This is a genomic window from Streptomyces sp. P1-3, from assembly GCF_050613155.1.
In the GTDB taxonomy this organism is placed as follows: domain Bacteria; phylum Actinomycetota; class Actinomycetes; order Streptomycetales; family Streptomycetaceae; genus Streptomyces.
This window is the reverse complement of sequence record NZ_CP192512.1, coordinates 114,919-172,589: the sequence shown is the minus strand read 5'-3', so window position 1 is coordinate 172,589 and position 57,671 is coordinate 114,919. Positions and strand designations below refer to the sequence as shown.

Genomic DNA, 57,671 nt, shown 5'->3' with positions numbered 1-57,671 from the left:
GACGCCTGACAGGCGCTGTCCCGCACGATGGAGTGACATGTCACAGGCCCTTCCTGGCGACGCACCGGTGATCCACGACCTCATAGGCATCGGCTTCGGGCCGTCCAACGTGGCCATGGCGATAGCACTCAGTGAGCACAACGCACGCATCGGCAGGCAGGAGGCGGTCACTGCTCACTTCTTCGAGCGGCAGCCGCGCTTCGGCTGGCACCGCGGCATGCTGTTCGACGACGCGACCATGCAAGTGTCCTTCCTCAAGGACCTGGTGACGCTGCGCAACCCGGCCAGCGAGTTCAGCTTTCTGTGCTACCTGCAGAGCGAGGGACGGCTGATCGACTTCATCAACCAGAAGAACCTGTTCCCCCTGCGGGTGGAGTTCCACGACTACTTCGAGTGGGCCGCGGCGAAGGTCGACGACATGGTGTCCTACGGGCACGAGGTGGTCGCCGTGCGGCCCGTCGTGCGCGACGGAGTCGCGGAGTACGTGGATGTGACGGCCCGTTCGGGATCGGAGCTGGTGGTCCACCGGGCCCGCAACCTCGTGATCGGCACGGGCCTGCGGCCGTACATGCCCGAGGGCGTCCAGCGAACGGACCGGGTCTGGCACAACTCCGACCTGCTGACACGGGTGGACAGCCTGGAGGGCACCAGCCCGTCCCGCTTCATCGTGGTCGGCGCCGGCCAGAGCGCCGCCGAGAACGTGGCGTACCTCCACCGGCGCTTCCCCGAGGCCGAGGTCTGCGCGGTCTTCTCCCGCTATGGCTACAGCCCGGCCGACGACAGCAGCTTCGCCAACCGGATCTTCGATCCCGCGGCGGTCGACGAGTACTTCACGGCCCCGGACGAGATCAAGCGCAAGCTGATCGGCTACCACGGCAACACCAACTACTCGGTGGTGGACATCGACCTGATCGATGACCTGTACCGCCAGTCGTACCAGGAGAAGGTCCTCGGCACGGAGCGGCTGCGGTTCCTGAACGTGTCGCGGCTCACCGACGTGGTCGAGGCCCCGGACCGGGTCCGGGCAACGGTCGAGTCGCTGGTCACGGGGGAGGAGACCCCGCTGGACGCCGACGTCGTGGTGTACGCCACGGGCTACCGGCCCGCGGACGCCGCCGGCCTTCTCGGCGAGGTCGAAGGGTACTGCCACCGCGACGACGAGGGCCGGGTCCGGGTCGAGCGCGACTACCGCGTCACGACCGACCCCGCACTGCGGTGCGGCATCTACCTCCAGGGCGGCACCGAGCACACGCACGGCATCACGTCGTCCCTGCTGTCGAACACCGCGATCAGGGTCGGCGAGATCCTGGAGTCGATCCTCGACCGGCGTCTGAAGTCCGCCACCGACGAGGCCCGGCAGCTCGCCGACGAGATCGGCACGCCCCGCTAGGCGTTCCCGCGAGGTCGCGCGCCGCCTCGGCCAGTGCCCGCCCCCCCCAAGCGCCCCGCCGTGGCCGGGCACACCGCCGTGACCGACACCCTCCAGGAGGGAACCGCCCATGCTTACCACGAGGCTGACGAACGCGAACATCCTCACCATGGACCCGGACCATCCGGTCGCCCACGACCTGGGCATCTGGCGCGGACGGATCGTGGGACTGGACGACGCGGTGGCCTCACTTCCGGCAGACGAGGTGATCGACCTTCAGGGTGCCACTGTCCTCCCCGGGTTCATCGACAGCCATGTGCACCTGGCCTGGACCGGTCTGAAGGCGAGCGCGCCGAGTGTGGCACCGTGCGAGCGGGTCGAGGACGTGCTCGCGGTCGTGGAAGAGGCCGCCTCCCGGAAAGGTGCGCCGGGCGCCTGGGTGGATATCGGCGGGTACGACCAGCGAGCTCTGGGACGCCATCTGACTGCCGCCGAGCTGGATCAGGTCAGCCATGGGCGCAAGGTGTTCATGATGCACGACTCAGGACACGCCTGTGTGGTCAACAGTGCCGTCCTGGATCTGCTTCCGGCCGACGTTCCGCACCGGGAGGGCTTCCTGGCCGAGGGTGCCATGGCCGCCGCCCGGCGGCTGCGTCTGCCGTACTCCCAGGAGGAGCTCGCGGACGCGATCGAGTACGCCGCCCGGACGTGCCTGGCCGAGGGGGTCACCGCCTGCGCCGAGGCGGGCATCGGGGGCGGCCTGTTGGGCCACAGCCCGATCGAGGCGGGCGCCTACCAACTCCTGCGCGATCAGGGTCGCCTGCCCCTGCGGGTGCAGCTCATGGCGGCCGCCGACACCCTGCGGCCCCTCGCCGCCCATGAGGCCGACGGTATCCCCCGCGCCCTGGACCTCGGCCTGCGCACCGGGTTCGGCGACGACTGGCTCTCCGTGGGCGCGCTCAAGATCTATACCGACGGCGGCATGATGGCCCGCACCGCCGCGCTCACGACCCCGTACGCCGGCATGAAACACACCGGGCAGCTCCAGGACGACCCGGAGCGCCTCGCGGACACCATCGTGGACGGCCACCTCGCCGGATGGCAGCTCGCCGTCCACGCCATCGGCGACCGCGCAGCCGACCTCGCCCTGGACGCCCTGGAACGGGCACAACGCATCCGGCGGCGCCCGGACGCCCGGCACCGCATCGAACACGCCGGCCTGATCCGGCCCGACCAGCTGCCGCGCTTCGCACGGCTTGATGTGAGCGCGGTGATCCAGCCGAACTTCCTGCGCTACTTCGGCGACGACTACGCCTCGATCATGGGCGAAGAGCGGGCGCCGTGGATGTACCGGGGTCGGGGGTTCCTGGATCACGGCATCACCCTCGTGGGCAGCTCCGACCGTCCCGTCACAGACGGCTCACCGCTGCGGGCCATCCAGTTCATGGTCGAGCGCGCGTCCTCGTCGGGCCAGGCGATCGGTCCGGACGAGGGCATCACCGTGGACGAGGCCCTGCGCGCGTACACCGTCGCCGGAGCGTACGCCTGCCGCTGGGACGACAGCGCGGGCAGCCTCACCCCGGGCAAGCGCGCCGACCTGGTGGTGCTGGGGGACGATCCGCGGCGCGTCAGCCCCTCGCGCATCGGTGACATACACGTCGTGGCCACGTTCGTGGACGGCCGCAAGACGGACGGGGCGAAGCCGCTGTGAGCAGGCCGGAGATCGCACCGAGGGTGTCCATGAGCGGGCTGTGACACGGTGCGGCTCCTGGTCCTGCCTGTGGGGATCGCCGCCATCACCTCGGGCGTGCGCTGCGTGCGCGGCTCCGTGCGTGCCTCAGCGATCCTCGCCGGCCCTTTCCGCATCGAACGCCTGGGCGACGGCAAGGCTGTCTTCGTAGACGTGATGCCGGGTGACAAGGCCGTGTTCGATCGTGAGGTGCAGAGCGAACCGAGCGCGGTAGGCGCGTCCGGTGGAACGGGCGGTCTGGCGGATCTCGCCGAGCACGACGGCGTCGTCGCCGTCGATGAGGATGCGCTCGATCGTGGTAGCCGCCTGCCCGGGCACGTGGTGCTCGGCAAGGTCGCGGTAGTGGGCTGCGGCGTCGGCGCGGGTGGAGCGGTGGCGGATCCACGGGGTGGCGGTACGGCCGTGCTCGGCCTCTGGCCAGTCCAGCTTCCAGTCGGCCTGCTCGGCGTACAGCTCCGCGATGCGCTCGGGGTCGCCCTCGCCGATCCGGCGCAGCAGTTCCTCCACCGCGGCGCGGGTGGTCGTGGGTATGGCTGACGACAAGGCTGATCCTCCGATCTGGCACCCCGCGTCTACTGGCGCGGGGAGATCACCATTCTCGCGAGCGTCGACAGGTCCGTGCGATTACCTCGCAGGTAAACGCACGACGCACCAAGATCCACCCGTGCCAAGCCCCTACGCCTACCACGCACCTGCCGTGCGAGCGTCCCCGAAGCCAGGCGCATCCGGCGCGAGGTGGCGAACCGTCAGGATCTTGAGGCCTTGCTCTGTTATTCCGGAATAACGTAGTGTCGGGGCTCGTGGTTGACGAGTCCCTCCAAAAGCGGGTCGACGCGCTCGAAGAACGGGTGTCGCGGCTGGAGTCCGGGCCGGACGTGCCCCGGAACGAGGTGTTCTGGGCTCTTGAGGGGCTTCGTCGGCGACTCACGGGGAGCGGGCAGGTGCTTTTCACCGGTGCGGTGGACCTGCCCACCGGCGAGCACTACGAATGGCAGCAGGGTGCGGCGACGGAAGGGCTGTTGGAGGCGGACTGGTCGGAACACTCCGCGCCGTACGCCGCGCTCGGGCATCCGGTGCGGCTCATCCTGCTGCGCGCGGTGCTGCGCGGCACCCGGTCGGCGGCGGAATTGCAGGAGGCTGCCGCCCTGAACTCCACCGGCCAGCTCTACCACCATCTCAAGGAGCTCACGGCGGCCGGCTGGCTCCAGGCCGAGAGGCGCGGCCACTACCAGGTGCCCGCGGGCCGGGTGGTGCCGCTGCTCGTGCTGCTGTCCGCGGTGGTGCCGACAGGAAAGCCAACAGGAAAGCCGGCAGGCAGGCCGGCAGAAGGAACGACGGGGGAGTGACCCATGGACCGACGGATATTTCTGACCATGGCGACAGCGACAGCGGCGGCGAGCGTACCGCTGCTGTCCGGAACCGCCGCCGCGGACGGCGGTCTGCCCGCCCGGGTGCGGCACTATCTGGACCGGGCGCTGGCCGCCGGCAGTCCCGGCGTGGTCTGCGGGGTGATCCACGGCGGTCGTACATACGTCGCGGGCGCCGGTAAGGGAAGCGCGGGCGGGGCGGCGCCGGACGGAAGGACGGTGTTCCAGCTCGGCTCCATCGGCAAGACGCTCACCGCCACCGCCCTCGCGCGCGCCGTATGCGCGGGCGCGACCCGCCTCGACGCGCCGCTCGCCCTGCCCGCCCGGTTCCGTATCCCGCGCAAGGGCCCCCGGCGGATCACGCTAGGCGATCTGGCGACCCACACCTCCGGTCTGCCCTCGCTGCCGCCGAACCTCCTCGCGGGAGCGGATCCGTACGATCCGTACGCCCACTACACGCTGGACGGTCTGGCTGCCGGCCTGCGGGATACGAGACTGGCCACCGAGCCGGGCAGCGCGTACGCGTACTCGAACCTGGGCTTCGGACTGCTCGGCCAGGCACTGGCCTTCGGTGACGTGGACGCGATGCTGCGGCGCACCGTGACCTCCCCGCTCCGGCTGCCGGACACGACGACGACACTGCGGCCGGACATGGCGGCCCGCAAGGCCGTCGGCCATCTCGAAGGAGAGCCCGTCCCCGACTGGCGCGACCGTGTGCTCAGCGCCGCGGGCACCTCGATGTACAGCACCGCCGACGACATGGTGCGCTTTCTGGGCGCGCAACTCCGGCCGGATCGCTCGCCGTTGCGGGCGGCGATCGAACTGGCCCAGCGGCCCCACTTCACCGCCCCCGACCCCGACAGCGATCTGCGGATCGGCCTCGGCTGGCACCTCAGCCCGCTGCCCACCGGCCGCACCATGACCTGGCACAACGGCGGCACCGGCGGATTCAGCACCTGCGCGGCGTTCAGCCGGGAGAGCGGGACGGCGGCGGTGATGATGGTGAACACCTCCAGCGAGGAGAGCGAGACCGACAGCCGTCCGGTCGACGCGCTCACCTGGGAGCTACTCGAAGAACTCGACGCGGCCTGAGCCACTCGGCCCTGAGAGGGCTGGAATGCGCTGGTCGCAGCGGCTACGCGTCGATGGCTGCGATGTCGAAGGCTGCTCGGGTATCGGGTAGCGGACCATGAGCTCGTCGTACCTCGTGGCACCGGCCCGGTGCCGCTCCAAGAGGCAACGGCCCGGTGCCTCTTGGAGCGGTGGATCCCGCACGCAACCGCGCGGCGCTCGCGGTGGTCGATGCCGTTCGGATGCGGCACGCAAGCCTGCTCGTCAGCCGGTGACGACGGTCACCGGAACCGTGAGCACTCGGTCGGCTCCGGGGTGACGCACAGGGCCTTCGAGGAGGAATGATCCGCTGAGGGGCAGGTCGCCGCTGGAGCGGCCGACCTCGACGCCGATCTCGCCGGGTTCGACGACGCGCCGCAGGTCGAGGCCCGTGAAGGAGCACCGGTCCGCGTGCACCTCGAAGGCCACGCGGGCGGACGCCCCGGCCTTCAGCGTCACCCGGTGGTATCCGGCGAGCCAGCGCGCCGGGCGCACCACCGAGGCGACGGGGTCGGACAGGTACAGCTGCACGACTTCGGTGCCTGCGACGTCCCCGGTGTTGGTGACCGTGGCCTTGATCGTCACCGTTCCGTCCGTGGCGGCCACCGGAGTGACCTCAAGGCCGGAGTAGTCGAACGTCGTCCAGGTGAGGCCGTGCCCGAACGGGTAGAGCGGCGTCGGGTCGACGCTGCTCCAGTCGGTGTGGCCGCCGAGCCGGGGCCGCAGGTAGGTTCCGGGCTGGCCGCCGGGGGAGCGGGGCACGCTCACCGGCAGCCGTCCTGACGGGGAGGCCGCACCGGACAGGATGCCGGCGAGCGCGGCGCCGCCCTCCTCTCCGGGAAGGAACACCTGGACGACTGCGGCAGCTCGCTCGGCCAGACCGCCCAGCGCATAGGGCCGGCCCGACAGGACCACCAGGACGGTCGGGACGCCCGAGTCGATTACGGAGGCGGCATAGGAGGCCTGGTCACCCGGCAGTTCGAGCGTGGCCGCGTCACAGCCTTCGCCCGAACTGCCCCGGCCGAACATGCCGGCCCGGTCCCCGACGACGAGGATGCCGACGTCCGCCTCGCCAGGCTCCACGAGCGTGAACCCGGCGTCGGCGAGGGCCTCGGCGAGCGTCGGAATCGCCACGCCGGGATCGTCGTCGAGAGCGACGTGGTTGGGGAAGGAGTAGCAGCCGAGCAACGCTCCAGGGTCGGCGGCGTGCGGGCCGAGCACCGCGATCCGGCTGGGCCGCAGCGGCAGCGTCCCGTCGTTGGCCAGCAACACGACCGACTCTTCCGCGACGAGCCGGGCGAGCGCGCGGGCTTCGGCCGGGTCCAGGTCGAGGTCCTCGGGCGCGGCGGGAGCCCAATCGTGGTCCAGGAGCCCGAGCTCGGCCTTCTGGGTGAGCACCCGCAGCGCCGCCCTGTCGACCAGCTCCTCCGGAACCGCTCCGGAGGCGACCAGTTCGGTAAGAGCGCTCCCGAAGCAGCGAACGGTAGGCAGCTCGACGTCGATCCCGGCGCGCAGGGCGAGGGCTCCCGCCGCGCCGGGTGAGGCCGCGACGCCGTGCCGGGAATGAAGGAACGAGATACCGAAATAGTCGGCCACCACGACGCCCTCGAACCCGAGCTCGTCGCGGAGCAGCCCGGTCAGGAGCCGCTCGTCGGCAGCCGCGGGCACCCCGTCGACGTCGGGGTAGGCGTGCATGACCGAGCGCGCCCGTCCCTGCCGCAGCGCGAGTTCGAACGGCTCGATCAGCACGTCCGCCAGCTCGCGGGGACCGACGGCGGCGGGCGCCATGTTCCGGCCGCCCCGCGACGCCGAGTACCCGGCGAAGTGCTTGAGCGTGGCGACGATCCCGGCCTTCTCCAGCCCGGCCACGTAGGCCGCCCCGACCGTCCCCACCAGGTAGGGGTCTTCCGCGATGCACTCTTCTGTGCGTCCCCACCGGTAGTCGCGCACCACGTCGAGGACGGGGGCGAGCCCCTGATGGACGCCGGCCCGCCGCATTCCGGCGCCGATCTGCCCGGCCATCCGCTCGACCAGCGCGGGGTCGAAGGTCGCGCCCCAAGCCAGGGGGCTGGGGTACACCGTCGCACCCCAGGTCATGAAGCCGGTCAGGCATTCCTCGTGGACCATCGCGGGGATGGCGAACCGGCTCGCCCGGGTCACCTCGTTCTGGAGTGAGGCCAGCCGCGCCATGCCCTCGCGTCCGGTCACCGGGGCGGTGCCGAACACCCGGGTCAACTGGCCGAGCCCGGCTCTCGCGAGCTCGGCCAGGGCAGGGGCGGGTTCGTCGGAGGGGTCTTCCATCGGGGCGACCGGCGCGCCGGGTTCGGAGGGCATCGCCCAGAATCCGGCGAGCTGGCCCGCCTTCTCCTCCAGGGTCATGCGACCGAGCAACTCCGCGGCACGGTCGGCGGGGAACAACGAGGGGTCGTGCCAGGGCTCGATCAAAGGGGCCTCCCACTCAGTCGGGGGGTGCGGCGGTGGAGTGACGGACCTTCAACTCGGTCGCCAGCTCCACCCGGGGACTCACCGGCCGCTGGCCGTCCAGCATCTGGAGGAGCATGCGGGCGGCGATCCTGCCCATCTCCTCCAGCGGCTGGCGGACGGTCGTCAGCGGCGGTGACAGCCACTCGCACATCGGAAGATCGTCGAAACCGACGATGCTGAGATCCTGGGGGACGCGGAGACCGGCCTGCCTGGCGGCTTCATAGACACCCATGGCCTGCACATCACTGCCGGCGAAGATCGCCGTGGGGGGTTCGGGCAGCGACAGCAGGTCGACGGCGTTGCGGAAACCGCCCCCGTGCTGGAAATCGCCGAAGCGGATGAGGTCGCGGTCGACCTCGATCCCGGCGCGCTCCAGCGCGGCCCGGTAGCCGTCGATGCGCGCCTGGCTGCAGAGCAACTCCTTGCGGCCGCCGATGACCCCGATCCGCCGGTGTCCGAGCGACAGCAGATGCTCGGTGGCGGCCAGACCGCCCGCCCAGTTGGTCGCGCCGACGCTCGGCACGCCGTGGCCCGGCAGATCCACCGGGTCGATGACGACCAGCTCGACGCCGGCGGCCCGTACCTTCTCGATCTGCTGGTCGGTCACGTCGGACGTCACCAGGATGACGCCGTCGCTGTGGTGCAGCACCGGCAGGTCGGTCCAACTCGGCGGAACGGCCTCGTCCGACCGGACGAGGGAGACCACCATGCCGACGCCATGGCCCGCGCATTCGGCCTCGACGCCGCGCAGGATCTCCACCGCCCAGGCGCTGTCGAGCCCGCTGATCACGAGGTCGACCAGGCCGGAGCGGCGGGCCCGGGCCTGCCGTCCCGGCGCAACGTAGTCGTGGGCGCGCAGGATTCCCTCGACCCGTTCCCGGGTGGCGGGGGCGACGTCGCTTCGACTGTTGATCACCTTGGAGACCGTGGCCTGGGAGACGCCGGCCTCCGCGGCGATTACCGCCAGGGTGGGGCGCTGCTCGCTCAACTCGCTCAACTCCTCCGCGCGATGCATCGCACGCTATCGGAAAAGTTTCGAAACCTGTAGGTCGCGTTGTTGCCAGCTATTCGGCCCCTGAGCCTTGACCTGTTACGGCACGGTTCCTAAGTTGGGGCGTCAGGGGAGCGACATATTTTCGAAATATTTCGAACCGTCGTCTCCACCCTTATGGGAGGCCCTCGTTGGCCGATCCGCGACGCCCTCGCCACCAGATGACCCCTGCTCCCCCCACCAGGCAGGAGAAGACACATGCGCATACCCGGCATGACCGCCGCCACAATCGCGGCGGCCTGCGGCCTCGTGCTCGCCCTGTTCTCCGGGGCAGCGGCGCCGGCAGCCCCCGCGGCCGCTGCCCCGTCGACCCTGAAGGAAGCCGCCCAGACCACGGGCCGGTACTTCGGCGGGATCATGAGCACGAACTCGCTGGCCAACGGGACGGCCACGTCCCTGGCAGCCAGGGAGTTCGACATGATCACCCCCGAGAACGAGATGAAGTGGGACACCACCGAGCCCAACCAGGGCGACTTCCACTACGACCGCGGCGACGCCATCGTGGACTGGGCCCGCTCCCAAGGGATGCGGGTGCGCGGCCACACCCTCGTCTGGTACAGCCCCGACGCCGACAGTCAGCTGCCGGCATGGGTCAAGCAGCTGCCCCTCGACCAGGTGCGTGCGGCCATGGAGAACCACGTCACCGAACTGGTCTCCCACTACAAGGGCAAGCTGTACGCCTGGGACGTCGTCAACGAGCCGTTCAACGATGACGGCACCTATCGCAACAGCGTCTTCCACCAGGCGATGGGCCGGGACTACATCGCCCACGCGCTGCGCGCCGCCCGGGCCGCCGACCCCGACGTCAAGCTGTACCTCAATGACTACGGCATCGAGGGCGACAACACGGCCAAGAGCAACGCCATGTACGACCTGGTGAAGTGGCTGAAGGATGAGGGCGTGCCGCTCGACGGCGTCGGCTTCGAAAGCCACTTCCAGGTCGGTCAGCTCCCGCACGGCATCCAGTCGAACATGAAGCGCTTTGCCGACCTCGGAGTCGACGTCGCCGTCACCGAGTACGACAACCGGATGCCCGTCACCGACCCGCAGACCCAGCGCCCGGTCAACCCCGGCGACCTGAACCAGCAGGCCACCGACACCGCAAGCGTCGTCAGCGCCTGCCTGAACACCGCCCGCTGCGTCGGCGTCTCCCAATGGGCCGTCGGCGACGCTGACAACTGGGTGCCGCACTCTTTCCCGGGCCAGGGCTCGGCGACCCTGTTCGACGTCGGTTACGCCCCCAAGCCCGCGTACCACGCCGCGCTGAACGCCCTCGGCGGCGGTGGCGGCACCCAGCCGCAGCCATGGGGCCGCTGGAACACGGCTGACGAGATCCGCGGCGTGAACTCGCCCTGACGGCCCCGCAGTCCTGAGCCGGGTGCCCGCCCGAACAGGCGGGCGCCCGGCTCAGGTGGTGGACTTGCCGGGCGCGGCCCCGGTGCTCTCCCGGACGACCAGGTGCGTGGCCAGCTCCATCCGCAGCGTGGAGCCGGGGAGCACCGTGTCCGCGCCCTGCAGCACGATGCGGGTGGCGAGGGCCGCCATTTCGCGCAACGGCTGACGCACCGTGGTCAGCGGCGGGGACGCCCAAGCGGAGTTCGGAACGTCGTCGAACCCGACGATGCTCACGTCGGTCGCGACCCGTAGCCCGGCCTGCCGGATCGCCTCGTATGCGCCCAGCGCCATCAGGTCGCTGCTCGCGAAGACCGCGGTGGGCGGGTCGGGGAGCGCGAGCAGGTCGCGCATACCGGAGAACCCGGTCGTGTAGTAGAAGTCGCCGGGCTGCTGGAGCGCCGGGTCGACCGCGATGCCGGCCCCCTCGAGTGCCGCGCGGTACCCGTCCAGCCGCGCCCGCGTGCACAGGGCGTCATCGTGGCCCCGCAGGATGCCGATCCTGCGGTGCCCCAGCTCGAGCAGGTGCTGGGTCGCGGCCAGGCCGCCCTGCCAGTTGGTCGCGCCGACCGTCGGCACCCCGGCGTCGGGGCTGCCGACCGGGTCGACCACGGCCAGCGGGATGTCCAGGGACGTGACCTGCCTGCGCTGCGCCGGGGTGAGGTCGGTGACCGCCAGGATGATTCCGTCGGAGCCGCGCTTGGACACATTGTCCAGCCAGCGCAGGGTTTCGGTGGTGGTTCCGTGGGTCGCGGCCACCACCACCTCGGCACCGTGCTCGGCCGCCTCGCTCTGCACCCCCTGCATCACCTCGCCCGCCCACAGGCTGTCCACCTCGCGGATGACCAGGTCGACCAGCCCGACCGTCTTCTTCGGGCGGGCGCGGCGGCGCAGGTAGTTGTGCCGCCGCAGCAGCTCCTCGACGCGGGCCCGGGTCTCCGGCGCCACCTGGTCACGGCCGTTGAGGACCTTGGAGACCGTCGGCGCCGACACCCCGGCCTCGAGCGCGATCTCGGCGATGGTGACGCGAGCGGCGGGCTCGGCGGCGCCGGACGTGTCCGTCGTCGCGCTGCTGCTCCGTCGGCCGGACATGGGCACCTCGTCTCTGTGGCGGCTCGTCACCGCCATCATACGCGCAACGGGCTCCGATTGTTTCGGAAAACTTTCTGCACGTCAGACCGTGAGGTGCCTGTTGTCGCAACTCTGTGAATCTGCCGGAACGTGAAGAACCCGTTGACGGCATCGGGTGTTGGCCCTAGCTTCCCCGCAAGGGTCCGCAGAAACTTGTCAAAAGTTTCTGTCAGGTAGACGGAAGGCACCCCCATGAGATCTGGAAGTGCTCTGCGAGTCACCACCGCCGTCGCGCTCTCGGCTCTGGTCCTGCCCCTGGCCGCCACGGGCTGCGGCAGCTCTGACGGTGCGGCGTCCGGAAAGATCACCATTCGAGTCGACACCTTCTCCAACATGGGCTTCAACAGGGCGGGGCTCTTCGAGGAGTACGAGAATCTCCACCCCGACATCGACATCAAGGAGGTCAACGCAGCCGAGGAGACCACTTACTGGCAGGCCCTGCAGCCCAAGCTGAGCACCGGCCAGGGCCTGGGCGACATCGTCAGCATCGAGGTGGGCCGCATCCGCACCATCACCGAGAGCAAAGCCGGCCTCTTCTCCGACCTCTCGCATGCCCCCGGCGTACGACCCGGCTCCTTCTACCCGTGGAAGTGGGCCCAGGCCAGGACCGAGGACGGCAAGGTGCTCGGCCTGGGCACCGACATCGGTCCGATGGCCATCTGCTACCGCAAGGACATGTTCAAACAGGCCGGACTGCCCACGGCCCGCACCGCCGTCGGCGAGCTGTGGGCCGGCAGCTGGACGAAGTACGTGGACACCGGCTCGGCATTCCAGAAGCAGACCAAGGACAAGAGCCTGCGCTTCATGGACACCGGCAACGGCCTCTACAACGCCATGATCTTCGGCCAGGTCACCTCCTACTACGACGCCGACGGCGAGCTGGTCTACGCCGACAACCCCAGCGTCAGACAGGCCTACGATCTGGCGGCCCGGGCCAACACCTCGGGAATGACCGCCAAGTTGCAGCAGTTCCAGGCCAACTGGCGCACGTCGTTCTCCGCCGCCAAGTTCGCCACCGTGGTCTGCCCCTCCTGGATGCTCGGCCAGATCTCCCAGAACTCCGGGCCGTCGGGCAAGGGCCAATGGGACGTCGCCAAGGCCCCCGTCCCCGCCAACTGGGGCGGCTCCTTCCTCGCCGTCCCCAGCAGCAGCAAGGTCAAGGCCGCCGCCCAGAAGCTCGCCGCCTGGCTGACCGCCCCGGCCCAGCAGGCCAAGGTCTTCGCCAGCCCCGCCGCGGGCAACTTCCCGTCCTCCAAGGACGCCGCCACCGGCGCCGCGGTCGCCGGCACCCGCAACCCGTACTTCGGCGACGCCCCGGTCGGGCGGATCTTCGGTGACGCCGCCAAGGACATGCCGACCCTGATCATCGGACCCAAGCAGGGCATCGTCACAGGCGGCATCTCCAACGCCCTCACCCGCGTCGAGCAGCAGGGCATGGATCCGGACAAGTCCTGGAACCAGGCCATGGACGACGTCGAGTTCGCCATCGGGAAGAACTGAGGGGCCGGGATGGTCACCGCCGACACGGTCGCCGCCGCTCCCGATGAGCGGCGCGCGGCACGGCGCGGCCTGCGCTACCGCTGGGGCCTGAAGGCCACCCCGTACGCCTACGTGGCACCGTTCTTCGTGCTGTTCGGCGCATTCGGCCTCTACCCCCTGGTCTACACCGCCTGGCTGTCGCTGCACGACGTGCAGCTCGTCGACCTGGATGCGCGGAGCTGGGCCGGGTTCTCGAACTACAGCACGCTGCTGACCAGCCCGCGGTTCTGGAAGGCGCTGTGCAACACCTTCTCCCTCGGGGTCATCTCGGCCGTTCCGCAGCTGCTCATGGCGCTCGGCCTGGCGCATCTGCTGAACTACCGGCTGCGCGGGGCCCTGGTGTGGCGCGTGGTGTCTCTGGTGCCGTACGCCACCTCGATCGGTGCCGCCGCGCTGTTCTTCCAGTTCGTGTTCAGCCGGGACTTCGGCCTGGTGAACTGGGCGCTGCAGGGCCTGGGCCTCGGCCGGGTGGACTGGGAGAGCGGCACCCTCTCCTCCCAGCTGGCCGTGTCGGCCATCGTCATCTGGCGCTGGACCGGCTACAACGCGCTGCTGTACCTGGCCGCCATGCAGGCCATTCCGCAGGAGCGCTACGAGGCGGCGGCGCTGGACGGCGCGTCCCGCTGGCAGCAGTTCCGCAACGTCACGATTCCCGGCATCCGGCCGACCATCGTCTTCACCATCGTGATCTCCACCATCGGCAGCATCCAGCTGTTCGGCGAGCCGCTGATCTTCGGCGGCGGCGCGCAGGCCGTGGGGGGCGGCGCGAACGGGCAGTACCAGACGCTCGGCCTGCTGCAGTACGAGACCGGCTGGGCCAACGGGAACGCGGGGCTGGCCTCGGCGCTGGCCTGGCTGATGTTCCTGCTGATCGTCGTGATCGCTCTGATCCAGGCGGTTGTCACGCGCCGTACGAGGAGGGGATGAGGCCGTGACCGTTCGTACGCAGACTCAGGTCCAAGGGCCCGGGGCGGGACGCATACCCGAGGACCGCCGCCCCCGTGGCCTTCGCCGCACCCGGCGCCCCCGCCGCCTTCGGCCGCTGTTCCGGCCGGGCGCCGGGCGGCAGGCGCACGCCGGTCCGGTCGCCTATCTGCTGCTCGGGCTGATGGCCGCGCTGTCCCTCTTCCCTCTGTACTGGACCATCGTCGCCGCCTCCACCTCCAGCCAGGCCATCAACCAGGCGGACCCACCGCTGCTGCCGGGCGGCAACCTGATCAGCAATCTGGGGGCCGCCTGGCGGGACGCGGACCTGGCCAAGGCGGTGGTCAACTCCTTCGTGGTCTCGTGCTCGGTGGCGCTGTCCACCGTGCTGTTCTCCACGCTCGCCGGGTTCGCCTTCGCCAAGCTGCGGTTCCGGTTCCGTACCGCCCTGCTGCTGGTCGTCATCGCCACCACCGCGGTGCCGCCCCAGCTCAGCGTGATCCCACTGTTCCAGATCATGACCTCGCTGGGCTGGTACGACCGCCTTCCGGCGGTCATCGTGCCGAGCCTGGTGAACGCGGTCGGGGTGTTCTTCATGCGGCAGTATCTCGCCGAGGCGCTGCCGGACGAACTCATCGAGGCCGCCCGGGTGGACGGCGCGGGCCCCAACCGGGTGTTCTGGCACGTGGTCCTGCCGGTGGCCCGGCCCGCGATGCTGGTGCTGTTCCTGATCACGTTCGTGCAGTCCTGGAACGACTTCTTCTGGCCGTTCGTCGTGCTCACTTCCGAGAACGCCACGGTCCAGGTGGCGATGGTCAAGCTGGCCCAGGGTTACGTACCCGACCAGTCGGTGATCATGGCGGGCGCGCTGCTGGGCACCCTGCCGCTGCTGCTGTTGTTCCTGGTGTTCGGCCGGCGCATCGTCGGCGGACTGATGCAGGGTGCCCTGAAGGGCTGAGCAGACATGTCCTCGACGACTGACGTCTTACGTACCGCTCTTCGGACCCGCGCGCGGGCCGCCCCGTACGGATCGAGCCCGGCCCTGAGGAGAGCGACGAACAGTGACCGACCGGGTGCACGGGACGCGCCCGGGTGACAGAGAGGAAACCACCGTGAGAGACATACGCAAGCGGACACGGCACGGAGCCGTGGCGACAGCGGGTCTGCTGGCCACCGCGCTGCTGGGCGCACTGTCGCTGGTGACAGCGCCGTCGGTGTCGGCGGCGACAACCGCCGCCATCTGCGACCAGTACGGCAGCGAGCCCGTGTCGGGCGGCAGGTACATCGTCCAGAACAACGAGTGGGGCGACAAGATCGGGCAGTGCATCGAGGCCTTCGACGGCGGCTTCACGTACACCTCGGGCTACCACAACCTGCCCGGCAGTCCCAAGCCGGCGGGCTATCCGTCGATCTACGCAGGCTGCCACTGGGGCAACTGCTCAGGCGGCAACGGCCTGCCGCAACAGGTGTCGTCCTTCACCAACCCGCAGTCCCACGCGGACTTCACCACCACCGGCGACGGCCAGTGGAACGCCTCCTACGACCTCTGGTTCGACACCAATCCCTACCCCTCCGGGCAGAACAACGGTGCGGAGCTGATGATCTGGGCCAACCACGCCGGGCCCCCGACGCCGTTCGGCCAGAAGGTCGACACCGTCTGGCTGGAGGGCGCCAACTGGGACGTGTGGTACGGCCCGCAGAGCAGCACCACCGACGGCGTCACCATCACGTGGAACACCGTCTCGTACGTACGGCAGCAGCCGGCTGACTCCCTGACGGTGAACATCAAGGACTTCACCGACGACTCGATGGCGCGCGGCTACCTGCAGTCGTCCTGGTACATGACCAGCGTGCAGGCCGGCTTCGAGCCGTGGGTCGGCGGCCCGGGACTGGGCGTGAAGAACTTCTCCTACACCCCCGACGGGAGCGCCTCGGCGGACGGCGCGATCAACGCCGGTTCTGGTCGATGAAGTAGCACGATGTGGGGAGCCCGGCGGCCATTCCGGCCACGGCGGCGGCCCCGGGCTCCCCACCCGGTCCGTAGAGGGGGGCTCGACCCGAGCCAGATCGATCGGCATCTCGCGAACGTCACTTCGAGCCGCCTCGACCTCGCCACCTCCCCGATGATCTCCGCGTGGGGCCGCCGCCCATGGGGGCCCGCCGGCCCGGTCCATCGTCCGCGTAGCGGCACGGGAGTCCCCCAACCGGACGGTTGGTGGGGTCAGTAGCGCTCGGGAAGTTCCCGGGCGTTCGTATCTCCCGCTTCCCTGTCGCGGGCCGTCTCGTTGGGCCGAATGGGCGGATCCGGGGCGAGGAAGAGGGCAGGGCATGCGGCAGGAGCGGGTCACGCCAGTTGCTCGCGGAAACCCTGACGCCACGACGGGTACCGCGGTTCCCAGCCCAGCTCCCGCCTGGCCTTGGCGTTGGAGAAGCCACGCCCCTCGGTCATCATGCCCACCACCATCTCGCCGGCAAGCAGCCGGGCCAGCCAGGCCGGGACCCGCGGTGCCGCCTCCGACGAGCGGGAACATCCGCTTGCGCACCATCCTGACCTGATCGTCGTTGGCATCCGGCCCGTAGAACGCGCCGTAGCGCAGGGCCGCGCCACCAGCCCTGACGACCACGTCCTCGAGGTGGCTGAGCGCTTTCGTTGGGCTTGCCGGCGTGCGCCCCGGAAAGGCCCGTCATCTGATTCACGATCGCGTCCGCCCCGGGCCCCGGCCACCGCCTCACCGACCGACACCGCATCCAACCAGGCCCCGGCCTCACCATTGCGCTCCACACACCCACTCGCTCAACAGAACCTCATGCTTGTTTCCGACAAGGTGAAGTAGAGCCGGTGGGGCGGTGAGATCGGCATGCCGCTGGTCCGGCAACGAGATGGGGAGCCACCCTGCTGTCTGATGGTGTGTGACCTGCCGCTGTTGGAGTAGTGGGGCTGTGGGCGGGCCGGCGGAGCAAGCAGCGTCTGGACGCGGGTGGCGGTTCGGCGTCGGTATGCCTGCTGGACCGAAGGGTGGCGAGGCCGAAGGCCAGTCCTCCGGTGATGAACCAGGGGTTCCAGAGGGCCAGCGTCCAGGCCCGCTGCCCCTCGCTCACGGAGGTGTCCAGGTGCGTTGTGTTGGTCAGCAGCAGCACCTCGATACCGATGCCACGGGCCAGGAGGAGGGCGCTGACGCCCCACCCCAGCCACCTTGCCAGCAGAGCGGGAACGCCCCGGAGCCTGGACCGGGCAAGCAGCCACGCCAGCCGGGCGCCGAGCAGGCAGAGCACACCCACACCCCACAAACCGGCTACGACGAACCACAGCGGGCGCTCGGTGGCCAGCGGACCGGCGGAGATGCTCAGTCCCACATCACCGCCGACGGCCCAGTAGAAGTGCAATCCGGCGAAGGCGGCCGCCCACAAGCATGCGATACGCCCCCACAGCGTGGACGGTTCTGAACCCGTTCCCTCCGGTTCGCGTTTCACCGTCGTCCCTCAAGGGCATCGCGCCTGTCAGCGCACGGGCCATCCGCTTCCTGTGGCAACACGATGAACGCGGTGCCCTTGGTCAGGTCGATGCTGGAGCGGGGCGGCGCACCGTCGCTCTCGTCGTCCCGCTGCAGCAGCTCCACCCGCCGCTGCTCCAGCTCCACCGTCTTGTTTCCGTTCACGACCGCCGTGAATTCATCGAAGGCCGTGTTCGACAACGACCGCCCCGTGCGTCTGCGTAGCCACGGGATCAAGCCCAGCCCCGTGAACCATCGCCACACGCTCTCCGCCAGGGCGAACAAGACCAGGAGACACACGAACGCCGAGAACGACATGGCCCACATCGCCACAGCTGGCCCCCATCATCCTCAACACATCTGACGGTCGGGAAACGACGGAAGGGGCGGCGCCGTTCCCTGGGTGGTGCCGCATAGCAGTTTCCGCAGCAGCGGCAGCACCGGTCACGGGTGATGGTGCCGTCGCATTGAGCTGTGTCCTGTGGACAGGACGGTTCCGTGGGGATCTTCTTGACCGGGTTTCCGGGCTCGGTCAATGCTGATGATCCAAGTGATTTGCCGCCAGAGGGGGATGGTCGCGTTGTTCTTGTCCCTGATCGGATTATTCGGTGTTGATTCGGTTACCGGGCGGTGAGTCACCCCGGGCGCACGATTCCTGAGGTGTTTCAGCGGCAGGCCGCCGCGCGACCGGACGCGGTCGCGGTCTCGTGTGGTGACGTGTCGCTGACCTACCAGGAGCTCAGCTCCAGGGCGGACCGGTGGGCGCGGGTACTGGGCCAACGGGGTGTCGGTCCGGAGTCCGTGGTGGCCGTCATGCTGCCGCGTTCGGTCGAGCTCGCGGTGGCTTTGCTGGCGGTGGTGCGGGCCGGTGGGGTGTATCTGCCGATCGATCCTGGCCATCCGTCCGAACGGCTGGCGTTGTTGGTGCGGGACACGCGGCCGGTTTTGTTGGTGACCGAGGCGGACAGCGCCGGGAATGTGCTGGGTGACGTCTGCCCGCGTGTGCTGCCGGAGGATCTCGACACTGCGCCGGTGCCACCGGGCGACTGCCCGATGCCGCATCCGGACCAGCTGGCGTATGTGATGACCACGTCCGGGTCGACCGGGGTGCCCAAGGGGACCGGGATCACCCACCGGGATGTGGTGGGGCTGGCGCTGGATCAACGGTGGCGCGGCGGCGCCCACGAACGGGTGCTGGCGCACTCGCCGTTCACCTTCGACGCCTCGGTCTACGAGCTGTGGGTGCCGCTCCTGGGCGGTGGCCACGTGGTCATGGACCGGTCCGGGGACATCTCTCCGGACCGGCTGGCGAAACTGGTCGGCGAACAGCGCGTCACCGCTGCCTGGCTGACCGCGGCGTTGTTCAACCTCCTGGTACGGGAGGACGCGCGGTGCCTGGCCGGGCTGCGGGAGGTCTGGACCGGTGGCGAGCGCGCCTCGGCGTCGGCCTTCCGCCGTGCCGTGAAGGCGTGCCCGGACACGAGGTTCGTGAACGGGTACGGCCCGACGGAGACGACCGTGTTCGCTGTCTGCCGTCCCGTGGGCGCCGCCGAGCAGCTCGGTGCGGACGTCCCGATCGGGCGGCCCATGGACGGCATGCGCGCCTACGTGCTCGACGGCGCGCTGCGCGCCGTGCGACCGGGCCTCGCCGGGGAGTTGTACCTGGCCGGGACCGGACTCGCCCGTGGCTACGTGAATCAGGCGACGCTGACCGCGGAACGGTTCGTCGCGTGCCCGTTCGGGCCTCCCGGTGAGCGGATGTACCGGACCGGTGACGTCGTGACCCAGGCACCTGACGGCGAGCTGGTGTTCCAGGGGCGTGCGGACGCTCAGGTGAAGATACGCGGGTTCCGGATCGAGCCTGGTGAGGTCGAAGCGGCGCTGATGGCCCATCCCGGGGTCGCGCAGGCGATCGTGGTCGCCCGCGAGGGGCACGGCCGGGGCAGGCAGCTGGTGGCGTACGTGGTCGCGGCCGGCGCCATGGGGGCGGGGTGGGGCGCCGGGGACGGCGACATCGCCATCGATTCCGGCTTCGAGGCGGGCGAGCTACGGGGGTTCGTGGCCAAGCGGCTGCCGGAGTTCATGGTCCCCGCGGCGATCGTCGTGCTCGACCGCCTGCCGCTGACACCCAACGGCAAGGTCGACCGCGCCGCTCTGCCCGCACCGGTGTTCGCGCCAGGGGCGTACCAGGCGCCGAGGACCCCGGACGAGGAAGTCCTGTGCGGACTGTTCGGTGCGGCGCTCGGGCTCGACCGGGTCGGGATCGACGACGACTTCTTCGGCATGGGCGGCGACAGCATCCAGTCGATCCAGGTGGCGTCCCGCGCCCGGGAACAGGGCATCCGGATCAGCGCCCGGCAGATCTTCGAGCACCGGACCGTCGCCGGGCTCACCGACGCCATGGCCGGCCCGGACGATCCAGCGCCCGCCGAGCCGGACTGCGGCGTGGGGTGGGTGCCGCTGATGCCGGTGGCGAGGTGGATCCGGGAGCTCGGCCCCGGCTCGGAGCGGCTGGCGCAGGCGGTTGTCGTGACGTGCCCGGCCGACGTCGACCGAGCCGGACTGGTCGCGACGCTGGGTGCGGTGCTCGATCACCACGATCTGTTACGCGCACGGCTGGTGACGGAGGACGGCGGCGGCCTGCGCGTGGATCCGCCGGGCTCGGTCGACGCCGGATCCTTGCTGCGTCGGGTCGAGTACGCCGATGAGTCGTGGCACACGCTGCTGGTGAGCCAGTTGGACGCGGCCGTGGCCCGGCTGGACCCGGCGGCGGGCGTGATGGCGCAGTTCGTCTGGTTCGACGCACCGACCGGGACCGGACGGTTGCTGATCGTGGCGCACCACTTGGTGGTCGACGGCGTCTCATGGCGGATCCTGCTGCCGGACCTGGCCACGGCATGGACACGGGTGCGCGCCGGGGCGCCGCCGGCATTGCCACCGGTGTCGACCTCGGCCCGGCGCTGGGCGACGGCGCTGGCGGCCGAGGCGGTCAGCCCGGGGCGCGTCGGCGAGCTGCCCACCTGGAGATCGATCGTGGACGGACCGGATCCGTTGCTCGGCACAAGGAGGATCGATCCCGCGGTCGACGTCCGATCCACCGTGGACAGGATTCGGGTGTGGTCGTCGACGGACGTGACCGAGGCGGTGCTGACCACGCTGCCCGCGCTGTTTCACGGTGGCGTCAACGACGGCCTGCTGACCGCCCTGGCTCTGGCGGTCACGCGCTGGCGCCGGGACCGTGGTGTGGCCGAGACGTCGACACTGCTGCGGCTGGAGGGGCACGGCCGGGAGGAAGCCGTGCTGCCCGGCTCGGACCTGTCCCGGACCGTGGGGTGGTTCACCAGCGTGTTCCCGGTGCGCCTCGACATCGCCGCAGTGGACGTCGACGAGGCGTTCGCGGGTGGCCCGGCCGCGGGTACGGCGATCAAGGCGGTCAAGGAACAGCTGCGGGCGGTCCCGGACAAGGGGATCGGCTACGGGTTGCTGCGGTATCTGAACCCGGAGACCGCCCGGGTGCTGGGTGAGTTTCCGATCGGGCAGATCGGGTTCAACTACCTCGGCCGCTTCTCCCGGCCCGGAACGGACTTCACGCCTACCGCCGACCTCGACCGGTTCGCCGAGCTGGCCGAGCTGGACACCGGGCATGGCCCGGCGATGCCCGCTCTGTCCGAGGTGGACATCAACGCGATGGTCACCGGATCGAGGCTCGGCGCGGTCTTCAGCGCGCCCGCCGGTGTGCTGACCAGCGCCGAGCTGCGAGAGCTGGCCGAGCTGTGGTGCGCTGCGCTCGAAGGGCTGGCGCGGCACGTCACCCAGCCCGGCGCGGGTGGGCTGACGCCGTCGGACGTCCCGCTGGTGTCGGTGGGGCAGGGCGAGATCGAGGCGTGGGAGAAACGGTTTCCAGGCCTGTCGGACGTGTGGCCGGTGACAGCGCTCCAGGCGGGCCTGCTGTTCCAGTCGAGTCTCGCCGGGTCCACGTTCGACGCCTATCAGGTGCAGTACGTGCTGCACCTGGCCGGGCAGGTGGATCCGGTCCGGCTGCGAACGGCCGGGCAGGCGCTGCTCGACCGGCACGCCGGCCTGCGGACCGCGTTCGTTCCCGACGCCGGGGGCCGACTGGTTCAGCTCGTGCGAACCGGTGTCGAACTGCCGTGGCGGGAGGTCGATCTGGCGGCCGACGAGCTCGACCGGTTCCTCGCCGACGACCTGGCGGAACGTTTCGACCCGGAAGCGCCGCCCATGCTGCGGCTTTCGCTCGTCCGGACGGGGGCGGGAGAGTGCGAACTGGTGCTCACCGCGCACCACGCCCTGTTCGACGGCTGGTCGTTGCCGCTGTTGTTGCAGGATCTGCTGCGACTGTATGGATCGAACGCTCTGCCTCGCACGCGGAGCTATCAGGATTTCCTGGCCTGGCTGTCCCAGCAGGACTCCGCTGCGGCGTCCCGGGCATGGGCGCAGGAGCTCGCCGGCGTGACCGAGCCGACGCTACTGGCCTCCGGAAGTGGAAAGGACGGCATCGAGCAGGTCGACGTCCCCCTTACCGCGGACACCGCCCGGCAGCTGGAACGCCGTGCCGCGGAGCTCGGCGTCACGGTGAACACCGCCGTCCAGGGCTCCTGGGGCGTGCTGCTGGGGCTGTTGACCGGCCGCCGGGATGTGGTGTTCGGCACCACCGTGTCCGGCCGGAATGCCGCGTTCCGTGGCGTGGACTCGGTGGTGGGGCTGTTCCTCAACACCGTGCCGGTCCGCGTGCGGTGCGCGCCGGGGCAGACGCTCGCCGAGTTGCTGACCGATCTCCAGGAGCGGCAGGCCGGGCTCCTTGACCACCACCACTACGGCCTTGCCGACATCCAGCAGGACACCGGGCAGAGCGCGTTGTTCGACACGTTCGTCGCGTTCGAGTCCTTCCCGCTGGACCGCGCCGGGCTGGCCGAGGCGGGCGCGGCCGCCGGGATCGCGATCACCGGCATCCGCCCGTTCACCACCACGCACTACCCGCTGACCGTGCTGGCCATGGCCGACTCAGGGGCCCACCTGCGGCTTGCCGTGCAGTACCGGCGGGACGTGTTCGCCGGCGCAGAGGCGGAGGACATCGCCGCCTGCCTCGGGCGCGTGCTGACTCAGATGGCCACGGACCCCGAGCGGCGGGTGGCCGCGGTCGACGTACTGGCGCCGAGCGAGCGGGCGTGGTTGACGCACAGCGCCGAGCCGGTGAGCAGCGGCACCATTCCCGACCTGTTCGAGCGTCAGGTGGCCGCCACGCCGGACGCGCTCGCGGTCGTCTCCCAGGACGGCGTACCGATGACGTACGCGGAGTTGAACGCGCGGGCGAACGGGGTGGCGCGTGAGCTGATCCGGCGAGGGATCGGGCCGGAGTCGGCGGTCGGAGTGGCCGTGCCGCGCTCGCCCGAGCTCGTCGTCGCGTTGCTCGGCGTGTTGAAGGCCGGTGGCGCGTACGTGCCGATCGATCCCGAACACCCGAGCAGGCGCCTGGCGGCCGTGCTCGCCGAGGTGGAGCCCGCGTTGGTCCTCGTCACCGGGGACACGGCTGCGACACTGCCCGGCAACCTGTTGTGCGTCGCCGGGATCGAGGGCGGCGATGCCGACCCACGGGACGAGGACCGGACCGGCCCGCTGCTGCCGGACCACGCGGCGTACCTGATGTACACCTCGGGTTCGACCGGGACGCCGAAGGGTGTGGCGATCACCCACCGCAACGTGACGGCGTGCCTGCCGGGGCTGGTGTCCTGTGTGGACGTCGAGCCGGGTGAGCGGGTGCTCGCGGGCACTTCGGTCAACTTCGACGTGTCGGTGTTCGAGATCTTCGCCACGCTGTGCACCGGCGGTGCGGTCGAGATGGCCCGGGACGTTCTCGCGCTCGCCGAACGCGATGGCTGGTCGGGCGGGGTGGTCAGCTCGGTGCCGTCGGCGTTCGCGGAACTGCTCGACCAGGTCGCGGGCAAGATCGCCCCCCGTACCGTGATGTTCGCGGGTGAGGCGTTGCCCGCCGCGTTGGTGGACCGGGTGCGGCAGGCGATCCCGGGGGTGCGGGTCGTCAACGGCTACGGGCAGAGCGAGACGTTCTACGCCACCACCTTCTCGATACCCGGCACGAGTGAGTGGGAGAACACGGGCAGCACGCCGATCGGGACGCCGCTGCCAGGGGTGCGCGTGTACGTGCTCGGCCCAGGGCTCACGCCCGTGCCACGAGGAGTGGTGGGCGAGCTGTACGTCGCGGGTGCCACCGTGGGCCGTGGGTATCACGGCAGGCCCGGCCTGACCGCGGAGCGGTTCGTCGCCGACCTGTTCGGCCGGGCCGGATCGCGGATGTTTCGCACCGGTGACCTGGCCAGATGGAACTCCGACGGCCAGGTGGAGTACGTCGGGCGCGGTGACACGCAGGTGAAGATCCGCGGCTTCCGGGTCGAGCCGGCCGAGGTGGAGGCCGCGTTGACCGCGCACCCCGATGTCGGCCGTGCAGTGGTCGTCCCGCACACGAGTCGCCTGGTCGGGTACGTCGTCCCGGCCGGCCGGGACGTGAACCCCGCCGACGTACGGGATTTCGTGGCGGAACGGTTGCCGGAGTTCATGGTTCCGTCGCTGGTGACGGTGCTGGACCGGCTGCCGTTGATGCCGAACGGGAAGCTGGACCGGGCGGCTCTGCCCGAACCGGAATTCCCCACCCGCGAGTACCGGGCGCCGCGCACGGCCCACGAAGAGACCCTCTGCCTGCTCTTCGCCGAGGTTCTCGGGGTGGAGCGGGTCGGTGTCGACGACGAGTTCACCGCGCTGGGTGGCCATTCGCTGCTGGCGACCCGGCTGATCAGCCGGATCCGCAAGGTGGCCGGCGTGGACCTGCCGGTCAGCGCGGTCTTCGAATCACCCAGCGTGGCCCAGTTGGCGCGCAGACTCAACGACGCGCCCACGTCGGCACGGCCCCGGCTGCGCAGGAGGAACAGATGATTCCGTTGTCGTTCGCACAGCGCCGGTTGTGGTTCATCGACCGGTTCGAAGGTCCGTCCGCGACCTACAACCTCCCGTTCGCGGTGCGGTTGACCGGTCCGCTGGACGTGACGGCGTTGGTGGCGGCCGTGCGGGACGTGGTGGGCCGTCACGAGAGCCTGCGCACGCTGATCATCGAGGAAGGAGGGGTGCCGTTCCAGCGGGTGCTGCCGGTGGCCGCCGTCGAGCTGGACATCCCGCTGATCGACGTGCCGCCTGGTGGGCTGGACGACGCGGTCTCCGCCGCGACCGGATACCGGTTCGACCTGTCGACGGAGATTCCGGTCCGGGCGTGTGTGGTGCGCTGCGGTGCGAACGAGCATGTGCTGGTGTTGGTGATCCACCATGTCGCGGCCGACGGCGAGTCGATGAGGCCGTTGGCGCGGGACTTGGGTGCCGCGTACCGCGCTCGTCGCGCGGGTGGGAGTCCGCGGTGGCCCGAGTTGCCGGTGCAGTACGGGGATTTCACCTTGTGGCAACGGGAGTTGCTCAACGCCGGTGGGGTGCTGGCCGGACAGCTGGAGTACTGGCGTGCCGAGCTGGCCGGGGTGGTGCAGCCGCTGAGGTTGCCGGTGGACCGCGCCCGGCCCGCGGTGGCGAGCCACCGCGGTGACGTCGTCGAGTTCACTGTCGACTCCGGACTGCTGGACGAGTCCGGCGGGCTGGCCCTGGCCCACGGTGCGACGGTGCCGATGGTCTTCCAGGCGGCGCTGGCGGTGTTGCTGCACCAGCTCGGCGGCGGTGACGACATCACGATCGGGTCCCCGATCGCGGGCAGGCCGGACGACGACCTCGCCGACCTGGTGGGGTTCTTCGTCAACACCTGGATACTGCGGGCCGACCTGTCCGGGAACCCCACGTTCGCGGAGTTCCTCGAACGGGTGCGCGGCAAGGCATTCGCCGCGTACGACAACCAGGACGCACCGTTCGAGCGGCTGGTGGAGATCCTCAACCCGGAGCGGTCCACCGCCTACCACCCGTTGTTCCAGACCATGTTCACCTGGCAGAACGACGCGCGGATGGACCTCGACCTGCCGGGCCTGGAGGCGAGCCTGACGGCGTTGCCCACGGGAACCGCCAAGTTCGACCTGGAGTTCACCTTCTGCGTGGACTCAGCCGGGTCGGGAGTGCGGTGCTACCTCGAGTACGCCACGGACCTGTTCGACCGCGACAGCGTCGAGAAGGTCGCGGAACGGTTCGTGCGGGTGCTGCGGCAGGTCCTGGCGGATCCCGGTGTCCGGGTGGGCTCGGTGGACGTTCTGGCGCAGTGTGAGCGGGAATTGGTTCGCGAGTTCAACGAAACGGCGACGCCGATCTCCGAGAACACCGTGCCACGGCTGTTCGAGCGTCAGGTCGCCGAGACTCCACAGGCGATTGCGGTGGTGTGTGACGGTGTGTCGTTGACCTATGAGGAGTTGAACGCACGGGCGGACCGGTTGGCTCGCGCGCTGGCCGGGCGTGGCGTCGGCCCGGAGTCGTTGGTGGGGCTGGCGCTGCCGCGCTCGGCGGATCTGGTGGTCGGTCTGCTGGGGATCTGGAAGTCCGGCGCGGCGTACGTCCCGGTCGACCCCCGGTACCCGAGTGAGCGGGTCGAGTCCATCCTGGCGGACGCGCGCCCGGAGGTCGTCGTCACCGACCGTTCGGTGGCGCGTGACCGGCCGGGGAACGTGTTCCTCCACGAAGACGGCGTCGAGGGCACGGTGCGCCCTCCGCGGCCCGACGGCGCGGCGTACGTGATGTACACGTCGGGTTCCACGGGCGTGCCGAAGGGCGTGGTCATCACCCACCGGACGGTGGCGAACGGCGTGCAGCAGCTCGCCGCCGTGGTGGGCGGCGGGCGGCGGGTGCTGGCGGGGACGTCGGTGAACTTCGACGTGTCCGTGTTCGAGATCTTCACTGCCCTGTGTACGGGTGGCGTGGTGGACGTGGTCCGGGACGTGCTCGTGCTGGCCGAACGGGATGGCTGGCCGGGCGGGGTGGTCAGCGGCGTGCCGTCCGTCCTCGCCGAAATAGTGGATCAGGTCGCGGGAAAAGCCACCGCGGACGTGGTCATGTTCGGCGGTGAGACGTTGCCGGGACCGTTGGTACGCCGGGTGCGCGAGGCGTTCCCCGGTGCACGGGTGGTCAATGGCTACGGGCAGACCGAGAGCTTTTACGCCACGGCGTACGTCGTGCCCGACACAGGGTTCGCCGCGCCCGACACGGGGTCCGGCAACGTCCCCATCGGGACGCCGCTGGGCAACATGCGCATGCATGTGCTGGGCCCCGGCCTGAACCCGGTGCCGCCCGGCGTGGTGGGGGAGCTGTATGTCGCGGGTGAGATCGCGAGAGGCTATTTCGGACGTACCGGGCTGACGGCGGAGCGGTTCGTGGCAGATCCGTTCGGTCCGGCGGGTACGCGGATGTACCGGACCGGCGATCTGGCCCGATGGAGCGACGGCCGGCTGGAGTACGTCGGGCGATCGGACGAGCAGGTGAAGGTCCTGGGTTTCCGGATCGAGCCGGGCGAGGTGGAGGCCGCGCTGACAGCGCATCCGGGTGTGGCGCAGGCCGTGGTGACCGTCCAGGCAAGAGGGGCTCGGCAACTGGTGGGGTACGTCGTCCCGGCCGGTGCCCAGCCAGGCGGAAGCGTCGATCGGCTCGGCGACCTCGACATCGACCTCACCGCCGGGTTGTCGGTCCGCGAACTGCGCCGGTTCACGGCGGAGCGGCTGCCGGAGTACATGGTGCCGTCGGCATTGGTGGTGCTGGACCGGCTGCCGCTGGGACCCAACGGGAAGGTGGACCGGGCGGCGCTGCCGGAGCCGACGTGGGGTGCCGGGGCGTACCGCGCGCCGCGATCCACCGTCGAAGAGGTGCTGACCGGCGTCTACGCCGACGTGCTGGGGTTGGGCCGGGTCGGCGTCGACGACGACTTCTTCGCCGTCGGCGGGGACAGCATCCGGTCGATCCAGGTGGTGTCGCGGGCCCGGGCACTGGGTGTGGAGGTGACGCCGCGGCAGATCTTCGAGTGCCGGACGGTCGCCGAACTGGCCGTCGTCGCGATCAGCGACCGCGTCGACACGACGCCGGTGCTGGCCGAGCTCGACGGTGGGGGCGTGGGGTGGATGCCGTTGCTGCCGGCCGGTTCGTGGCTGGTCGAGAGCGGCGGAGTCAGCCGATTCGCCATGTCGATGGTCGTGGACCTGCCGCCGGGCATCGACGAAACGAGCCTGGTGGCAACGCTGTGCGCGGTGGTCGACCACCACGACGCACTGCGTACCCGGCTGGTGCCCGAGGGCGGACTCATGGCAGGACCGCCGGGATCGGTGGACGTGCGGGCACTACTGCGCCGTGTCGAATGGGAGTCACCGGTTGCGGCGGAGTTGGCCGCCTGCGCGGACGCGCTGGATCCGGTGGCCGGGGTGATGGCCCGATTCGTGTGGTTCGACGCCGGTGCCGGGAGACCGGGCAGGCTGCTGGTGGTGTTGCACCACTTCGCGGTCGATGGCGTGTCGTGGCGGATCCTTCTGCCGGACCTGGCGGCGGCATGGGCTCAGGTCCGCGAGGGCAGGACTCCGTCGTTGGAACCGGTCGGGACATCGGTCCGACGGTGGGCGCACGCGCTCGTAGCAGAGGCCTCCCGTGCCAACAGGCTCACCGAGTTGCCGTTCTGGCAGCAGGTACTGGACGGGCCCGACCCCGTCCTGGGATCCAGAGAGCTCGACCCCACTGTCGACACTCTGTCCACCGTGGACACCCTGGAGTTGCGGCTGCCGACCGCGGTGACGGAAGCGCTGCTGACCGTACTGCCCGAGAAGTTCCGCGGTGGAGCGAGCGACGGCCTGCTGGCCGCGCTGGCGCTGGCCGTCGTCCGGTGGCGGCGGGATCGGGGCGTGGCCGAGCCCTCGGTGCTGCTTCGGGTGGAGGGGCACGGCCGGGAAGAGGCTGTTGCCCCCGGCGCGGACCTGTCGCGGACCGTGGGCTGGTTCACGACGATGTTCCCGGCACGGCTCGACCTGGCCGGATGCGATCTGGACGAGGCGTTCGCCGGTGGCCCGGCCGCGGGTGCCGTGGTGAAGGCCGTCAAGGAGCAGCTGCTGTCCGTTCCGGACAACGGGATCGGCTTCGGGCTGTTGCGGTACACGAACCTGGAGACCACCACGGAATTGAGTGGACGACCGGCGGGCCAGATAGCGTTCAACTACCTTGGCAGGTTCTCGTCGGCCGACATGCCGGACCAGCTGCGTGGGCTCGGCTGGAACCGGGTCGCTGAACTCGCCGTGCCATTGGACCCGGACATGCCGGCGACGGCCGCGGTGGAGATCCACGCCGCCGCCGTCGACAACGGGCAAGGCCCGCGACTCGAAGCCACCCTGGTGTTCCCGACCGGTGTCCTCTCCCGTGCCGAGGCCCGTGAACTGGCTGACCTGTGGCGTGACGCCGCGGCGGGACTGGCACGGCACGTCACCGGGCCCGGCGCGGGCGGGTTGACGCCGTCGGACCTTACGTTGGTCCAGGCCGACCAGCGGCAGATCGGGAAATGGGAGAAACGGCACCCGGGACTGGCCGACGTGTGGCCGCTGACCGCGCTGCAGTCCGGCCTGCTGTTCCACGCGATGGCCGCCGGAACCGCGTACGACGCCTACCACATGCAGTTGGTGTTCCACCTGTCCGGTGACGTCGACGCGCCGAGGATGAGGGCCGCGGGCCAGGCTCTGCTGGATCGGTATGCGAACCTGCGCGTGGCGTTCGTGAACGGTGCTGACGGAAAACCCGTGCAGGCCGTCGTCGACGGGGTGGAGCTGCCGTGGCGGTACGTGGATGCGACCGATCTCGGCGAGGACGGACTGGAGGGTCTCCTCGCGGCGGATCACGCTGAGCGCTTCGATCCGACGGTGCCGCCGTTGCTGCGGATGACGCTGGTGAGGCTGGGCGCTGACCGCTCGGAGCTGGTACTGACGGCCAATCACATGCTGTTCGACGGCTGGTCCGTTCCGTTGCTGATGCGGGACCTGCTGCTGTTGTACGGCTCCGGCGGGGAGGTACTGCCGAAGGCTCGGCCGTACCGCGACTTCCTGGCTTGGCTGTCCGCTCAGGACCGGGACGCGGCCGGACGGGCATGGGCGCAGGAGCTTGCCGGGATCCATGAGCCCACCCTGCTGGTTCCCGGTGCGGACTCCGGCTCCGGGGCCGGTCAGGTGGATGTTCCACTGGACATGGACACCGCCGCCCGGCTGACTCGTCGTGCGGCTGAGCTCGGCGTCACCGTGAACACGGTTGTCCAGGGCATGTGGGCGATGGTGTTGGCGGGATCGGTCGGGCGTCAGGACGTGGTGTTCGGCGCGACCGTGTCAGGCCGTCCGCCCGCGGTGGCGGGGGTGGATTCCATGGTGGGGCTGTTCATCAACACCGTGCCGGTACGGGTACGTCGGGCCACGGGCCGCACCTACGCGGAGTTGTTGACGGAGTTGCAGGACCGGCAGGCCGCGTTGCTCGACCACCACCACTACGGGCTGGCCGACATCCAGCAGGCCGTCGGGGTGACGCCGCTGTTCGACACGCTCGTCGTCTTCGACTCGTACCCGATCGACCGCGCCGGGATCAGCGAGGCCCACACCGCTGCCGGGATCACGATCACGGGGGTCACCCCGGCCAGCGGAACCCACTACCCGTTGACCGTCATGGCCAACGTGGACCCCCACCTGCGGCTGGTCCTTCAGTATCAGCACCACGTGTTCGACCAGGAGGCCGCCGTGGCGATCGCCGACCGGTTCGCGCGGGTCCTGGAGGAGTTCGCCGCCGACCCCCACCGCCAGGTCCAGCCCGGCGAGACGGTGGCGGCGCGCCCACCGGGCCGTCACGAGCCGGTCGAAACCGCCGGCGTTGGGCCCCGCACCGGCAGCGAACGAGTCGTCGCCGGGGTCTGGGCGGACTTGCTGGACCGCGACGAGGTCGGCGTGCACGAGAAGTTCTTCGAGGCCGGCGGGTCGTCGTTGTCGTTGCTCGCGTTGAGCAACCGGCTGAGCGAGCTGTGCGGGCGCAAGGTGCCCGTGGGGGAGTTGCTGAAGCACACCACCGTGGAAGCGATGGCTCGCCTGCTGGACGAGCGGCTGGCCACCGGCGGTGACGGAGAGTGGGGGTACGAGCTGTGACCCGTTCTGACCACGAGGCTGTGGCGATCATCGGGGTGGCGCTCGCGTTGCCTGAGGCCGATGACCTGAATGCCCTGCACGAGAATTTGGCCGACGGCCGGGTCAGCGTGCGTCCGCCGGCCAGGGACCGGATCCACCACGCCGGAGCGTCCGCCGACGCCGACTACGTCACCATGGGCTACCTGGACCGGATCGATCTGTTCGACCACCGGTTCTTCGAGTTGTCGCTGCGGGAAGCGGAGTTGATGGACCCGCACCAGCGGATCGCCCTCCAGCTGGCCCACCGCGCGATCGAGAACGCCGGCTACGCCCCGGGAGCGCTGCGCGGCTCGAACACCGCCGTCCACCTCAGCGCACCCACGCCCGGCTACGCGAGCCTGTACTCCGACGAGGATCCGCAGCAGATCCTCGGCTCACTGCCGTCCGCCACGGCCGCGCGCATCGCCTACTTCTTCGACTTCACAGGTCCCACGACCATTGTGGACACCGCGTGCAGCGGCAGTCTCACCGCGCTGGCGACGGCCGTGGAGAACCTGCGCAGCGGGCGGGCGGACCTCGCGGTCGCGGGCGGCTTGAACGTCTTCTCGGTTCCGCTGACCCGGCACGCCCATGAGCCCCTGCGCGGCCTGGAGTCACCGGAAGCCGTCTGCCGTCCGTTCGACGCCGAGGCGAACGGCCTGGCGATCGGCGAGGGCGGCGGGCTCGTACTGCTCAAGCGGCTGTCCGAGGCGCTGTCCGATGGGGACAACATCCATGGGGTACTGACCGGTATCGCCGTCAACCACAACGGGTTCCGGGCGACGAGCATGAGCGCGCCGAGCGCGTACGGTCAGTCCGAGGTGATCGTGGAGGCGTGGCGGCAGGCCGGTGCCGACGCGATCGACCTCGTCGAGTGCCACGGGTCGGCCACTCCGCTCGGCGATGTGGTGGAGGTCGACGGCCTGCAACTCGCGTTCGCCGAGACGGGCTTCACCGGGCCATGTGGAATCGGCGGGATCAAGGGCAACATCGGCCACCTCGACCAGGCCGCGGGCATGGCGGGGCTGTTCAAGGTGCTGGCCGGTCTGCGGCACGGGGTGCGGTATCCGAACCCGAACTTCCGGTCGCCGAACCCGCTGGTCGACGTGTCCGGTCCGGTTCAGGTGGAGACGGCGGCCGCGGAGTGGGCTCCGGTCTCGGGTGTCCGACGGGCGGGGTTGAGTTCGTTCGGATTGACCGGGACCAACGTCCACGCGGTGATCGAGCAGCCCCCGGAGGGCCGGGCCGCGGTGCACGGCTCGGCGAGTGAGCTGGTCACCATGTCGGCGAAGTCGGCCTCCGCGCTGTCCGCCTACGCGTCACGTGTCGCCTCGTTCCTCGAGCAGACGGATCAAAGCCTGGCCGAGGTCGCGCATGTGCTCAACAGGGGGCGTGACGACCACCCGTTCCGGTGGGCCGGCGTCGCCCGGGACACCGGAGAACTGGCCGCGTCGCTGCGGAAGACGCAAGCCCCTGGCACACGCCGTTCCGCGCAGGTCGTGTTGCTGCTCTCGGGTGACGCCGAGTTGGGCGATGACACCTGGGACCGGCTGTCCGAGTCGTTCGACGGGCTTGCCGGTGTCGGCGGGGCCGGCTCGGCAGGCGAACGGTTGTATGCCCGGCTGTGTGCCGCGTACGGGCTGGTGCGGTCGCTGGGCGTGACCGAGCTCCACTTGGTGGGGTCGGGCGTGGGTAACCTCGCGGTCCGGCGGATGCGCGGCCACGACGTGGATACGTGCGATGTGCCGATCACCGATGAGGTGAACGAACCGGGGTTGCGGCGGGCGGTGGCCGAGTTCGCCCGTCAGGGTGCGGTCATGGTGGAGGTGGGCGCGGACGGGACGCTGTCACGGGCGATCGCGCGAGTGGCCCCGGAGCTACCGGTGGTGCGGTTGTTCGCCGATCCGTCCCGGGAAGGGGTGCTTCGGGCGCTGGCCGAGCTGTACTCGCTGGGAGTGGACATCGAGTGGGACCGCTTCTACGCGGGCCGGCACATACCGCGGGTCGAGGTGCCGACGTACCCGTTCGAGGAGGTCTCGTGCTGGTGCCTGCCGCCGGGCGGTCCGTCACCGGTCGTGGAATCCGGTGGCACGCGTGAAACTCCGCCGGAACTCTCGGCCGGGGCACCGCAGCTCTCGGCCAGGGCTCCCGAGCTGGAGATCGCGGACGTGTGGCGGCAGGTTCTCAAAGCCGAGGGGGTCGGGCCGGATTCGAACTACTTCATGATGGGCGGGACGTCGATCGCGGGCATCTCGGTGTTGCGGGAGGTCGAGCGGCGCTTCGGGGTGCGGCTGACGTTCGCGGACCTGTACCGCTGCCCGACGGTCCGGGAGCTGGCGGCGCTGGTCGACTCGGCCCGGGTGGCGCCCGCGGCGGACGGCTGGACGATTCCGGTGCTACCGCGCGGCGGCCGGTTGCCGTTGTCGTTCAACCAGGAGCAACTGTGGTTCATCGACCGGGTCAACCCGGACAGCCCGCTCTACAGCATCCCGACCAGGGCACGCTACTCCGGCCCGTTCGACCTCGACGCGTTCCGGGAAGCGCTGCGTGACCTGGTGCAGCGGCACGAGATCCTGCGTACCCGCATCCTCGAGGAGGACGGCGTACCGTACGCGCTCGCCGATCTGACGGAGCCGGAAATGGAGTTCCTCGACCTCAGCGGGCTCCCGGACCCGGACCTGGCCCGGGTGATCGAGTCAGCCGCGAACAGGCCGTTCGACCTGGCCAACGGACCGCTGTTCAGGACAGCCGTCGTCCGGCTCGCCGACGACGAACACATGGTGCTCTACGCGTGGCACCACATCATCTTCGACGGCTGGGTACCCGCCATCTTCTACCGTGACATCGCGGAACTCTACGCGGCCCGATGCGCGGGCCGGGCGCCGCAACTGCCCGTCCTTCCCGTCCAGTACGCGGACTTCGCCGCGTGGCAGCGGTCCTGGCTCGACGACTCCCGGATGGCGGACGGCCTGGAGTTCTGGCGCGACCAGCTGCGTGACCTGTCCCCCTCGGAACTGCCGCTCGACCGGCCACGCCCCGCGGCCCAGTCCTACGTCGGCCACCTGCTGAAGTTCGAGCTCGATCCGGACCTCGTACGGCAACTGCGCGCGTTCAGCGTGCGGGAGAACGTGACGACGTTCGTCACCATGCTGGCGGTGGTCGACGCCTTGCTGCACCTGTGGGCCGGGCATCGGGACGCGGTGGTCGGTGTGGCGACCTCCGGCCGGTCGAACCCCGCCACACACGAGCTGATCGGATACTTCAACAACGTCCTGCCGTTCCGGACCGCGGTCGAACCGGCGTTGAGCTTCCGTGACCTCGTCCACCGGTGCGAGGGCACCGTCACCGGTGTCCTCGACCACGAGGAGATCCCGTTCGGGAAGATCGTCGCCGAGCTCGGCGGCCGCCGTGACGCGTCGAGGCACCCGGTCTTCACCGTGGCGTACACGCACCAGAACAACGCCGCGCCCGCCGAGGAACTCGCGGGGCTGGCCGTGACCCATGACGCCGATGAGATGGTCGGGATCGCCCCCGGCACGGCCAAGTTCGACCTGACCATCGGGGTGTTCGACCAGGACGGCGGCCCGATGGACGCGTTCCTGGAGTACGCGGTCGACCTGTTCGACGTCACCACCATGCGTCGCCTGGTCGACATGTTCCAGGAGATCGCCGCCGCCGCGATGGCCGATCCCGGCCGTCCACTCCGCGACCTCCTCGCCGTGGATACCGCGCAGGCGACGGTCGACGACATGAACGACACGACGGCACCGATCCCCGAGATCTCGCTTCCCGAGTTGTTCGAGCGGCAGGCGGCGATCACGCCGGACGCCGTCGCCGTGGTCTCCGGTGCCGAGTCGATCACGTACCGAGAACTCCACACCCGGGCGGATCAGCTGGCGGGCGTCCTGACCGCGCGCGGGGTCGGGCCGGAGTCGGTGGTGGCGGTCGCTCTGGAGCGGTCACCGCGGTTCGTGGTCGCGATGCTGGCGGTGGTCCGGGCGGGAGGCGCATACCTGCCCGTGGACCCCGGCCAGCCCGCCGAGCGGATCCGGCTCCTGATCGACGAGGCCCGGCCCGCGCTGGTGCTCGGCGACGCGGGGACCCTGCCCGACCTGCCCTGTCCGGTGGTGGAACCGGACGAGTCCGCTCCGGTGTCGCGGGACCGGCCACCCCGGTGCCACCCGGACCAGCTGGCCTATGTGATGTACACGTCCGGCTCGACCGGGGCGCCGAAGGGGGTGGGAGTCACCCACCGGGATGTCGTCGCCCTGGCCGTCGACCGCGCGTGGACCGGCGCCGCGCAGGACCGGGTCCTGTGCCACTCGCCGCTGTCCTTCGACGCCTCGGTGTATGAGCTGTGGGTACCCCTGTTGCGCGGGGGACGGGTGGTGCTGGCGCCACCTGGGAGGTTGAGCGCGGGCACGCTGGCCGAGCTGGTCGCCGAGGAGGGCATCACCTCGGTCTTCCTGACAGCCGGGCTGTTCAACGTCCTGGTGGAGGAGGACGTGACCTGCCTGGCGGGCGTGCGCGAGGTGTGGACCGGAGGTGAGCGTGCGCAGCCCTCGGCGTTCCGCGACGCTCTGGACGCGTGCCCGCGCACCACGTTCGTCCATGTCTACGGGCCGACCGAGACGACGGTCTTCGCGACCTGCCGTCCCATGGACGCCGCTCAGGGCGCCGACGCCGACATTCCCATCGGGCGCCCGATGGACAACACGCGCGCCTATGTGCTGGACGAGGCGCTGCGCCCGGTACCGCCCGGCACCGCCGGTGAGCTCTACCTCGCCGGCGCCGGGCTCGCCCGCGGGTACTCCGGCCGATCCGGGCCGACCGCGGAGCGGTTCGTGGCGTGTCCGTTCGGACCGCCGGGCGAGCGGATGTACCGGACGGGCGACGTCGTCCGCCGGACCCCGGACGGCGAGCTGGTCTTCCGGGGACGCGTGGACGACCAGGTCAAGATCCGCGGCTTCCGGATCGAGCCGGGTGAGGTCAACGCCGTGCTGAGCGCCCACCCGGCGGCGGTTCAGTCGGTGGTGGTGGCTCGCGAGGACCAGGACAGAGGCACCTTCCTCGCGGGTTACGCGGTCGCGCGCGACGGCGTCACAGCGGAGGAGTTCCGTGCGTTCCTGTCGGCGCGTCTGCCGGACTTCATGGTCCCGTCGGCGATCGTGGTGCTGGACGGGCTGCCTTTGACCCCGACCGGAAAGCTGGACAAGGCGGCCCTGCCCGAGCCGGAGTTCGCAGCCTCGGCGTACCGGGCGCCCCGCACCACGCGCGAGGACGTCCTGTGCGGGCTCGTCGCGGACCTGCTCGGCGCCGAGCAGGTCGGCATCGACGACGACTTCTTCGACCTCGGTGGGCATTCTCTGCTGGCGACCCGGCTGGTCAGCCGGATCCGGACCGCACTGAACGCCGAGGTCCCGATTCAGACCGTGCTCGAATCACCCACCGTCGCGGAGCTGGCCACGCGGATACCGGCCGGAACCCAGGTCCGGCCGCGGCTGCGAAGGTCCGCGCAGCGACCGGACCGGGTGCCGTTGTCGTTCGCGCAGCGCCGGTTGTGGTTCATCGACCGGTTCGAAGGACCGTCGGCGAGCTACAACATCCCCCTGACTCTCCGGTTGACCGGCACGCTCGACGTCGAAGCGCTGTCGTTGGCGGTGCGGGACGTGATCCGGCGTCACGAGAGCCTTCGCACCATGATCTCCGAAGAGGACGGCGTGCCGTTCCAGCGGGTGCTGCCCGCGGACGAGGTCACTTCGGACCTGCCGGTCGTCGACGTGGAGCCGGCAGGTCTGGCTGACGCCGTGGCGGCGGCCGTGGCCCGTCCGTTCGACCTGTCCGCGGGGATTCCGGTGCGGGCGGCGGTGTTCCGCTGCGGCCCGGCCGAGCACGTGCTGGTGCTGCTGGTGCACCATGTCGCAGCCGACGGTGAGTCGATGGCGCCGTTGGCGCGCGACCTGACCAGTGCGTACGACGCCCGGCACAGGGGCACGGGACCGGTGTGGCCGGAGCTGCCCGTGGACTACGTGGACTTCACGTTGTGGCAACGGGATCTGCTGGCCGACGAGAGCGAACTGCTGGCGGGCCAGGTGGCTTACTGGCGGGCGGAGCTGGCCGGAGTACGGCCGTTGCGGCTGCCAGTGGATCGGCCGCGGCCGCCCGTGGCCGGTCACCGCGGCGACGTGGTGGAACTCGGCATCGATCCCGGACTGCTCGACGCGGTGGGCGAGCTGGCGCGTGCGCGCGGCGCGACCGTACCCATGGTGCTGCAGGCGGCGCTGGCTGTGCTGTTGCACCAGCTCGGCGGCGGTGACGACATCACGATCGGTTCGCCCATCGCGGGCCGGATGGACGCGGCACTCGCCGAATCGGTGGGATTCTTCGTCAACACCTGGGTGCTGCGGGCCGACCTGTCGGGGAGCCCGTCGTTCGAGACCGTGGTGGACCGGGTGCGGGGCAAGGCATTGGCGGCCTACGACCATCAGGACGTCCCGTTCGAACGGCTCGTGGAGATCCTCAACCCGGAGCGGTCCACCGCCCACCACCCGTTGTTCCAGGTGATGTTCGCCTGGCAGAACGTCACCCAGCAGGACTTCGCCCTGACCGGGCTCGACGTCGAGTTCGAACCGGTGCCGACCGGAACGGCCAAGTTCGACCTGTGCTTCAACCTGGCCGACATCCCGGGACAGGGTGTCTACGGCCACCTCGAGTACGCCACCGACCTGTTCGACCGCGCCACCGTGGAGGGCATCGCCACCCGTTTCGAGGCCGTCCTGCGGCAGGTCGTGGCCGACCCCGGACGTCGGGCCGTGGACGTGCTGATCGCGGGTGAGCGGGATCGGCTCCTCGGAGAGTTCGGCGACACCGTGACGGCGGCGCCTGAGGTGACGGTGCCGGAGCTGTTCGAGCGGCGGGCCGCGGCGGTTCCGGACGCGATCGCGGTGGTGTGTGACGGGGCCTCGCTGACCTACGCGGAGCTGAACGCGCGCGCCAACCGGCTGGCCCGGGTGCTGGTCGAACGCGGCGCGCGGCCGGAGGCGCTGGTGGGCCTTGCTCTGCCGCGGTCCATCGACCTGGTCGTCGGCATGCTGGGGATCTGGAAGTCCGGCGCGGGGTATGTGCCGATCGACCCGCGGTATCCCAGTGGGCGGTCGGCCCTCGTGCTGTCCGAAGCACGCCCCGAGTTCGTCCTGACGGACATGGACGAGCTGGACCTCGCCACCGGTGACAGCGGAAACCTCGGCCGTGCGGTACGGCCCGGCAACGCCGCATACGTGATGTACACATCCGGCTCGACGGGTGTGCCCAAGGGAGCCGTGATCACCCACGGGTGCGTGGTGAACGACGTGTCGCGGCTGGTCGAGCTGATCGATCTGCGGCCGGGCCAACGGGTGCTGGCGTCGAGTTCGGTGAGCTTCGACGTGTCGGTGTTCGAGGTCATGGCCGGCCTGAGCGCGGGCGCCACCGTCGAGGTGGTCCAGGACCTGGTGGAGTGCGGCGGCTGGTCGGGTGCGGTGGTCAGCGCGGTGCCGTCGGTGCTGGCACAGGCCGGTGACCGGATCAAGGCGGACACCGTGGTGTTCGCCGGTGAGCCCTTGACGGCCGGCCTGGTCGACCGGGTGCGGGAAGCCATGCCTAACACGCGGCTGATCAACGCCTACGGGCAGAGCGAATCCTTCTACGCCACGTCGTTCCGGATCCCCGGCAAGGCGGATCCGGGCGTGGTGCCGATCGGGACCCCGCTGGAGAACATGCGGGCGTATGTGCTGGGGCCCGGCTTGGGGCTCGTGCCGGCGGGTGTGGTGGGGGAGCTGTACGTGGCCGGTGAGGTGGGCCGGGGCTACCTCGGACGAGCGGGGATGACGGCGGAGCGGTTCGTGGCGGACCCGTTTGGTCCGGCCGGGTCGCGGATGTATCGCACGGGGGACCTGGCCCGATGGAACCGGGACGGTCAGCTGGAGTGCGTGGGGCGTGTCGACGCGCAGGTGAAGGTACGCGGGGTGCGGATCGAGCCGGGCGAGGTGGAGGCCGCACTGGAGTCGTGTCCGGGTGTGGCGCAGGCGGTGGTGGCGGCGGTCGAAGGGGAGCAGGGCAAACGACTGGTGGGGTACGTCGTCCCGGCCGGAACGTCCGGGGATGACGTCGACCTCGGCGTCGACGTGGCCGAGGTGCGGCGGTCTGTCGCCGACCGGCTGCCGGAGTACATGGTTCCGTCGCAGGTCGTGGTCCTCGACAAGCTGCCGCTGACGCCGAGCGGGAAGGTGGACAGGTCCGCGCTGCCGGACCCGGGATTCGCCGCCGAGGCGTACCGGGCCCCGGGCTCGGCGGTCGAGGAAATACTCGCCGAGGTGTACGCGGAGGTGCTGGGCCTTGAACGGGTCGGTGCCGACGACGACTTCTTCGCTGTCGGCGGGGACAGCATCCGGTCGATCCAGGTGGCGTCGCGGGCTCGCGCGCTGGGCGTCGAGATCACTCCCAGGAAGATCTTCGAATGCCGCACCGTGGCGGAACTGGCGGCCGTGGCGAGCGCGGGCGAAGCGGGTGCCGTACTCGCCGAACTCGACGGCGGTGGGGTCGGCTGGATGCCACTGCCACCGATGGCACGTCACATCGACGCACGATTCACTCGGTTCTCCATGGCGGCCATGGTGGAACTTCCGCCGGACATCGACGAAGCGCGTCTCGTGACGACGCTGAGCGCCGTGGTTGATCACCACGACATGCTGCGCTCACGGCTCCTGCCGGATGACGGCGGCCTTGTGGTGAGTCCGCCGGGGACGGTCGACGTCGCCGGACTGGTCCGGCGGGTCGAGTGGAACCGGGGGTGTGCGGCGGAGCTGGACGCGGCCGCGGGCCGGCTGGATCCGGAGGCCGGGGTGATGGCCCAGTTCGTGTGGTCCGCCCCTGGCGCCGGGGGAGCGGGCCGGTTGCTGATGGTCCTGCACCACCTCGTGGTCGACGGCGTGTCGTGGCGGATCCTGTTGCCGGACCTGGCGGCGGCATGGGCACAGGTGCGCGAGGGAAGGGCTCCCGCGCTGCCGCCGGTGGGGACATCGGCCCGGCGATGGGCGCACGCGCTGGCGGCCGAGGCGTCCACTACGGACAGGGCGGCGGAGCTGTCGTACTGGAAGAACGTGGTGGACGGCCCGGATCCGCTGCTCGGGTCCCGCAGGTTGGATCCCCAGCTGGATACCAGTTCCACCGTGGACAGGATGCGGGTCGACCTGCCCAGGGGGGCGACGGGGGCACTGCTGTCCACCCTCCCGGCGAAGTTCCGGTGCGGGGCACAGGACGGCCTGCTCGCCGGACTGGCACTGGCGTTGGCCCAGTGGCGACGGAATCGCGGCGTGGCCGAGCCGTCCTGCCTGATCGCCCTGGAAGGACACGGCCGGGAAGAAGCCGTCGTGCCCGGATCGGAGCTGTCGCGCACCGTCGGCTGGTTCACCAGCGTGTTCCCGGCCCGCCTCGATGTCGCCGGATTCGCGCTGGACGAGGCGTTCGCGGGCGGGCCCGCGGCAGGTGGCGTACTGAAAGCGGTCAAGGAGCAGCTTCTGTCCGTACCGGACAAGGGTCTCGGCTATGGGCTGCTGCGGTACCTGAACCACGAGACCGGCGCGGAGCTGGGCGAGCACCCCGCGCCGCAGATCGCGTTCAACTACCTGGGCCGGTTCTCCCCGGCCGACATGCCCGCGGACCTGAGCGGACTGGGCTGGACGCCGGTGGCTGACGCCGACGGCCTGGACATCGCACTCGATGCCGACATGCCCGCGTTGGCTGAGATACAGGTCAACGTGGTGGTCGTCGACGGCGAGGACGGTCCGCGGCCGGAAGCCACGCTTGATTTCGCCACGGGTGTGCTGTCCCGTGCCGACGTGGAGGACCTGGCCCATCTCTGGTGTGACGCCCTGACGGGCCTTGCCCGGCATGTGACGCGGCCGAGTGCGGGCGGGCTGACGCCGTCGGACCTCCCCCTGGTGGCCGTGACCCAGCAGGACATCGAGACGTGGGAGAGGCGTTACGAGGGCCTGGCCGACGTGTGGCCGCTCACGACTGTGCAATCCTCGCTGCTGCGGCACACCATGCGGCCGGACCAGGCATACGACCCCTACCACGTTCAGCTGGCCTTCCAGATCACCGGGCAGGTGGACGCGGCCAGGATGCGGGCCGCGGGCCAGGCGGTACTCGACCGCTACGCCAACTTGCGTGTGGCGTTCGCCAGTGGCGCCACCGGAGAACCCGTGCAGGTCGTGACCGACGGCGTCGAGCTGCCGTGGCGCGAAATCGACCTGGGTGCCCTCGGTGAGGAGGAGCGCGCCCGCGAGCTCCAGGAGGTCCGGCTCGAGGATCAGGCGGCCCACTTCGACCCGGCGATGCCGCCCTTGGTGCGGATGATGCTGGTGCGGTTGGGCGAGGATCGCTCGGAGTTGGTGGTGACGGCCAGTCACCTGGTCTTCGACGGATGGTCCGTTCCGTTGCTGGTGCAGGACCTCCTGCGGCTTTACGCTTCGCGCGGAGACACGTCCGTGCTGCCGAAGGTGCGCCCGTACAAGGACTTCCTGGTATGGCTGGCGGACCAGGACCGCGAGGCGTCGGCACGGGCGTGGGCGGACGAGCTCGACGTACGCGGGCCGACCCTGCTCGCCGGGCTGTCCGAAAGGGACCCTGTAGGCATGGGAACGGTCGAGGTCCCCGTGAGTGTGGACACCGCGGGTGCGCTGTCCAGGCGTGCCGCGGAGCTGGGCGTGACACTGAACACGGTCGTGCAGGGCGCGTGGGCCTCGGTGCTGGCGGATCTGACCGGACGTGACGACGTGGTGTTCGGCGCGACGGTGTCCGGCCGGCCACCCGCGATCACCGGGGTGGACTCGATGGTGGGGTTGTTCATCAACACCGTGCCGGTCCGCGTGCGCTGCTCCCCGGAAAGGACCTTCGCCGAGCTGCTGACCGAGCTCCAGGACCGGCAAGGCCGGTTGCTCGACCATCACCAGTTCGGGCGAACCGACTGCCACCAGGCCGACACCCAGGTCGTGTTCCAGTCGTACCCGATGAACCGCGAGGGCATCAGCGAGGCGAACACCGCCGCCGGGATCGCGATCACCGGGATCAGCGCGGTCAGCGGCACCCACTACCCGTTGGCCGTCACCGCGACAGCCGATCCGCACCTGCGGGTGTCCCTGCAATATCACAGCCACCTGTTCGACCGTGACGCCGTGGCCGGGATAGCCGAACGATTGGCTGACACGTTCACGCGGTTCGGAGGGCGGTGACATTCACACGGCTCGGAGGGCGGTGACATGGCCACGATCGCCATCCGGGCAGCAGTCTGCTGTCACCCGGACAGCAAGGTGCCCGTGGCCGAGTCGCCAGACCACCAACAGTCCGGAGTTGCCATGCCTCTGCAGATGAAACTCAGCGCGATAACACTCGACTGCCCCGACCCGCTGGCGCTGGCGGCGTTCTATCAGCAGGCCACTGGCTTCGAACCGCATCCGAAATCTGACGCCGACTTCGCCGGCCTCAACCGTGAGGACGGACTCGTCATCGGCTTTCAGCGGGTCGACGACTACCGGGCTCCCAGCTGGCCTGACCAGACTGTTCCCCAGCAGCTCCACCTCTGCTTCGCGGTCGACGACCTGGACGAGGCCGAGGCCCGGCTGCTCGAGCTGGGAGCCGGCAAACCGGATCACCAGCCGCATGAAGATAGGTGGCGGGTCCTCACCGACCCGGCTGGGCACCCCTTCTGCCTCGTGGACAGGGGCTGAACCCAGCCCGGCCTGACCGGCGAGCCTCAGCCCATGTCCCGTCAGGAAGATCCGGAACTGTCGGACGGGCGGCACGGGCCAATACTCTGAGTCCGTCCGCACTATCTGGGAGAGTCATGACAAGTAGGTTTACCGAGTTGGCCGTTGACTGCCACGATCCGGAGCGGCTCGCGGCCTTCTGGTGCGAGGTCCTGGACTTCAAGGTGATCGACCGGAGCGAGGGCAAGGTCGAGATCGGCTCCTGGGTGCCGACCGTTGAGGATGTTCGGGCCCGCCAGATGTCGCCCACCCTGCTGTTCGTCCAAGTGCCCGAGGGCAAGACCGTGAAGAACCGGCTTCACCTCGACGTCAGCCCGATCGACGGCAGCACCGAGGACGAGGTGACCAGATTGCTCGGCCTCGGCGCCACCAAGACGGATGTGGGCCAAGGCCCAAACCGAAACTGGGTGGTCATGGCAGACCCCGAGGGCAACGAGTTCTGCGTCCTGCGCACCCTGGCACCGCAGAACTAGGCCGCGAGCGGGCACCCGGATCTGCCGACGTGACTATGTGAGGTGAGCGAGGAGCGCGTCGAGTGCCTTGGTCAGGGCCTCGGAGTTGGCCGTGTCGAACCACGTGGTGCGGATGCGCTCGTTGCTTCCGTTCGGTGTCTCGTGATCACCCGCGAGCTGCGGCAGCGAGCGCGTGTCGTCGCTCAGCGAGCGGCCGACGCCCTGGAAGAGGCTGCGGACATAGCGGTCCGCCTCCTCGGTGGGAATGCCCTGTCGGGAGGCCCAGGCGGTGAGCGTGGCCAGGTACCAGTAATGGGTGGTCAGCGTGCCCGTCAGTGCGGAGAAGACGCTGAAGGCCGCTTCGTCCGCGACGGGCAGCGCCCCGCCGAGGCGGTCGAAGAGGCCGTCCACGATCGGGTGGGAGGGGTATGTCACGGTGACGGACCGGCGTTCGCGCACGGCCGGCAGCGGGATGGCACGCACCACGGGGGCGGCGGTGCCGAGCGTTTGACGCAGCTCGCTGATGCCGACTCCGGCCATGACGCTGAGCACGATCCTGTCGCCGCCGACCCGGAGCCCGGCGAGGGCCTCGGCGCGGTCCAGGGGGCGGACGGCGAGGATCACTATCTCGGAGCGGTTCGCCACGTCCTGGTTGTCGGTGCACACCTGGACGTTCGGATACCGCTGGGACAGCTCGGCGGCTGTACGGGCGCCACGAGGCGAGAGGTAGATCTCCGGCGGCTCCTCGACGCCGTCGCACAGGCCGTCCACGATGGCCCGGCCGATCTCGCCCACGCCGATGATTCCGATGCGTTCCACTGTTTCTCCCTTGTCGTCTTGGTAGCGGTGGTCCAGCGCCTCTCGGACGCGTTCGTCGGGGTCCGCGACCGCTTATCGGGTCCCGTCTCGGGCGGCCCGGTCCTGGATCCCGCCGAGCACGGTGTCGAGGATCCGGTCGAACTCCGCCATGGACCCGAAGCCGGCCTGTAGGGGAGCGAGGTCGGCCATTGTCGGGTACGCGTCGGCGTCGAGTGCGGGCATGTCTCCGGTCCCGTCGGCTTCGCCGCTGAGGACCGCCAGCAGGTATCCGTTGAGAAAGCTGAACAGCGTCATGGGCGTGTCCGCGACCACGTGGTCGGGCAGGCCCGCCTCACGCATCGAGGTGACCAGTCTTTCGAGGGCGGTGAGAGCCACTGACGAGGTCCGGGCGCGTGTGGCCAGCAGCGGGAACACCCGGGGGTGCCGGGAGGCCATCTCCCGGTAGCCGTGCGCCGTTCGGCGGGCGATCTCCTCCCAGTCGCCCGATGCGACGTCCGCGGGGACGGTCACCTCGGCGAGCACGGCCTCGGACACCGCGTCCAGCAGTGCCGCCTTGCCCTTGATGTGGTGGTAGATCGACATCGGGTCGACCCCGAGCTCCTCCGCAAGGCGCCGTACCCCGAAGCGCTCCAGGCCGTCGCGGTCCACGAGGGCGACGGCGGCGGCGGCGATGCGCTCGCGGCTGAGCCCCGCTGCGGTGCCCTGTGCTCGTCTGGCCACGTCCGCTCCCTGCCGCCCTTGTCAAACCTACGCTGTAGATCATACCGCGCGAGAGGAACCCAACGTCGTAGGGTTCGGGAAGGGGCCGGCCGTGACCACAATCGCCAACCGCCCACTGTCAGCACGCGGGGAGCGCCCCACCGCGATGTATGTCGGGCTGGCGCTGACGGTCCTGGCCACGCGCGCGCCGCTGCTTGACATCGCCACCGCCCACCGCCCACCGCGATGGCGCTGGTGAACCTCGGCCTGCGCGGCGAGAAGTACGACGTCGTCGTGCCGTACGCATACGGGGTGACGACGCTTTTCCGCGCATCGCCGGACTCGCCGTCGTGGTGTCGGTCTGGCGCCACCGACCGGCCCCGCGCGCATGAGCGCCAGCCCGCGGCAGGCCGCCAGGCCGGGGAAGGCCCGCGACTGCCCGCGGTCGTCGTCTCGGTCGAGCGCCGCCTCCTCGCCCCGGACACCCCGCTGCCGGCTGCCGCCGACGACGGCTGGGACGTGCTCCGGCACGTGGTGGAGTACGCCGCGCAGTGGGGCATCGACCCGGCGCGGACGGCCGTCTTCGGCGAGAGCTGCGGCGCGTTGATCAGCGCCCTGGCCGCCATCCGGGCCAGAGAGGCCGACCCGCGCCTTCAGGCGCAGGTGCTGGTCAACCCCGCCGTCGGTGTGACCGAGACGATGCTCGACCACGCCTCGGTCACCGAGCACGCCAACAGCCCGACCGCCACCGTGCCGCAGTTGCAGCTGTTCCACCGGCGCGCCGTGCCACCAGGAACCGATGCTCGCGCGCTGTCGCCGCTGCATGCCGACGACCTCAGCGGGCTGCCCCCAGCACTCGTCGTCGTATTGACCCACGACCCGGTGGCCGACAACGGCCGCCGCCATGCCGAACGACTGCGAGCGGCCGGCACGCCCGTGCGGCTCACCCATCAGGAGCGATGCGAGGGCGACGGTTGCCCAGTGGGACTAGGACTCGGCGGTCTTGTCGTAGCGAGTGGCGACCGACCACAGGATTACGTCTTTGGTGCAGGTCCACCCGGGCCTGCGGTCCGATTCGCCGAGCCCCGGCAACGGCTTAGCGTCACACCATGCGTATAGGACTACTTGGCACCGGCAACGTTGCCCGAGCACTGGCCCACGGTTGGAGCGCCGCAGGACACGACGTGCTCCTCGGTTCACGTCGGCCTGAGGAACGGACCGACCTCGGTCTCCCCGTGGCGAGCCTGAGTGAGACAGCCGCCCACGCAGAGGTACTGGTCAACGCCACCCCGGGGACCGTCTCCGTGGACCTGCTGCACTCCATCGGGGCGCCGGCGCTGGCCGGCACCCTGCTCATCGATGTCGGGGTCGGCCTCTCCGACGACTTCACCGAGCTCTCGCACCCCAACAGCAGCCTGGGTGAACAGATCCAGGAAGCCTTCCCCCTGACCCCCGTCGTCAAGACGCTGTGCACCATGGACTCCACCGTGATGATCGCCCCGGACGGTCTCGACGGCCCGAGCACCGTCTTCCTCTCCGGCGACGACGCCGAAGCCAAACGGACCACCGGCCGCCTGCTCACCGACCTCGGCTGGCCCCCGTCGTCCCAGCTGGACATCGGCGGCATCACCACCGCACGCGGACAGGAGCACTTCGCCCTGCTCTTCATCGGCATCGCGGGCGGTCTGGATGCCCACACGTTCAACATCAACGTGGTCACCCGCCCCTCTGCGTAGGGCCTACCGTCCATGCGACCTTGATTGATGGATCAAGGTTGGGCGATACGCCTCCATGAACTTCCCGACGCCGTACGGGACTTCGTGCGGCCATTGAGGTGCGGCCCCTGCTCGCCGAGCGGGGCCGCACCGTCGGCCCCGGCGTGTGACTGCGGACCTGGCTGATGTTGTCGACCATCTCGGCGCTCCGAGAGCGCGCAGGTCGGTGTCGGGCTCGTCCGGGTACCCGCCGCTGGCCGCGGCCTCCAGTACCGTCGTGCCGCGGCGACTGCCTGCATGTCCTGGCCGTGACATGCCATCGGTAACATCGGGGCACCGCGCACGACCTAGGGGAACCGATGGCGCACCGCGCACGCGCTGAATTCCGTGCACGCGGCCTCGGTCATCCATCGCGACCTCAAGCCCAGCAACATCCTGCTCAGCTCGCAGGGACCCTGGGTCATCGACTTCGGTATCGCCCGCGCCACCGACACCACCCAGCTCACCCAGACCGGCGGCTTCATCGGTACCCCGCAGTACATGTCGCCGGAACACGCCCTGGGGCGCCCACTCACCCCGGCCACCGACATCTTCGCCCTCGGCCTGATCGCCGCTGTGGTGGCGACCGGCCGCCACCCCTACGGCGAGGGTGGCGGCATCTCCATCGCCGCCACCATCGCCAACACCGACCAGCGCCCGCCGGACCTCACCGGCTACCCCGATCAGCTCCGCCCCCTCCTGGAAGCGTGCCTGGCCGCCGCCCCGGCTACCCGTCCTACGCCCGCCGCCCTCGCCGACTGGTGCCAGCAAGTCTCCGGTCGGTAGCTCCGCGACTTCGCCGACTGGCTCCCGGCACCGCTCGCCACCGAAGTCACCCGGCGCGAAGACGCCGCCCGGCAGTCACCGCCCCCGCCTGCCGCGCCCGCCCCCTCATCGGGTTTCGGCCCAGCCACCCAGATCCCCACACCACCGCCGAGGCCGGCGACGTACGTCCCGACCCAGGCCGCCGCACCGCATCACGCAGTGGCATACGCGCCTACACAAGCCGCTCCATCCGACGGCCATTCCGCATACGCGTCCACACAAGCCGCCTCGCCCGCGGACGCGCACGGGTCGACACCCCTCCGCAGTCCTGTCTCCAAGCCGGACGCGGCTGCGGGCCGCCGACGCTTGTGGTGGAAGCTGGCCGGAGGCATCGCGGTGCTGAGCCTTACAGTCACTGGTGTATGGCTGTGGTCCACTGATGGGAACGGCTCGAAGTCCGCGGCGCATGACTCAGGCGGTTCGGGCACTGGTTCCAGTACGACGTCACCGTCGCCCAGCCAGAGCGCGACGTCGACCGGCACTCCGGCACCGGACAGCTACAGTCTGGCCTTCCAGAACAAGCCGTTCGATCTGAGCTTCTTCAAGGACCCCCTCAAGACGGCGTATTACAACCTGGACGAGGCACCGCGCCGGGCGGATCAGTGGAACGATTCCTCCTACGTGGCCACTGAAGAAGTCGAACTGGCGGTGGACTACTGGCGGTTGACCCGGAAGACGTCGTTCGGTAAAAGCACCGGCACGACTCCACAGGAATGCGCGGCCGCAGCCAAGAAGAACGCGCTTCCCGAACTGATGGGCCCAGAGGATCTGAAGGTGCCGATCTACGCTGCTGAGCTCACTCTCTGGCGCCCAGAGTGACGATGGCCACATCCTCGGTGCGGCCCAGAGCGGCAGGAAGCCCTGCGCCGCTGCAACCGCCCCGCCCTGGCCGTTGCCACCGACGTTGTGCTGTAGGTCACGCCGCGAAGGTGCTTCGAGCCCCATCGTTCTGATCGCCGGGCGAAGGTGGTGCGGCTAGAGGTCCTCGCCCGGGGCGAGGGGGACCGCGAGGAACTGGTCGCGATGCAGTGGCCGGTCGACGGCGCGCCGCCGCTGCCCGTCGGGTCCGGACAACTGGGCGTCGTGGCCGACGGCGAACATGCCGACGGCTCAGTCGACGTGACCGTTGTCACAGGCTTCGTCGTCGAGGGGTGAGCTGATCGCTGATCCAGCGAAGCCACCCGCACCGCTCCGATAACATGATCGGGCTCACGACGAGCGCCCTCATCGTCCGTCCTTCACCGGAAAACCATGCCATCCGGCACGAAGAGTGACCTATTTAACCAACACCTAACAAATCGGCCAAACAATTGATACCTATAGCAACGCGGGTGCTTTCGCGAATAAACAACAGAATGACGTTCGCCGCGTGGCGTCAACCACGGGTGATGCTGTGGGCCGCGGCGGGTGTGGTGACCCTCGGATTCCTCGTCGCGCTGGAGATCGCCGCACGACGATACGGCGTACCGGGGCCGATCACCAACCAGGCGAAAGAGGTGATATTCGCCCCCAAGTCGGGGCCGCTGTTGTACGCCAGCATGGCGTTGGTGATGGTGGTGCTCACCTGGCGGGAACGGTTCATCGCGGCTGGTGTCGCGATCGGCATCGACGTCGTCTTCGTGCTGGTGCGGTGGGCGGTCGACGCCGAGGTGGGCGAGGGCCACACCTTCGGCAACGGCGCGTTGTGGGTGATTTTGGGCTATGGGGTCATCGCTGTCACGCGCCGCACCGGCCGGGAACGTGTCCTGCTGCTGAAGGGTGTCGGGCTGGGCCTGGTGCTGGTGGCCGGCCGCAAGACCGGCGATACCTGGCTACTCATCACGTCGAAGACCCGCCCGCAGGTGCTCGACCAGTACGTGGCAACCGCCGATCACGCGCTGGGCAACCCGTCGTGGCTGGCAGGCCGGATTGTCAAAGCCACCGGCCCGATCGGCACCCATACTCTCGACTTCGTCTACGGTCAACTCGCGGTGGCCGCGGTCGTCGTCGCGCTGTACCAGCTGCGTAACGTGGCGGTCGAGCGCCGCTTCCCGGGTCATTATCTGGTGCGCACCTTTTTGGTGATCGGCCTCCTCGGGCCGGGCATCTATATGATCTTCCCGGTGGTCGGACCGATCTTCGCCTACGACACCGGCGCCTTCGGCACCGGCGGCGAGCAATGGATGTTGGCCAACCTGTGGCCGGACACGCCGCCTCCGATCGCTACCCCGCACCAGATGCCATTCGACGAGATCACCCCTCGCAACTGCATGCCCAGCCTGCACACGGCGTGGGCTGTCGCGATCTTCATTCATACCCGCAAGGCCCCAAGGATTCTGCGATTCGCAGGCACGTTCTGGTTGATTGCCACGCTCGCCGCAACGCTGGGCTTCGGCTACCACTACGGCGCGGATCTGGTTGCCGGCGTGGTGTTCACGCTCACGATCGAGGCAGCGCTGCGCGCGCTCGACCGTGGCTGGGATCGGGCAGGAATCCAGCTGGTCGCTTACGGCACAGCGGTCTTCGCTGCGCTCTTGGTGTCGTATCGCTATCTGTCGATGGAGATGGCCGAGCATCCGTGGGTGTTCGGACCACTTCTCATTCTGGCGATGATCTCAGTGGTTTACGGCTACGTACGGACCACCAAACTGTGGGAACCGAAGGCCGCACCAATGCGGCAACCGGAACGGCAACCCGAACTGGTTTGAGTCATGTTGGCCGCTGCGTCTTGGCGGCTGCGTCGACGCCACGAAGCCCGGCTTCCCGAATGGGGAGGCCGGGCTTCGTGTTGCTCCGATGCCGGAACTCAGGGGTGCACGCCCCGGTGTCAGAACGCGGGGCCGGCGAGCCGGAGACGATCAGCGGCACGCTTCCCGGTGCGAGCCGACCAGGGCGCTGATCGGCTTGTGCGCCGGTCCGCGTGCGCGACGATTTCAGCTGCGGGCGCGAGGGCGGCGTCTTTCCTCGGCATCGCTGCTCGCTGCGCTGGTCAGGATCGCGCTTGCGACAACGTCGAAGAGGTGATCGGCGCGTGGCGCGGACGAGGGCTTGTGCGGAGCAGAGCTTCGAGCAGCGCCTCGCGCGTCGGGAAGTGACGGAGCAGCGTGGCGAGCCCCACGCCGGCCCTGTGTGCGATGTCGCGCATCGATGCCTCGACGCCTTGCTCGATGATGACGGCGCCCGCAACGACGAATAGGTGGTCACGGTTCTTCCTGGCGTCGGCCCGCATCTGTCCCTCTTGACTATCCGGCGTATCCCGCGGCGCGGGCAGGAGAAAATGATGCCGACCCATACGATGAGGGCGATCCGGGTGCATGAGCACGGCGGCCCTGAGGTTCTGCGTTACGACGAGGTGCCGATTCCCGAGCCGGGGCCGGGTGAGGTGCTCGTTCGCGTGCACGCGGTCGGCGTCAATCCTCCGGACTGGTACCTGCGCGACGGGCTGACCAACCTGCCTCCGGAGACGAGGCCGAAGTTCAGCTTGCCCGTGATTCCGGGGACGGACGTGTCGGGCGTCGTCTAGGCCGTCGCCGCGGGTGTGGACGGCCTCTCCGTCGGTGACGAAGTTTTCGGTCTCCTTCGCTTTCCCAGCTTCGATGGCAGCGCATATGCCGAGTACGTGGCCGCGCCTGCGTCGGATCTCGCACGCAAGCCGGCCGGCATCCATCACGTGCACGCTGCCGGGGCGCCCATGGCCGGGCTGGCGGCGTGGCAGTTCCTGATCGAGCTCGGACACGATCACCCGTCGCCCTTCCAAGCGGCGCAGCATCGCCCGATGGCACTCGACGCCGACACGACGGTGCTCATCAACGGCGCCGCGGGCGGCGTGGGGCACTTCGCAGTGCAGCTGGCGAAATGGAAGGGCGCACGTGTCATCGCGGTGGCATCGGGCGGCCATGAATCGTTCCTGAGCGAGCTCGGCGCCGACCAGTTCATCGACTACACCAAGAGCCTTGCCGAGGAACTCGTGCACGATGTCGACCTCGTTCTCGACACCGTCGGTGGTCGCGAGAGCAGTCGCTTTCTGCGCATGCTCAAGCGCGGCGGCGCCCTGTATCCAGTGTTCTTCGGCGACTACGACGACGAGGAGACCGCGAAGCCGGCCGTCACGGTCTCGGGCACCCAGGTCCGCTCGAACGGCGCGCAGCTTGCTGAACTGGGACACCTGCTCGACGCGAGCACGGTCCGCATCGCGATAGACAGCACGTTTCCGCTCGCGGATGCCCGAGCGGCGCACGAACGCGCCACCCGAGGGCACATCCAAGACAAGATCGTGCTCACGGTCGCTTAGGGACGAGCCGTTTCACAGACGCGCCTCTTGGGCCCCGGCGAGTGGCTCGGCCTGGAGCAGGTCCGCGACGTGCAGTTCAACGCAGCGCACATCATGTCCCGGTCCAACTGGACGGTGACCGGCTTCCCGCCCCACAGCGCGGCGACCTTACTCAGCGAGGGGTTGAACCCCACCTGTTGGAACGCGGCCAGCACCTCGGTCGGCCGCCACAGGTCCCGCTGCGCTGCCACCATCCGCAGATTCCACTTCACCGAAGGTTCCCCTTGTCCATCCGCAGTCGTTGAGCCGCCCGAGAGCTGGCAGCCAGGTTCGCGTGCTCCGGATCGGCGTGCGCCGTCCCGAAGAGGCCGTGTGCGGGTGCTCCCGTGTGGCGAATGAGCAGGCGTGTCGCTGCGGATCACTTTCGCGACGCAGGCAGCCGAAGGTGTTGCATTCCGAGACCGCCGATGTGACGTGTGTCGCTCTCCGGGTGATTCGGGTCGGGCATGCGCGATCATGATCGGCATGGACGCTCGTTTCCTTGGCATCGCTGAGCTGGTCGAAGCCCCGTCCGTGGCGGTCGTGGTCGACGTCATGCGCGCCTTCACCGTGGCTGCCTGGGCCTTTGCCCAGGGGGCGGAAAAGATCGTTCTTGCTGAGTCGCTGGACGAAGCTCTGGCGCTCAAGGCCCGCCACCCGGATTGGCTGGCGCTCAAAGACGGTCCGCCCGCGCCCGGGTTCGACACCGTCAACTCCCCGGGCCTGCTGCGGTCTATTGACCTTGGCGGACGGACCGTTGTGCAGAAGACCACGGCAGGGACGGTCGGCGCCCTTGCGGTCAAGGAGGCGTCGCTGGTGCTGTGCGCCAGCTTCGTGGTGGCGGAGGCAACGGCTCAGCTCTTGCGGACACGCAGAAGTGACAGCGTCATGTTCGTGGTCACTGGCGAGGATGGACAGGCCGAGGAAGATCTGGCGTGTGCTCAATACATCGCTCGGAGGGCCACCGAGGCTGGGACGGATGCTGCTGAGTTCCTCCGCCGTGCTGCCGAGTCGCGCGCCGCTGCCGAGCTTGCGGAGGGTGTGCGTCAGGGAGTGCATCCTGATGACGTTGCACTCTGTCTTGAGCTCGACCGGTTTGCCTTTGCCATGGTGGCGGCGTTGGAAGACTCGCTGATGGTCCTTCGTTCGTGTGCCGTGCCTTCGCTGGCCGACGACGCCTTGATCCGATCCCTTGGCGCTGGGTGACGGTTGGACAGGGCGGACCCGTGGGCCCGGTGGTCGTAGGAGTGGTGGGTCAGTGGCCGAGTCGCCGCAGGCAGTCCTCGAACGTGGCGTGCGTCGTGTCCGCGGGGTGGGCGAGACGGTTGCACCAGGCGGTGCCGAGATGCGTCTCGTGCTGCTGGTGCCCATGGCGCCAGCGCAGCCAGATCTGGTCACGGGACGAGAGGATGAGCCAGTCCCGGAACGTGCCGCACTCGGCACAGGCGACGACCTCGCCGCCGAGGACGATCGGCTGCGTCCAGGGCACCATCCGGCCATCGAGCTGGTCGTGGCTCGGCACGCGCAGCCCCGGCGTCAGGAAGTCGCCCACCACGGGGTCCGGCTCGGCGGGCTGCCGCGCGGCCCGGACCGGCCCGTCTCCACTGGCCTGCTGTCCCGCCTCAGGTCATCCCCTGCTGTCCCAGGTGGTCCTGTCTGATTCACCGTTCGTCCCGCGACGGGTTGCCGCTCGCCGCGTACGGCACGGTCTGGTGTCTGGGCGGCGTGAGTCGTAGGACAAGTTCGGGACGTCAGTTGAGGGCATCGGAGATGGTGGTGAGCCAGCGGTCTACGGGGCCGAGGGTGATCAGGCCGCTGCCCGCGCCCGCGAGTTCGCCCGCAGCCGGCAGCAGCCGGGCGTGAAGCTGCTCCAGCACGGGCCGGTCACCGAGCTCCAGTGCGACCGCGGCCTGCAGACAGCACAGTGCCTCGTACAGCAGGTCCGCGGGCGGCTCCGGCAAGGCGCGCAGCCGGGCATGGGCCTCGGCGTCGCGGCCGGTGCGCAGCAGGATGAAGGGTTCGGCCCAGGGCAGGTACGGGCCCCAGTCCGCGTCCGGGGCGACGTGTTGGGCTGCCTCCCGCGCGGACGGGCTTCCGCCGGCCAGGCCCATGCACAGCTCCGCGAGGGGCGGCAGGCCCTGCTCGACGCCGGGCATGCCGGCGCCGTCCAGCCGCGCGGCGGCGGCCCGGCATGCGGCCTGCGCCTGGGGGATCCGCCCGGCGGCAGCCAGTCGCAGCGCGCGGTACCACTGGGTGAAGACGCCCACCAGTGGCCGTTCGTGGCGTTCCGCCAGCTGGTCGGCGGCGGCCGCGTGTTCGTCCGCCGCAGGGAAGTCGCCGAGCGCGCTGCGCGCCTGTACGTGGATGAGGTGGCCGAGCACTTCGAAGGTGCCCAGGGCATGCCGGGTGGACAGCGCGACCAGTTCCTCGCCGATCGCGTCCCGCCGCCGCGCGAGACCGGCTCGGGTGCAGGACTGCATGAACAGCCCGTTGAGGGCGAACGCCAGCAGCGTGGGATCGTCCAGGCTTCGGGCGATCTGTTCGGCCTCGTGTGCGGCCTGCGGGCCGCGCGGGGATCGGGTGCCGCGCATCTCCAGTGCGATGGTGGCCAGCAGACGGCAGCGCGCCGCCTCGTGGGAGGCGCCGCCCGGCAGGGCGGCCAGGGTCCGCTCGGCGGCCGCGACGATCCGCCGCGCCTGCTCCGGGTCGTCGCTACGGGTCCAGATCGCGGGGACGTCGTAGGCACCGATGACCCGGGCGGTCAGTTCCGGGTCGCCGAACTCCTCGGCCGCGGCGACAGCCGCCAGGCGGTGCTCCTGGGCCGATCGAAGACCGTCGCCCCCGGTCAGCGCGAGGTCGCGGATCAGGCCGATCGTCGACTCCAGCCGGGCCCGGGAGCCTGCCGCGACGGTGCGGTCGTAGGCCGCGGCCGCCCGCGTCCACAGCCGGGCCGCCGCCGTCGACGGTTCGACGGGAAGGTCGAGGCGTGGATCCTGAGTGAGGATGTCCGTCTCCATGCGACGCATCCGCGGGCCCGGATCCACGCCCAGCTCGTCGGCCAGCATGGCCCGGGCCCGGCGCAGGACGGCGAGCGCGTCCGCCTGGCGGCCGGCGCGGTACAGCGCCAGGGCCAGCAGCCGCCAGGCATCCTCGCGCCAGGGATGCTCGGCCAGGTGGGCATCCAGGTCCGGAACCGTCTCGGCGGCCAGCCCCAGGGCCAGCCGAGCGCCTGCCAGGTGTTCCACTGCCTGGAGCCGCAGCTCGGCCAGGCGGGAACGCTCACCACGGGCCCAGTCCTCCTGGGCGAACTCGGAGTAGGCCGGGCCCCGCCACAACTCCAGCGCCCCCTCCAACTGCTTCAGGGCCTGCGCGGGGGGCAGCTTCGAGGCGGACCCGACGGCCGCCTCGAACCGCCAGGCATCCACGGCGTCCGGCGCCGCCCGCAGCGCATAGCCAGGGCCTTCCGTGATCAGCAGGCGGGCCGGGGTCCGGGCCGGGCGGTCCGGCTCCAGGACGCGGCGCAGCGCGGCGACGAAGGTCTGCACGGCACCCACCGCGCCTGGCCCGGGCTCGTCCCACAGATCCTCCACCAGGCGGGCGACCGGGACCACGCGCCGGCGGGCCATGATCAGCCGGGCGAGCACCGCCCGGTGCCGCGGTCCCTTCAGCCCCAGAACGCCACCGGCGTCGTCCCAGGCCGTCACCGGCCCGAGCACACCGAAAGTGATCCGCTCCATCATCACCGCCTTCCCCTTGCCTCGCCCGCCACGGTACGCGCTGATCCGATGCTGATTCGCGCGCGGCAGGCTCGGTGGTGTCCGCCGGCCGGCAGGCCTTTCCGCATCTGACGAAAGCAGCACACCGTGGCACCGACCATCCCCGGCTTCGACTACCAGCGCATCCACGTCGCCGACGGCGTCGCCCTCAACGTCGCAGTGGGTGGCTCGGGCCGCCCGCTCGTCCTCCTGCACGGCTTCCCGCAGACGCACCTGATGTGGCGGCGCGTGGCCGCCGACCTCGCGGCGGACCACACCGTCATCTGCCCCGACCTGCGCGGCTACGGCGCCAGCGACAAGCCCGCCGACACCGACGGGGCCGCGTACTCCAAGCGCACCATGGCCGCCGACATCGTCACCCTGGCCCGTGCCCTCGGCCATGAGCGGTTCGCCCTGGCCGGCCACGACCGCGGGGCCCTGGTCGCGTTCCGTGCCGGACTCGACCATCCCGCCACCATTACCCACCTGGCCTGCCTGGACGTACTCCCGACCCTGGACATGTGGCAGGTGATGCGCGGCACCAGCGCCGCCATCGGGTTCCACCTCTACCTGATGGCTCAGCCTCCGGGCCTGCCCGAGCAGTTGATCAGTGCTGCCCCAGACGCCTTCTTCGGCCACTTCCTCGACATCTGGTCCCAGAACCCCGACGCCATCACCCCCGACGTCCGCGCCGCTTATCTGGATGCCTGCCGCGACGCCGTGCCCTCGATCGTGGCCGACTACCGCGCCTCCGCCGCCATCGACGTCGACCACGACCAGGCCGACCGCGACGCGGGCAACCGGCTGCGGATGCCAGTCACCGTCCTGCAGCAGGACTGGGGCGCCTTCCTCGGCTTCGACGCCCGAGCGCTCTGGTCCGCCTGGGCACCGGAGCTGGCACACACGACCGTCGGCGGCGGCCACTTCATGGCCGAAGAAGCCCCCGAGCAAATTACTGTGGAGCTCCGCAAACTCCTGGCCCGCTGAGCAGGCGTCGGCACCGGCACCGGCACCGGCACCGGGGCGCCGGAGCGGCCGCCTGCGTCTGCTCGTCGGCGCCGCGCGGTGCGATCGTCCCGCTCCTCAGTGACAACGAAGAGCGGAACGATCGCTTCCGAAGTCCAGCCAGCGAAGCGCGTATTCGCAGGCACCGGCGCCCTCACCAGGGGTACTCCGGCGTCCAGTGTCACGGTGCATGCGATCGCTGCCGTGCTGTGAATTTCGGGGTTTGAGCTGGCAGATGGTCAGCTTCGGCTACCGCACCTCGTAGAACAGGGTGTAGTGAGCCTCGTCCAGGGTGAAGGCCTGATGCCTTGTGCCCTGACCCTTCTCCGACTCGCGGATGACGATCCTCCCGAGGAAGTCATCGTCGTCCGGAAAGTCCTCCTCCTGCAGGTCAACCACTGCCTCTCCGTCGATGCGGCGGTCGACGTTGAGGTTTGTGCCGTCACCGGCGTTCATGGTGGCGAAGAGCACTACTTCGCCGTTGTAGTTCATGCGGATCTCGTCGTCGCCGCTGTCTTCTGTTTCCTCGCAGCTGAGGCGGACGAGTCTGACGGTGGCCGTCATGGATCTCTCCTCCCTTTTCCCTTTGGCCCACATTCAAAGGTTCAAATGAAGCGGCGGCGTGACTCAATGCTGGAAGACCAGAGGCACGCCATAGCCCGCTGAGCGGGGACATGCCTCAGATGCCTGACGCCGTTGTGAACCCGATAGGAGCCGCTTCCAGCGTCTCGCCGGCTTCCACCCGTCGCAACATGTGGTCAAGAGGGATCAGGCACCCCTGTGAGACGAGGCGGTGGCGCGGGCACGATGCCGGTGCGGCCCAGGCGAACGACCCGGATTCCGGTGTCAGCGGAACGCGGCGGCGTTCTCCGAGGCCCACTGCTGGAATGATCGGGCAGGGGAGCCGGTGACCTGCGATACCGTGTCGCGCACCCTGAGCAGCTCGTCGTTGACATCCCCACCCATCAGGTCGAGCACCGCGTCTGCGGTCTGCTCTCCCATGAAGGAAGCCATCTGCCGGTGGGCCTCATCCCGACTGACCCCTTCGACGGACACCGCTTCCCCCAGGGCTGCCCCGATGGCTTCGATCTGCTGCCGGGGCGTGACTCGTACCGGCCCGGTGAGGGCATACGTCCGCTCTCGGTGACCCGGCTCGGTCAGCGCCACCCGGGCCACCGCCGCAATGTCGGCGGGGTGGATGGCGGGAAGTCCGACGTCCGCATACGGCACTCGGACCGATCGGTGCTCGCGAATCGACGCCGCCCACCACAGGGAGTTCGAGGCGAACTGTGTCGGCCGCAGGATTGTCCACGACATGCCGCTGTCCTTGAGCAGCCGCTCGACCGCCAGTTTCTCAACTGCGGCAGGCAGGTGCGGATGGGTCCGGACGGTGATGGATGACACGAGAACCACATGCTCCACACCTGCACGCCGGGCGGCCGCGATGACGTCCGCGTCCGCGCCCATGCCCGACACGAGGAACAGCGAACGCACCCCGTCCAGCGCCG

33 protein-coding genes and 5 pseudogenes (1 of these 38 running past the window's edge) are annotated in these 57,671 nt (G+C 70.0%); 24 read left to right on the top strand and 14 right to left on the bottom strand.

Features of this window, described 5'->3' with window-relative positions; genetic code table 11:
* Positions 1 to 37: 37 nt before the first annotated feature.
* Together ACQUSR_RS00735 and ACQUSR_RS00730 are read left to right on the top strand one after the other, a co-directional pair.
* Positions 38 to 1,390: a lysine N(6)-hydroxylase/L-ornithine N(5)-oxygenase family protein gene (locus tag ACQUSR_RS00735; RefSeq protein ID WP_431040551.1), complete on the top strand. Its 1,353-nt coding sequence runs from the start codon at positions 38 to 40 to the stop codon at positions 1,388 to 1,390.
* A 109-nt stretch (positions 1,391 to 1,499) separates the two neighbouring features.
* Positions 1,500 to 3,080: an amidohydrolase gene (locus ACQUSR_RS00730; RefSeq protein WP_431040550.1), complete on the top strand. Its 1,581-nt coding sequence runs from the start codon at positions 1,500 to 1,502 to the stop codon at positions 3,078 to 3,080.
* 126 nt (positions 3,081 to 3,206) lie between these two features.
* Here ACQUSR_RS00730 and ACQUSR_RS00725 read toward each other — a convergent pair whose 3' ends face one another.
* Complete coding sequence (locus ACQUSR_RS00725; RefSeq protein WP_431040549.1) at positions 3,207 to 3,662, bottom strand: nuclear transport factor 2 family protein; 456 nt, start codon at positions 3,660 to 3,662, stop codon at positions 3,207 to 3,209.
* A gap of 257 nt (positions 3,663 to 3,919) precedes the next feature.
* Between ACQUSR_RS00725 and ACQUSR_RS00720 the strand changes: the two genes are divergently transcribed.
* Positions 3,920 to 4,465, top strand: a complete 546-nt coding sequence (locus tag ACQUSR_RS00720; RefSeq protein WP_431040548.1) for an ArsR family transcriptional regulator — start codon at positions 3,920 to 3,922, stop codon at positions 4,463 to 4,465.
* Positions 4,466 to 4,492: 27 nt separating this feature from the next.
* Positions 4,493 to 5,578 carry a serine hydrolase domain-containing protein gene (locus tag ACQUSR_RS00715; RefSeq protein ID WP_431040547.1) on the top strand — a complete coding sequence of 362 codons (1,086 nt, stop codon included), beginning with the start codon at positions 4,493 to 4,495 and terminating at the stop codon, positions 5,576 to 5,578.
* A gap of 243 nt (positions 5,579 to 5,821) precedes the next feature.
* Here the strand turns inward: ACQUSR_RS00715 and ACQUSR_RS00710 are convergent, their stop codons facing one another.
* Together ACQUSR_RS00710 and ACQUSR_RS00705 are read right to left on the bottom strand one after the other, a co-directional pair.
* On the bottom strand, positions 5,822 to 8,041 hold the full coding sequence (locus ACQUSR_RS00710) for a beta-glucosidase (RefSeq protein WP_431040546.1): 2,220 nt from the start codon (positions 8,039 to 8,041) through the stop codon (positions 5,822 to 5,824).
* A gap of 13 nt (positions 8,042 to 8,054) precedes the next feature.
* Positions 8,055 to 9,095, bottom strand: a complete 1,041-nt coding sequence (locus ACQUSR_RS00705) for a LacI family DNA-binding transcriptional regulator (protein ID WP_431040545.1) — start codon at positions 9,093 to 9,095, stop codon at positions 8,055 to 8,057.
* Between the two features lie 234 nt (positions 9,096 to 9,329).
* Between ACQUSR_RS00705 and ACQUSR_RS00700 the strand changes: the two genes are divergently transcribed.
* Complete coding sequence (locus ACQUSR_RS00700; protein ID WP_431040544.1) at positions 9,330 to 10,487, top strand: endo-1,4-beta-xylanase; 1,158 nt, start codon at positions 9,330 to 9,332, stop codon at positions 10,485 to 10,487.
* Positions 10,488 to 10,538: 51 nt separating this feature from the next.
* Here ACQUSR_RS00700 and ACQUSR_RS00695 read toward each other — a convergent pair whose 3' ends face one another.
* A complete protein-coding gene (locus ACQUSR_RS00695; protein WP_431040543.1) occupies positions 10,539 to 11,615 on the bottom strand; it encodes a LacI family DNA-binding transcriptional regulator in 1,077 nt (358 codons plus the stop codon).
* A 231-nt stretch (positions 11,616 to 11,846) separates the two neighbouring features.
* Between ACQUSR_RS00695 and ACQUSR_RS00690 the strand changes: the two genes are divergently transcribed.
* The 4 genes from ACQUSR_RS00690 (at position 11,847) to ACQUSR_RS00675 (ending at position 16,087) form a co-directional block, all read left to right on the top strand.
* The gene (locus tag ACQUSR_RS00690) at positions 11,847 to 13,154 is read left to right on the top strand and encodes an ABC transporter substrate-binding protein (protein WP_431040542.1); all 1,308 of its coding nucleotides are present in this window, start codon (positions 11,847 to 11,849) and stop codon (positions 13,152 to 13,154) included.
* A 9-nt stretch (positions 13,155 to 13,163) separates the two neighbouring features.
* On the top strand, positions 13,164 to 14,120 hold the full coding sequence (locus ACQUSR_RS00685) for a carbohydrate ABC transporter permease (protein ID WP_431040541.1): 957 nt from the start codon (positions 13,164 to 13,166) through the stop codon (positions 14,118 to 14,120).
* Between the two features lie 4 nt (positions 14,121 to 14,124).
* Positions 14,125 to 15,075 carry a carbohydrate ABC transporter permease gene (locus ACQUSR_RS00680; RefSeq protein ID WP_431040540.1) on the top strand — a complete coding sequence of 317 codons (951 nt, stop codon included), beginning with the start codon at positions 14,125 to 14,127 and terminating at the stop codon, positions 15,073 to 15,075.
* A gap of 154 nt (positions 15,076 to 15,229) precedes the next feature.
* Positions 15,230 to 16,087, top strand: coding sequence for a GH12 family glycosyl hydrolase domain-containing protein (locus tag ACQUSR_RS00675; protein WP_431040539.1), 858 nt, complete (start codon positions 15,230 to 15,232; stop codon positions 16,085 to 16,087).
* Between the two features lie 835 nt (positions 16,088 to 16,922).
* On the opposite strand, the gene ACQUSR_RS00670 is transcribed toward ACQUSR_RS00675, so the two are convergent.
* Together ACQUSR_RS00670 and ACQUSR_RS00665 are read right to left on the bottom strand one after the other, a co-directional pair.
* A complete protein-coding gene (locus ACQUSR_RS00670) occupies positions 16,923 to 17,588 on the bottom strand; it encodes a DUF3995 domain-containing protein (RefSeq protein WP_431040538.1) in 666 nt (221 codons plus the stop codon).
* The gene (locus ACQUSR_RS00665) at positions 17,585 to 17,935 is read right to left on the bottom strand and encodes a DUF6191 domain-containing protein (protein ID WP_431047301.1); all 351 of its coding nucleotides are present in this window, start codon (positions 17,933 to 17,935) and stop codon (positions 17,585 to 17,587) included. Before ACQUSR_RS00665 ends, ACQUSR_RS00670 begins: the two co-directional genes overlap by 4 nt.
* A gap of 333 nt (positions 17,936 to 18,268) precedes the next feature.
* Here ACQUSR_RS00665 and ACQUSR_RS00660 point away from each other — a divergent pair, with 333 nt between their 5' ends.
* The 5 genes from ACQUSR_RS00660 to ACQUSR_RS00640 all read left to right on the top strand — a co-directional run bounded on the left by ACQUSR_RS00660 (position 18,269) and on the right by ACQUSR_RS00640 (position 43,039).
* Positions 18,269 to 24,571 (top strand): amino acid adenylation domain-containing protein, encoded by a 6,303-nt coding sequence (locus ACQUSR_RS00660; protein WP_431040537.1) that lies wholly within the window; start codon positions 18,269 to 18,271, stop codon positions 24,569 to 24,571.
* Positions 24,568 to 30,744 carry an amino acid adenylation domain-containing protein gene (locus ACQUSR_RS00655; protein ID WP_431040536.1) on the top strand — a complete coding sequence of 2,059 codons (6,177 nt, stop codon included), beginning with the start codon at positions 24,568 to 24,570 and terminating at the stop codon, positions 30,742 to 30,744. Before ACQUSR_RS00660 ends, ACQUSR_RS00655 begins: the two co-directional genes overlap by 4 nt.
* Entirely contained in the window at positions 30,741 to 42,032 is an 11,292-nt protein-coding gene (locus ACQUSR_RS00650; RefSeq protein WP_431040535.1) for an amino acid adenylation domain-containing protein, read from the top strand. The genes ACQUSR_RS00655 and ACQUSR_RS00650 overlap by 4 nt, the downstream gene beginning before the upstream one ends.
* Before the next feature lie 123 nt (positions 42,033 to 42,155).
* On the top strand, positions 42,156 to 42,527 hold the full coding sequence (locus ACQUSR_RS00645) for a VOC family protein (protein ID WP_431047299.1): 372 nt from the start codon (positions 42,156 to 42,158) through the stop codon (positions 42,525 to 42,527).
* Positions 42,528 to 42,643: 116 nt separating this feature from the next.
* Positions 42,644 to 43,039: a VOC family protein gene (locus tag ACQUSR_RS00640; RefSeq protein WP_431040534.1), complete on the top strand. Its 396-nt coding sequence runs from the start codon at positions 42,644 to 42,646 to the stop codon at positions 43,037 to 43,039.
* Positions 43,040 to 43,072: 33 nt separating this feature from the next.
* On the opposite strand, the gene ACQUSR_RS00635 is transcribed toward ACQUSR_RS00640, so the two are convergent.
* The gene (locus ACQUSR_RS00635; protein ID WP_431040533.1) at positions 43,073 to 43,837 is read right to left on the bottom strand and encodes an NAD(P)-binding domain-containing protein; all 765 of its coding nucleotides are present in this window, start codon (positions 43,835 to 43,837) and stop codon (positions 43,073 to 43,075) included.
* A gap of 72 nt (positions 43,838 to 43,909) precedes the next feature.
* Positions 43,910 to 44,557: a TetR/AcrR family transcriptional regulator gene (locus ACQUSR_RS00630; RefSeq protein WP_431040532.1), complete on the bottom strand. Its 648-nt coding sequence runs from the start codon at positions 44,555 to 44,557 to the stop codon at positions 43,910 to 43,912.
* A gap of 91 nt (positions 44,558 to 44,648) precedes the next feature.
* Here ACQUSR_RS00630 and ACQUSR_RS00625 point away from each other — a divergent pair, with 91 nt between their 5' ends.
* The 7 genes and pseudogenes from ACQUSR_RS00625 to ACQUSR_RS00595 all read left to right on the top strand — a co-directional run bounded on the left by ACQUSR_RS00625 (position 44,649) and on the right by ACQUSR_RS00595 (position 49,802).
* The gene (locus tag ACQUSR_RS00625; protein ID WP_431040531.1) at positions 44,649 to 44,795 is read left to right on the top strand and encodes a hypothetical protein; all 147 of its coding nucleotides are present in this window, start codon (positions 44,649 to 44,651) and stop codon (positions 44,793 to 44,795) included.
* Positions 44,783 to 45,655: an alpha/beta hydrolase fold domain-containing protein gene (locus ACQUSR_RS00620; RefSeq protein WP_431040530.1), complete on the top strand. Its 873-nt coding sequence runs from the start codon at positions 44,783 to 44,785 to the stop codon at positions 45,653 to 45,655. Before ACQUSR_RS00625 ends, ACQUSR_RS00620 begins: the two co-directional genes overlap by 13 nt.
* Positions 45,646 to 46,272 (top strand): NADPH-dependent F420 reductase, encoded by a 627-nt coding sequence (locus ACQUSR_RS00615; protein WP_431040529.1) that lies wholly within the window; start codon positions 45,646 to 45,648, stop codon positions 46,270 to 46,272. The genes ACQUSR_RS00620 and ACQUSR_RS00615 overlap by 10 nt, the downstream gene beginning before the upstream one ends.
* Before the next feature lie 354 nt (positions 46,273 to 46,626).
* Positions 46,627 to 47,076, top strand: a pseudogene (locus ACQUSR_RS00610) (serine/threonine-protein kinase); the annotation flags it as partial.
* 345 nt (positions 47,077 to 47,421) lie between these two features.
* A complete protein-coding gene (locus ACQUSR_RS00605) occupies positions 47,422 to 47,934 on the top strand; it encodes a hypothetical protein (RefSeq protein ID WP_431040528.1) in 513 nt (170 codons plus the stop codon).
* A 150-nt stretch (positions 47,935 to 48,084) separates the two neighbouring features.
* The gene (locus ACQUSR_RS00600) at positions 48,085 to 48,270 is read left to right on the top strand and encodes a hypothetical protein (protein WP_431040527.1); all 186 of its coding nucleotides are present in this window, start codon (positions 48,085 to 48,087) and stop codon (positions 48,268 to 48,270) included.
* A 200-nt stretch (positions 48,271 to 48,470) separates the two neighbouring features.
* Complete coding sequence (locus ACQUSR_RS00595) at positions 48,471 to 49,802, top strand: phosphatase PAP2 family protein (protein WP_431040526.1); 1,332 nt, start codon at positions 48,471 to 48,473, stop codon at positions 49,800 to 49,802.
* Between the two features lie 338 nt (positions 49,803 to 50,140).
* Here ACQUSR_RS00595 and ACQUSR_RS00590 read toward each other — a convergent pair.
* Positions 50,141 to 50,323, bottom strand: a pseudogene (locus tag ACQUSR_RS00590) (helix-turn-helix domain-containing protein); the annotation flags it as partial.
* A 51-nt stretch (positions 50,324 to 50,374) separates the two neighbouring features.
* On the opposite strand from ACQUSR_RS00590, the pseudogene ACQUSR_RS00585 reads away from it, so the two are divergent.
* A pseudogene (locus ACQUSR_RS00585) lies at positions 50,375 to 51,385 on the top strand (NADP-dependent oxidoreductase).
* A 21-nt stretch (positions 51,386 to 51,406) separates the two neighbouring features.
* On the opposite strand, the pseudogene ACQUSR_RS00580 reads toward ACQUSR_RS00585, so the two are convergent.
* Positions 51,407 to 51,618: pseudogene (locus tag ACQUSR_RS00580) on the bottom strand (helix-turn-helix domain-containing protein); the annotation flags it as partial.
* Positions 51,619 to 51,889: 271 nt separating this feature from the next.
* On the opposite strand from ACQUSR_RS00580, the gene ACQUSR_RS00575 reads away from it, so the two are divergent.
* Positions 51,890 to 52,609 (top strand): 2-phosphosulfolactate phosphatase, encoded by a 720-nt coding sequence (locus ACQUSR_RS00575; protein WP_431040525.1) that lies wholly within the window; start codon positions 51,890 to 51,892, stop codon positions 52,607 to 52,609.
* Between the two features lie 49 nt (positions 52,610 to 52,658).
* On the opposite strand, the pseudogene ACQUSR_RS00570 reads toward ACQUSR_RS00575, so the two are convergent.
* Together ACQUSR_RS00570 and ACQUSR_RS00565 are read right to left on the bottom strand one after the other, a co-directional pair.
* A pseudogene (locus ACQUSR_RS00570) lies at positions 52,659 to 52,979 on the bottom strand (hypothetical protein); the annotation flags it as partial.
* 175 nt (positions 52,980 to 53,154) lie between these two features.
* Entirely contained in the window at positions 53,155 to 55,140 is a 1,986-nt protein-coding gene (locus ACQUSR_RS00565; RefSeq protein WP_431047297.1) for a BTAD domain-containing putative transcriptional regulator, read from the bottom strand.
* 126 nt (positions 55,141 to 55,266) lie between these two features.
* On the opposite strand from ACQUSR_RS00565, the gene ACQUSR_RS00560 reads away from it, so the two are divergent.
* Entirely contained in the window at positions 55,267 to 56,145 is an 879-nt protein-coding gene (locus tag ACQUSR_RS00560) for an alpha/beta fold hydrolase (protein ID WP_431040524.1), read from the top strand.
* Between the two features lie 267 nt (positions 56,146 to 56,412).
* Here the strand turns inward: ACQUSR_RS00560 and ACQUSR_RS00555 are convergent, their stop codons facing one another.
* Both ACQUSR_RS00555 and ACQUSR_RS00550 read right to left on the bottom strand, forming a co-directional pair.
* The gene (locus ACQUSR_RS00555; protein ID WP_431040523.1) at positions 56,413 to 56,727 is read right to left on the bottom strand and encodes a hypothetical protein; all 315 of its coding nucleotides are present in this window, start codon (positions 56,725 to 56,727) and stop codon (positions 56,413 to 56,415) included.
* A 282-nt stretch (positions 56,728 to 57,009) separates the two neighbouring features.
* Positions 57,010 to 57,671: the 3' portion of an SDR family oxidoreductase gene (locus ACQUSR_RS00550; protein ID WP_431040522.1), read on the bottom strand. 172 nt of this gene lie beyond the right edge of the window; 662 of the gene's 834 nt are visible here — the last part of the coding sequence; the start codon falls outside the window, past its right edge; it ends in the stop codon at positions 57,010 to 57,012.

Coding starts and splice junctions, on each gene's coding strand:
- ACQUSR_RS00735 (WP_431040551.1), top strand. CDS start 38: ATGTCACAGGCCCTTCCTGGCGACGCACCGGTGATCCACGACCTCATA.
- ACQUSR_RS00730 (WP_431040550.1), top strand. CDS start 1,500: ATGCTTACCACGAGGCTGACGAACGCGAACATCCTCACCATGGACCCG.
- ACQUSR_RS00715 (WP_431040547.1), top strand. CDS start 4,493: ATGGCGACAGCGACAGCGGCGGCGAGCGTACCGCTGCTGTCCGGAACC.
- ACQUSR_RS00705 (WP_431040545.1), bottom strand. CDS start 9,095: ATGCATCGCGCGGAGGAGTTGAGCGAGTTGAGCGAGCAGCGCCCCACC.
- ACQUSR_RS00700 (WP_431040544.1), top strand. CDS start 9,330: ATGCGCATACCCGGCATGACCGCCGCCACAATCGCGGCGGCCTGCGGC.
- ACQUSR_RS00695 (WP_431040543.1), bottom strand. CDS start 11,615: ATGTCCGGCCGACGGAGCAGCAGCGCGACGACGGACACGTCCGGCGCC.
- ACQUSR_RS00690 (WP_431040542.1), top strand. CDS start 11,847: ATGAGATCTGGAAGTGCTCTGCGAGTCACCACCGCCGTCGCGCTCTCG.
- ACQUSR_RS00685 (WP_431040541.1), top strand. CDS start 13,164: ATGGTCACCGCCGACACGGTCGCCGCCGCTCCCGATGAGCGGCGCGCG.
- ACQUSR_RS00665 (WP_431047301.1), bottom strand. CDS start 17,935: ATGTGGGCCATGTCGTTCTCGGCGTTCGTGTGTCTCCTGGTCTTGTTC.
- ACQUSR_RS00655 (WP_431040536.1), top strand. CDS start 24,568: ATGATTCCGTTGTCGTTCGCACAGCGCCGGTTGTGGTTCATCGACCGG.
- ACQUSR_RS00645 (WP_431047299.1), top strand. CDS start 42,156: ATGCCTCTGCAGATGAAACTCAGCGCGATAACACTCGACTGCCCCGAC.
- ACQUSR_RS00640 (WP_431040534.1), top strand. CDS start 42,644: ATGACAAGTAGGTTTACCGAGTTGGCCGTTGACTGCCACGATCCGGAG.
- ACQUSR_RS00620 (WP_431040530.1), top strand. CDS start 44,783: ATGGCGCTGGTGAACCTCGGCCTGCGCGGCGAGAAGTACGACGTCGTC.
- ACQUSR_RS00615 (WP_431040529.1), top strand. CDS start 45,646: ATGCGTATAGGACTACTTGGCACCGGCAACGTTGCCCGAGCACTGGCC.
- ACQUSR_RS00595 (WP_431040526.1), top strand. CDS start 48,471: ATGACGTTCGCCGCGTGGCGTCAACCACGGGTGATGCTGTGGGCCGCG.
- ACQUSR_RS00575 (WP_431040525.1), top strand. CDS start 51,890: ATGGACGCTCGTTTCCTTGGCATCGCTGAGCTGGTCGAAGCCCCGTCC.
- ACQUSR_RS00565 (WP_431047297.1), bottom strand. CDS start 55,140: ATGGAGCGGATCACTTTCGGTGTGCTCGGGCCGGTGACGGCCTGGGAC.
- ACQUSR_RS00555 (WP_431040523.1), bottom strand. CDS start 56,727: ATGACGGCCACCGTCAGACTCGTCCGCCTCAGCTGCGAGGAAACAGAA.